46 protein-coding genes and 1 riboswitch (1 of these 47 only partly in view) are annotated in these 57671 nt (G+C 51.5%); of the genes, 8 read left to right on the forward strand and 38 right to left on the reverse strand.

Going from position 1 to position 57671, the window contains the following annotated elements; all coding sequences use genetic code 11:
- A protein-coding gene (locus PAE68_RS20475; protein WP_281890045.1) for a SprT family protein crosses the window boundary here: on the reverse strand, positions 1-143 show its start. Its footprint begins 334 nt before the window's first position; 143 of the gene's 477 nt are visible here — the first part of the coding sequence; its start codon is at positions 141-143; its stop codon lies off the left edge, out of view.
- Between the two features lie 166 nt (positions 144-309).
- Here PAE68_RS20475 and PAE68_RS20480 point away from each other — a divergent pair, with 166 nt between their 5' ends.
- Together PAE68_RS20480 and cmpA are read left to right on the forward strand one after the other, a co-directional pair.
- Positions 310-669 (forward strand): hydrolase/acyltransferase, encoded by a 360-nt coding sequence (locus PAE68_RS20480; protein WP_281890046.1) that lies wholly within the window; start codon positions 310-312, stop codon positions 667-669.
- Positions 670-792: 123 nt separating this feature from the next.
- The gene (cmpA, locus tag PAE68_RS20485) at positions 793-936 is read left to right on the forward strand and encodes a cortex morphogenetic protein CmpA (RefSeq protein WP_281890048.1); all 144 of its coding nucleotides are present in this window, start codon (positions 793-795) and stop codon (positions 934-936) included.
- 697 nt (positions 937-1633) lie between these two features.
- Here the strand turns inward: cmpA and PAE68_RS20490 are convergent.
- From PAE68_RS20490 to PAE68_RS20580, 19 genes are all read right to left on the reverse strand, one after another.
- Entirely contained in the window at positions 1634-3796 is a 2163-nt protein-coding gene (locus PAE68_RS20490; RefSeq protein WP_397379530.1) for a Tex family protein, read from the reverse strand.
- 149 nt (positions 3797-3945) lie between these two features.
- Entirely contained in the window at positions 3946-4296 is a 351-nt protein-coding gene (locus PAE68_RS20495) for a type II toxin-antitoxin system PemK/MazF family toxin (RefSeq protein WP_281890050.1), read from the reverse strand.
- A 3-nt stretch (positions 4297-4299) separates the two neighbouring features.
- Positions 4300-4581: a CopG family ribbon-helix-helix protein gene (locus PAE68_RS20500; RefSeq protein ID WP_281890052.1), complete on the reverse strand. Its 282-nt coding sequence runs from the start codon at positions 4579-4581 to the stop codon at positions 4300-4302.
- Positions 4582-4788: 207 nt separating this feature from the next.
- On the reverse strand, positions 4789-5988 hold the full coding sequence (gene alr / locus PAE68_RS20505) for an alanine racemase (protein WP_281891170.1): 1200 nt from the start codon (positions 5986-5988) through the stop codon (positions 4789-4791).
- Positions 5989-6260: 272 nt separating this feature from the next.
- Complete coding sequence (locus PAE68_RS20510) at positions 6261-7397, reverse strand: outer membrane lipoprotein-sorting protein (RefSeq protein WP_281890054.1); 1137 nt, start codon at positions 7395-7397, stop codon at positions 6261-6263.
- 128 nt (positions 7398-7525) lie between these two features.
- A complete protein-coding gene (locus tag PAE68_RS20515) occupies positions 7526-8932 on the reverse strand; it encodes an undecaprenyl-phosphate glucose phosphotransferase (protein WP_281890055.1) in 1407 nt (468 codons plus the stop codon).
- 7 nt (positions 8933-8939) lie between these two features.
- Complete coding sequence (locus tag PAE68_RS20520; protein WP_281890057.1) at positions 8940-9809, reverse strand: glycosyltransferase family 2 protein; 870 nt, start codon at positions 9807-9809, stop codon at positions 8940-8942.
- A gap of 36 nt (positions 9810-9845) precedes the next feature.
- Positions 9846-10799, reverse strand: coding sequence for a glycosyltransferase family 2 protein (locus PAE68_RS20525; RefSeq protein WP_281890059.1), 954 nt, complete (start codon positions 10797-10799; stop codon positions 9846-9848).
- On the reverse strand, positions 10789-11643 hold the full coding sequence (rfbD, locus tag PAE68_RS20530) for a dTDP-4-dehydrorhamnose reductase (protein ID WP_281890061.1): 855 nt from the start codon (positions 11641-11643) through the stop codon (positions 10789-10791). The genes PAE68_RS20525 and rfbD overlap by 11 nt, the downstream gene beginning before the upstream one ends.
- Before the next feature lie 14 nt (positions 11644-11657).
- The gene (rfbB, locus tag PAE68_RS20535) at positions 11658-12662 is read right to left on the reverse strand and encodes a dTDP-glucose 4,6-dehydratase (RefSeq protein WP_281890063.1); all 1005 of its coding nucleotides are present in this window, start codon (positions 12660-12662) and stop codon (positions 11658-11660) included.
- An 11-nt stretch (positions 12663-12673) separates the two neighbouring features.
- Positions 12674-13222 (reverse strand): dTDP-4-dehydrorhamnose 3,5-epimerase, encoded by a 549-nt coding sequence (gene rfbC / locus PAE68_RS20540; RefSeq protein ID WP_281890065.1) that lies wholly within the window; start codon positions 13220-13222, stop codon positions 12674-12676.
- 11 nt (positions 13223-13233) lie between these two features.
- Entirely contained in the window at positions 13234-13983 is a 750-nt protein-coding gene (locus PAE68_RS20545) for a sugar phosphate nucleotidyltransferase (protein ID WP_281890067.1), read from the reverse strand.
- Positions 13984-13985: 2 nt separating this feature from the next.
- Complete coding sequence (locus tag PAE68_RS20550; RefSeq protein WP_281891171.1) at positions 13986-15824, reverse strand: glycosyltransferase; 1839 nt, start codon at positions 15822-15824, stop codon at positions 13986-13988.
- On the reverse strand, positions 15814-17562 hold the full coding sequence (locus PAE68_RS20555; protein WP_281890069.1) for a glycosyltransferase family 2 protein: 1749 nt from the start codon (positions 17560-17562) through the stop codon (positions 15814-15816). Before PAE68_RS20555 ends, PAE68_RS20550 begins: the two co-directional genes overlap by 11 nt.
- A gap of 2 nt (positions 17563-17564) precedes the next feature.
- Positions 17565-19157: a hypothetical protein gene (locus PAE68_RS20560; protein WP_281890071.1), complete on the reverse strand. Its 1593-nt coding sequence runs from the start codon at positions 19155-19157 to the stop codon at positions 17565-17567.
- Between the two features lie 10 nt (positions 19158-19167).
- Positions 19168-19992, reverse strand: coding sequence for a class I SAM-dependent methyltransferase (locus PAE68_RS20565; protein ID WP_281890073.1), 825 nt, complete (start codon positions 19990-19992; stop codon positions 19168-19170).
- Positions 19993-20090: 98 nt separating this feature from the next.
- Complete coding sequence (locus tag PAE68_RS20570; RefSeq protein WP_281890075.1) at positions 20091-21461, reverse strand: glycosyltransferase family 2 protein; 1371 nt, start codon at positions 21459-21461, stop codon at positions 20091-20093.
- A 31-nt stretch (positions 21462-21492) separates the two neighbouring features.
- A complete protein-coding gene (locus PAE68_RS20575; RefSeq protein WP_281890077.1) occupies positions 21493-22821 on the reverse strand; it encodes an ABC transporter ATP-binding protein in 1329 nt (442 codons plus the stop codon).
- Between the two features lie 8 nt (positions 22822-22829).
- Positions 22830-23618, reverse strand: coding sequence for an ABC transporter permease (locus tag PAE68_RS20580; protein ID WP_281890079.1), 789 nt, complete (start codon positions 23616-23618; stop codon positions 22830-22832).
- A 194-nt stretch (positions 23619-23812) separates the two neighbouring features.
- Between PAE68_RS20580 and PAE68_RS20585 the strand changes: the two genes are divergently transcribed.
- Positions 23813-26296 carry an O-antigen ligase family protein gene (locus PAE68_RS20585; RefSeq protein ID WP_281890081.1) on the forward strand — a complete coding sequence of 828 codons (2484 nt, stop codon included), beginning with the start codon at positions 23813-23815 and terminating at the stop codon, positions 26294-26296.
- Positions 26297-26340: 44 nt separating this feature from the next.
- Here the strand turns inward: PAE68_RS20585 and PAE68_RS20590 are convergent, their stop codons facing one another.
- From PAE68_RS20590 to PAE68_RS20640, 11 genes are all read right to left on the reverse strand, one after another.
- Positions 26341-27057, reverse strand: coding sequence for a hypothetical protein (locus PAE68_RS20590; protein WP_281890083.1), 717 nt, complete (start codon positions 27055-27057; stop codon positions 26341-26343).
- Positions 27058-27078: 21 nt separating this feature from the next.
- Positions 27079-30600 carry a DEAD/DEAH box helicase gene (locus PAE68_RS20595; protein WP_281890085.1) on the reverse strand — a complete coding sequence of 1174 codons (3522 nt, stop codon included), beginning with the start codon at positions 30598-30600 and terminating at the stop codon, positions 27079-27081.
- Positions 30600-32306: a hypothetical protein gene (locus tag PAE68_RS20600; RefSeq protein WP_281890087.1), complete on the reverse strand. Its 1707-nt coding sequence runs from the start codon at positions 32304-32306 to the stop codon at positions 30600-30602. The genes PAE68_RS20595 and PAE68_RS20600 overlap by 1 nt, the downstream gene beginning before the upstream one ends.
- 180 nt (positions 32307-32486) lie before the next feature.
- Positions 32487-34121 carry a chaperonin GroEL gene (groL, locus tag PAE68_RS20605; protein ID WP_281890089.1) on the reverse strand — a complete coding sequence of 545 codons (1635 nt, stop codon included), beginning with the start codon at positions 34119-34121 and terminating at the stop codon, positions 32487-32489.
- 104 nt (positions 34122-34225) lie between these two features.
- Entirely contained in the window at positions 34226-34507 is a 282-nt protein-coding gene (gene groES / locus PAE68_RS20610) for a co-chaperone GroES (protein WP_281890091.1), read from the reverse strand.
- A gap of 244 nt (positions 34508-34751) precedes the next feature.
- Positions 34752-35516 carry a twin-arginine translocase subunit TatC gene (gene tatC, locus PAE68_RS20615; RefSeq protein WP_281890094.1) on the reverse strand — a complete coding sequence of 255 codons (765 nt, stop codon included), beginning with the start codon at positions 35514-35516 and terminating at the stop codon, positions 34752-34754.
- A 136-nt stretch (positions 35517-35652) separates the two neighbouring features.
- Positions 35653-36039 (reverse strand): twin-arginine translocase TatA/TatE family subunit, encoded by a 387-nt coding sequence (gene tatA / locus PAE68_RS20620; RefSeq protein WP_281890096.1) that lies wholly within the window; start codon positions 36037-36039, stop codon positions 35653-35655.
- A gap of 109 nt (positions 36040-36148) precedes the next feature.
- Positions 36149-37222 carry a molybdopterin-binding protein gene (locus tag PAE68_RS20625; protein ID WP_281890098.1) on the reverse strand — a complete coding sequence of 358 codons (1074 nt, stop codon included), beginning with the start codon at positions 37220-37222 and terminating at the stop codon, positions 36149-36151.
- Positions 37212-37712, reverse strand: a complete 501-nt coding sequence (locus PAE68_RS20630; RefSeq protein WP_281890099.1) for a MogA/MoaB family molybdenum cofactor biosynthesis protein — start codon at positions 37710-37712, stop codon at positions 37212-37214. The genes PAE68_RS20625 and PAE68_RS20630 overlap by 11 nt, the downstream gene beginning before the upstream one ends.
- A 156-nt stretch (positions 37713-37868) precedes the next feature.
- Positions 37869-38384: a cyclic pyranopterin monophosphate synthase MoaC gene (gene moaC, locus PAE68_RS20635; RefSeq protein WP_281890101.1), complete on the reverse strand. Its 516-nt coding sequence runs from the start codon at positions 38382-38384 to the stop codon at positions 37869-37871.
- Positions 38377-39012, reverse strand: a complete 636-nt coding sequence (locus tag PAE68_RS20640; protein ID WP_281890103.1) for a 5-formyltetrahydrofolate cyclo-ligase — start codon at positions 39010-39012, stop codon at positions 38377-38379. The genes moaC and PAE68_RS20640 overlap by 8 nt, the downstream gene beginning before the upstream one ends.
- 247 nt (positions 39013-39259) lie before the next feature.
- On the opposite strand from PAE68_RS20640, the gene PAE68_RS20645 reads away from it, so the two are divergent.
- Both PAE68_RS20645 and PAE68_RS20650 read left to right on the forward strand, forming a co-directional pair.
- Positions 39260-41257 (forward strand): ABC-F family ATP-binding cassette domain-containing protein, encoded by a 1998-nt coding sequence (locus PAE68_RS20645; RefSeq protein ID WP_281890105.1) that lies wholly within the window; start codon positions 39260-39262, stop codon positions 41255-41257.
- A 34-nt stretch (positions 41258-41291) separates the two neighbouring features.
- On the forward strand, positions 41292-42488 hold the full coding sequence (locus PAE68_RS20650; RefSeq protein ID WP_281890107.1) for an FAD-dependent monooxygenase: 1197 nt from the start codon (positions 41292-41294) through the stop codon (positions 42486-42488).
- Between the two features lie 846 nt (positions 42489-43334).
- On the opposite strand, the gene PAE68_RS20655 is transcribed toward PAE68_RS20650, so the two are convergent.
- Positions 43335-44195 carry an AraC family transcriptional regulator gene (locus PAE68_RS20655; protein WP_397379175.1) on the reverse strand — a complete coding sequence of 287 codons (861 nt, stop codon included), beginning with the start codon at positions 44193-44195 and terminating at the stop codon, positions 43335-43337.
- A 204-nt stretch (positions 44196-44399) separates the two neighbouring features.
- Here PAE68_RS20655 and PAE68_RS20660 point away from each other — a divergent pair, with 204 nt between their 5' ends.
- A complete protein-coding gene (locus PAE68_RS20660; protein WP_281890112.1) occupies positions 44400-45461 on the forward strand; it encodes a DUF1835 domain-containing protein in 1062 nt (353 codons plus the stop codon).
- 82 nt (positions 45462-45543) lie between these two features.
- On the opposite strand, the gene PAE68_RS20665 is transcribed toward PAE68_RS20660, so the two are convergent.
- Positions 45544-46953, reverse strand: coding sequence for an NCS2 family permease (locus PAE68_RS20665; RefSeq protein ID WP_281890114.1), 1410 nt, complete (start codon positions 46951-46953; stop codon positions 45544-45546).
- Between the two features lie 108 nt (positions 46954-47061).
- A riboswitch (purine riboswitch) is annotated at positions 47062-47162 on the reverse strand.
- Between the two features lie 325 nt (positions 47163-47487).
- Between PAE68_RS20665 and PAE68_RS20670 the strand changes: the two genes are divergently transcribed.
- Both PAE68_RS20670 and PAE68_RS20675 read left to right on the forward strand, forming a co-directional pair.
- Complete coding sequence (locus PAE68_RS20670) at positions 47488-48114, forward strand: helix-turn-helix domain-containing protein (RefSeq protein WP_281890116.1); 627 nt, start codon at positions 47488-47490, stop codon at positions 48112-48114.
- Positions 48101-48544, forward strand: a complete 444-nt coding sequence (locus tag PAE68_RS20675; RefSeq protein WP_281890117.1) for a toxin-antitoxin system TumE family protein — start codon at positions 48101-48103, stop codon at positions 48542-48544. The genes PAE68_RS20670 and PAE68_RS20675 overlap by 14 nt, the downstream gene beginning before the upstream one ends.
- A 63-nt stretch (positions 48545-48607) precedes the next feature.
- Here the strand turns inward: PAE68_RS20675 and guaA are convergent, their stop codons facing one another.
- From guaA to PAE68_RS20700, 5 genes are all read right to left on the reverse strand, one after another.
- Positions 48608-50146, reverse strand: a complete 1539-nt coding sequence (gene guaA, locus PAE68_RS20680; protein WP_281890118.1) for a glutamine-hydrolyzing GMP synthase — start codon at positions 50144-50146, stop codon at positions 48608-48610.
- 241 nt (positions 50147-50387) lie between these two features.
- Positions 50388-52868, reverse strand: coding sequence for a DUF4129 domain-containing transglutaminase family protein (locus PAE68_RS20685; RefSeq protein WP_281890120.1), 2481 nt, complete (start codon positions 52866-52868; stop codon positions 50388-50390).
- Positions 52858-54612 carry a DUF58 domain-containing protein gene (locus PAE68_RS20690; RefSeq protein WP_281890122.1) on the reverse strand — a complete coding sequence of 585 codons (1755 nt, stop codon included), beginning with the start codon at positions 54610-54612 and terminating at the stop codon, positions 52858-52860. The genes PAE68_RS20685 and PAE68_RS20690 overlap by 11 nt, the downstream gene beginning before the upstream one ends.
- An 11-nt stretch (positions 54613-54623) precedes the next feature.
- Complete coding sequence (locus tag PAE68_RS20695; protein ID WP_281890124.1) at positions 54624-55598, reverse strand: AAA family ATPase; 975 nt, start codon at positions 55596-55598, stop codon at positions 54624-54626.
- A 105-nt stretch (positions 55599-55703) separates the two neighbouring features.
- A complete protein-coding gene (locus PAE68_RS20700) occupies positions 55704-57365 on the reverse strand; it encodes a polysaccharide deacetylase family protein (RefSeq protein WP_281890126.1) in 1662 nt (553 codons plus the stop codon).
- Between the last annotated feature and the right edge of the window lie 306 nt (positions 57366-57671).

Below are 57671 nucleotides of genomic sequence, written 5' to 3' on the forward strand. Positions count from 1 at the left end.
ATCTCAATATCGTGACTCCGTGTGAAATACCTGCCGCCTGTCGACCGCAGTCTCTTATTAAATCTCGCCTTGTGCTCAAAAGGACGTCCAAACGACGACAGCGAAATTTGCTCTACCCATTGCTGCAGCTGCCGATCATCCATGATCCATACTCCCACCCCTACGTCTGTTCTTCTCTACGCCGCTATGGCTCTAGTCCTATAACGTAACGCCTCACTTGAATTGTAACCGCTAATTAGGCTAAACTGTCAAGTAGTAATCTTACCAATCGTACACTTTTACATTCGGTTAATGTTAGGAGCGAACCCCATGTCGAATAAAAAATATGCGTTGCTGCAGCACGGCGCCCAGCTGGACTTCGTCGAGATGCCAGCTACCCACATGTATCAGCTCGCCGCGCTGAACCAGCGTCTGCACAAGGAGCTGGAGAAGCTGACTGCAAATGATGCACCCGAGCTGCCGAAGTTCGTCGCCGAATTCGAGCGCCTTGAGATCGTATTGCCCGGTGTAGAGCTGCAGAACGGCCTCGACTATATCAACCGTCTAGAGCAGACCTTCGCGGCGCTGCAGGCCGAGGAGAAGCAGTATCCGCTTATCTCGCTACTAACGGAGATCCGAGCGCTTCAGGCTCAGCTAGAGCAGTGGTACGAGGAAGAGGACGAGCTCTAAGCTCGACGAGGAACGCCCGCGGGCGAAGCACCGCTCGTGAGAAGACCGCCAAGGACGTGCACCCGTCGGTCCATTCGCCCATATGCTGATGCTATAACAGCGAAAGGGAAAGGACTGATCGGCATGCCACAATGGCTCTGCAATCAACTGATGCGCGCCTTCTACAACAAGAATCGGCGGCAAATCCGCCTGCTCAACGACTGCTGGTACTTCTACAGCACACGCAAGTCGGACTCCGAGCCAGCTGAACCGAAGACTCAGCCTTGAGGATACGTATCCGCTGCTCGATTCGCACCCGTTCAAGCACTGCCCGCGCGACGAGCCGCCACCGTCTTCTTATACGCCGCTTCCCCAGCACGAATAGAGCATATGCCGCGCAAGAGGAATTCAGTCCACCTTCGGATGTATTCCTCTCGCCCAGCTATGCTTCTCCTGAAATAACAGGTTCCATAAATATCGGAGCCTGTTATGGCAAGCCTCGAATTTGGCGCAGCCAAATTGAGGGCCTTCCTTGATAAATCATCACCTTATAGTGCCGCGTCAGCGGCATGGCTGTCTCTCCTGAAATAACAGGTTCCATAAATATCGGAGCCTGTTATGGCAAGCCTCGAATTTGGCGCAGCCAAATTGAGGGCCTTCCTTGATAAATCATCACCTTATAGTGCCGCGTCAGCGGCATGGCTGTCTCTCCTGAAATAACAGTCTCCGTAAATATCGGAGCCTGTTATGACAAGCCTCGAATTTGGCGCAGCCTAATTGAGGGCCTTCCTCGATCTATCATCATCTGAAGGTGCCGCGTCAGCGGCATGGCTGTCTCTCCTGAAATAACAGGCTCCGTAAATATCGGAGCCTGTTATGACAAGCCTCGAATTTGGCGTAGCCAAATTGAGGGCCTTCTTCGATCTATCATCATCTGAAGGTGCCGCGTCAGCGGCATGGCTGTTTCTCCTGAAATACGATCCTTTTATTTCGGCTGCTTCATCGTCAGGCCAACTCGGCCCTTCTTCTCATCCACATTCAGCACCCACACCGTCACGACATCTCCGACAGACACGACATCCATCGGATGCTTGACATAAGAATGACTCAGCTGCGAGATGTGCACAAGTCCGTCGTTCTTAATGCCAATATCTATGAAGGCACCGAAGTCGATCACATTGCGCACCGTCCCCTTCAGCTCCATCCCGACCTGGAGATCCTCCAGCTGCAGCACGTCCGTACGCAAGATCGGCGCAGGCATCTCGTCGCGCGGGTCACGACCAGGACGCAGCAGCGACTCGACAATGTCCTTCAGCGTCGGCACACCGACGTCCAGCTTCGGCGCCAGCTGCTCCGCCTCCACCTGCTGCAGCATCGCCTTCATCTGCTCCGTGCCGAGCATCGAGAGCTCGAGCTTCAGCTCCTTGAACAGCTTGTCCACGACCGTGTACGATTCCGGATGGATCGGTGTATTATCGAGCGGGCTCGCACCCTCCGGTATGCGCAGGAAGCCGACGCACTGCTCGTATGCCTTCGCACCGAGACGCGGCACCTTCTGCAGCTGCTGACGACTCGTGAACTTGCCGTTCTCGTCGCGGAACTTGACGATGTTGCGAGCCAGTGTCTGATTAATGCCCGAGACGTAGGACAGCAGCGACGGCGAGGCCGTGTTCACATCGACGCCGACATGGTTCACCGCCGACTCGACGACGAACGTCAGACTCTCATCCAGACGCTTCTGCGACACGTCATGCTGGTATTGACCGACACCGATCGCCTTCGGCTCGATCTTCACGAGCTCGGCAAGCGGGTCCTGCAGACGGCGGGCAATCGAGATTGCACTGCGCTCCGCCACATCGAGTGCCGGGAACTCCTCCTGCGCCAGCTTCGACGCCGAGTACACGCTCGCCCCTGCCTCGTTGACAATCAAGTACGCAAGGCTCCGCGACTTCAGCTCACCGATCAGCTCGGCGACGAACTGCTCCGTCTCCCGCGACGCGGTGCCGTTGCCGATGACGATCAGCTCCACCTGATATTGCTCGATGAGCCGCTTGAACGTCGCCTTCGCCTCGGCGACCTTGTTGTTCGGAGGCGTCGGGTACGTGACGGCGATCTCGAGCATCTTGCCCGTATCGTCCACGACCGCAAGCTTACAGCCTGTCCGGTACGCGGGATCGACGCCGAGCACAACCTTACCCTTGACCGGAGGCTGCAGCAGCAGGTTCCGAAGATTTTCGGCAAAAATCTGAATCGCCTGCTCTTCGGCCTTCTCCGTCATCTCCCCTCGCACCTCACGCTCAATGGAGGAGGCGAGCAGCCTCTTGTACGCATCCTCAATGACCGCAACGAGCGTATCCCGCACGACCGACGGCCCCTTGATCGTCTGCTTGCCGATATATTCATGTATGCGCTCCACAGGCACATCCAGCGCCACCTTCAGCACGTCCTCCCGCTCCCCGCGGTTGATCGCAAGAATGCGATGCGGCGGCAGCTTGCGTACCGGCTCCTGGTAACTGTAGTACATCTCGTAGACGGACTCCTGCTCGGCATTCTTCGCCTCGGTCCGCAGCACACCCTGCTCGAACGTGAATCTGCGCAGCCAGGCGCGTATCTTCGCATCGTCGGCGATTCTCTCGGCCATAATGTCCATCGCACCCTGTACGGCCTCCTCCGCCGTCTGAACGCCCTTCTCCGCGTCGATGTATGCCGCAGCCTGCGCCTGTAGGTCGCCCTGCCGAGGCTGCGAGGCGATCCAATCAGCCAGCGGCTCGAGCCCCTTCTCCTTCGCCACGCTCGCCCGCGTCTTACGCTTCTGCTTATACGGGCGGTACAGGTCCTCGACCTCCTGCAGCTTCACCGCCTGCTCGATCGCAGCTCGCAGCTCGCCAGTCAGCTTCCCTTGCTCGTCGATGAGACGGAGCACCTCGAGCTTGCGATTTTCCAGATTGCGCAGGTACGTCAGACGCTCCTCAATATCCCGCAGCTGATTCTCATCGAGCTCCCCTGTCATCTCCTTGCGGTAGCGCGCGATGAACGGGATCGTATTGCCTTCATCCAGCAGGCCGACGGTCGTCTTCACCTTGCCCTCGCCGATCTTCAGCTCCGCCGCAATCGTGCGCAGAATGCGCTCAGCGATCGCCTTGCTCATCTCCTCCGTCAGCTCGACGCCGCTCTTGCCCTCTTCTAACTGCTGCTCCTTGGCCATCCCCTCGACACCTTCCCTCATTCTTATCCATCTATATAAAAAGCCAACAAAAAACGAGGGTCGCAACCCTCGCCTCAGCCCCGCACAATCTCTTAAAATTCGATCAAGCCCACGCTGATCTGCAATGCATCGTCGACCTTGCGCATCGTTTCTTCATCCAGGTGCGTAATCTTATCCGTCAGCCTCTGCTTGTCGATCGTCCGAATCTGTTCAAGCAGAATGACAGAATCTCTGTCAAAACCGTGCGCTTCCGCGTCAATCTCCACATGCGTCGGCAGCTTGGCCTTCTGAATTTGGGCCGTAATCGCAGCCACGATCACCGTAGGGCTGAAGCGATTGCCGATATCATTCTGAATGACTAGAACCGGCCTTACGCCACCCTGCTCCGAGCCTACAACAGGGGATAAGTCCGCGAAGAAAACGTCGCCACGTTTGACAATCAATCGCTACACCCCGCTAACTAGACGGTCGAGCGTATGATCCGCTTCTTCCTCCGCCTGAAAGGCTTCCGAGGCCATAAGGAGATTGATTTTCGCCATTTCCATATACCCGCGTTGCATCGACTCACGCAGATGTCTCTTCTTCCGTTCCAGTAAATAAAGCTTCATCGCCTGACGGATCAGTTCGCTGCGGTTGGAGTTTTCCTTCTCGACGAGATGATCGACCTCTTCGAGCAAATAGTCCGGCAAGCTGATCATGATGCGCTTCGTGTTCTGAGCATTGGCCACCTCTTCATACACCCCCAAAAACATGCGAACAGCTTATTTCCATTATGGCAAACTTCCAGTTAAAATATACAAGATCAATATATGCGCCCCGTATATCACTTATGTTATACCTAACGGCATCGCACGAGTATGATTGCTATACATATTCGCGGTAAAAGATGAAAATCCTCTCATGAGGCTATAAAAAGTAGCTTGGTAATATGGACCTTACTCCTCAGCAGCCTTCTCCCATAGATGGCGCAGCAGCGGATTGACCGAGCGTACGACCGCTCCGTTCTTCGTATAGACACGCGGCACACGATGGGAGATCATGCAGACGATCTCGTAATTGATCGTACCGAGCCAGCTCGCGTGCTCCTCGGCCGTAATGCGCTCCCCCCCTTGCTCCCCTAGAATAACTACTTCTTCCTCTATAGAAATATCGGCAATTCCGGTCACATTCGTCATACATTGATCCATGCAAATTCTCCCAACGACCGGCACACGCTGCCCGCGCACGAGCACCTCCGCCTTCCCTGTCAGCATCCGGGAATACCCGTCCGCATAACCAATCGGCAGCGTCGCAATCGTCTCCTCGCCGCTTGTCTTGTACACTGCGCCATAGCTGACGCCCTGACCGGGCGGCACCTGCTTCACCATGACAACCCCGGTCTTGATGCTCAGCACCGGACGAAGCTCGACACGCTGCTTATTGACCTCAGCCGACGGATATAGCCCGTACATGCTGATGCCCAGCCGCGCCATATTGAACGTATGGTCGGGCAGATCGATCGCCGCGGCGCTGTTGCCTGCGTGCACATAGCGGAATTCGACCGACTGCTGCCGGTAATGGCGGACGACTCGCTCGAATCGAGCGTACTGACCGAGCGTATGGCTCTTATCCGTCTCGTCCGCACAGGCGTAATGGGTGAACAGCCCCTCCACCTCCAGGCCCGCCGTCTGCCGCGCCCGATCGATGAACGGAATCGCCTCCTCCGACGCAATCCCGAGCCGATTCATGCCGGAATCGAGCTTAATATGGATACGCAAGGGACGTCCCTCTGCACACGCAGGCGCGAGCCGCTCCCACGCCTCTAACACCTCGTACGTATATATATTTAATGTAATATTATGCTCATATGCAATTAGCAAGCCCTCGGGCGGCGTATACCCCAGCACCAGAATCGGCGCGGTGACCCCCGCACGTCGCAGCTCCAGCCCTTCATCCAGGAAGGCCACCGCTATGTACGTGACTCCGCAATCCAGAGACTCCCTGCACACCTCGACCGCTCCATGCCCGTACGCATCAGCCTTCACGACCGCCATCATCGATACGTGCTTCGGCAGCGCCTCCCTGAACGCCAGCAGATTGTGCCGCAGCGCATCCAGCGATATCTCCACCCTTGTCGGCCGGTAAAATGAATCCACAAGCTCACCTTCTTCAGTCTCATCGTCTAGTCGCTTCAAGCGCAATACACCCATGGTAATCGCATGCCAGTAGGCTGTCAACCTGTTGTCTACTTACGCTATACAGCCGTTCATATATACTTATTCGTATAGGCGTTGCATTATGATGCCAGGGCCAGACCGCACACCTGGATCATCCCTTCTTCTACTTGCAGCCGACACAGCCCCTATTCTGTGCAAAAAAGACCCCGCAGCCCATGACGAGCCGCGAGGACGATCAAAAAAACTCTCTCTTATTTCCCCATTTCCCCTTGAACCGCCTGCGCTACCTTAATCATCTCATCCTCCGGCAAATCACCGGTCGACAGCCTGAACTCCACGCCGTCATATGTCCAAGTCAGTGTCTTCTTCGCATCGCCTGTTACAACTCCAAGAGTGAAGCCCAGATCCATAATATCTCCTGGAAGAATCGACACCGTCTTCTCCTTCGGACGCGATTCGATCAGCGTGTAATTGTACTTGCCCGTGTAGCGGAGCATGATTGCCTTGCCGTCGCCCAGCTTCAACTCTGTCGTGTCCTGCAGCTTCACGCCGCTTGGCATGTAGTTCGGCTGAATAATGCCGAAGGACTGGTCGTTCGACGACTTCGCGCTTGCAGCCTTGTCCTCAGCGGATGGCGCAGACGCCGACTTGTCCGCAGGTTGACCTTGCTTCTCACCGGCTGCACCTGCCTGCTCCTTCGACGGCTCACCGTGGTTATGCCCCATGGTCGGCAGCGTCTTCAGGCTCGAGCTTGTCATGTTGCGCTGCATATCGAATTGATCCTTCTCGAACTTCGCACCGAACTCGAACTTATCGAACTGAAGCGTGACCATAATATTGTTATTCGTATCGGATACCTCGACATGCTGAGGTGCATAGCTACTCTTATCCAGCCACACCTTCTGACGAGCCAGCGAGCTATTCTGGTAATTCGCCGCCACATCGAAGATGAACGACTTCTCATCGGACGTGAACTGGCGCTCATTATCCATCAGAATGCTCTGGACGAGCGACTGATACAGGTACACTTGTCCTTGGTTGTCCGGCCAATCGCTCTGAAAGCGGAAGCTCTTGTTCAGATGCGGCGTCAGCACGAACACCCCATCATCGTTGCGCAGCACGATCTGTGTAATGTCCTTCTTCACATTCGTTAGCGCAATACGGTAGTATGACTCCGCCATGAAGCATACCTCTACCGCATATTCCTGCGGCTCCGTGCCGGTGTTCAGCGTCATTTTACCTTCTGCATGATAGCTCTGCAGCTTGCCCATCATTCCATCCAATTCCTTCACAACCGACCCTGCGTCCTTCTTGCCGACCAACCCACAGCCCGACAGCACCAGAGTCAAGCACAGCATTACTGCAACCGCCCACTTCAACCGCTGCATCGCGTTCATCCCCTCCACGACTTAATCAACTCACCTTCTTAATACATGTCTATGAGAGGACTTGGCCGATTATGCAGACAAGGTTCGGGCAGATGCTAAAAACTCCTATAACCCGAAGGTCACAGGAGCTAGTAAGCATTCTTATTCAGGAAGCCGTTCACGATCGTCATCCATATAATGCGAATATCGAATAGAAAAGTCCAGTTCTCAATGTAGAAAATATCGTACTGTATCCGATCCTCAATCGACGTATCGCCGCGAAGCCCGTTCGACTGTGCCCAGCCTGTAATGCCCGGACGAATGTGATGCTTCACCATGTACTTCGGAATCTCTTCCTTGAACTGCTCCACGAAGTACGGCCGCTCTGGTCGCGGTCCTACAACACTCATATGACCGAATAGCACGTTAAAAAACTGCGGCAGCTCATCAAGACTCGTGCGGCGCAGGAAGGAACCGAACCGCGTCTTGCGCGGGTCATCCTCGGTCGTCCACTTCGTGTCAGAATCCGATTCAGTCTGAACTTTCATCGAGCGGAACTTATACATCATGAACGTACGTCTGTTCAAGCCGACGCGCTCCTGCTTGAAGATAACAGGCCCAGGCGAAGTCAGCTTAATACCCGCCGCGATGACGAGCAGCAGCGGAGACGTCAGCACGATCGCCGCTAGCGAGAACACGATATCGAACGTACGCTTGAAGAACCGATTGCGGAACTCATCAAGCGGAATATCTCGCACATTAATGAGCGGAATGCCAGCGAAGTTATCGAAATACGGACGCGCAGGCAAGTAGTTGAAGTAATCCGGTATGATGAGCGTCTTGACGCCGGCTTTTTCACAAATATTAATAATCTTGCCGTACTTGTGATGAGCAGACAGCGGCAGCGCGATGATCACTTCGTCGACGAGATTGTCGTTCAGGATCTGCTCCAGCTCACTGATGCGTCCCATAATCGGCGCCAGCCTTCGGCTCGCGACGTCATGCTGCTCCTGGAAGTCATCTAGGAAGCCGACCACCTCATAGCCAAGCTCCGGATGCTGCTGCACGTTCTTGTAGAAGCTCTTGCCGAGTGTGCCTGCTCCAAGAATAAGCATGAACTGCTTATTGTACCCCTTCTGCCGCAGACGCTTCAGGGAATACTTCAGGACGTACCGATAGAAGCTGACGACTAAGATATTGTTCACGAGGAACAATAACAGATAAGAACGCGAGACGTCGAGCTCCTTCAGAATGAACAGGATGCTGAGCAAGATCAGCAAGCTGATCGTGTACACGTGGATGATCGTGAACAGCTCATACGAGAAACGCTTCTTCCGCTTCGGCGTATAGAAGCTCGACATGTAGCCGAAGCCGACGACGATGACACCATACACGACGCTCCACAGCGCATAGTCCTTAATCGGCAGCGGGTTCTCATAAGCGATCCAGCCGCTCTGGAACTTCAGCCACCACGAGAACAGGAACACGAGCTGTATCGATATAAAATCGGTCAGAGCATAGACCTGCGACAAGAAGCCCTGACTTCTACGTATCATTCATTTTTCACCTCACGGATCCAAATTTGTTCAGTAAGAGTGAAATAGCTAGCTTCACTGTAATACCAGTATAAACGAAAAAATTGACGAATGGGGAGTATTTTTTGGAAAAATGCTTCCTATGGAACAAATACATCGCTCGGTGGAACTCATAAATGATCTTAAAGGGCTTGCGTCGGCTACTGGCTCCCTTATAATGAGTGATCTGTGTATACGGATAATAGTGAATGCCCCAGCCCGCTTCCTTAATACGGTAGCACCAGTCAATGTCTTCCCCATACATGAAGAAATCCTCATCCAGCATCCCCACCTGATCAATGACCTCACGCCGCACCATCATGAAGGCACCGACCAAGCAGTCCACCGGATAATCCTTGTCAGGATCTAGGTGAGTGAGCTGGTACTGATTGAACCGCGCACTATTCGGGAACAGCTTCGATATGCCGAAGGCGTAATAGAATGAAGCCGATGGCGTCGGGAAGCCGCGGCGGCAAGCCTTGTCGAGCGACCCATCCGGCAGCACGACCTTACAGCCCGCCGCGCCGACTGTTGGATTGGCCTCCATGAAGTCAAGCATCGTCTGCAGCGTATCCGGCTGCACGACTGTGTCGGAGTTGAGCAGCAGGATGTAACGGCCCTTGGCGATGCGCATGGCTTGGTTGTTGGCTTTGGCGAAGCCCAGGTTTTGGTCATTTGCGATTAGTGTAAGTTGTGGGCACTTCATACGTATCTGTTCGACTGAAGAGTCCACAGAATTATTATCTACAACAATTAACTCATACTCGGACCACGTCCTAGAACGAAGTACAGACTGCAAGCAAGCAATCGTTAGATCACACGTATTGTAGTTGACTATGATTATGCTTAAAGTAGTCATTGCTTCTCCTACATTTCAATTGCATCGATTTAGAAGTTATGAATCTATGAAGTCATATAATTCTTCAGGATTGATTTTTAGCTTGTCTTGAATCATGCTTCTTTCTTCCCAGATACGGCTAAATTTTTTGACTAAATCAAGCCAAGCGCTCAGAACAAGAGGTTCTTTAATCAACAAATATAAGAAGCTCGCACACTCATACATGAGAATAGCTATAAAATCCTTCAAAAGATATTTTATTTTTTCGTTTTTTAGTAACATTTTGTAACGATTGATATATGAAAACTTGCGGATATGAAGCGGAATCTTTTTTCTTTCACCAGTCTTCCACCCTCGCACATGAAAAGCAGTAGCATCAGCGCAGTAATACGCCTTCCAGCCAAATAGATTACTTCTCCACGCTATATCCACATCTTCTTTGTATGCGAAGAAATCCTCATCATAAAAACAACCATTGATACTAACATCATCAATCATTAGCCTGGAATATATCGCTGCTGCTCCAGATACGCCGAACACTTGCCCGGAAGTTGTCCATCTATCGACAGACTCACCCGAGCCACGGTCAAATACGCGTCTGGACTTGGTGATCCGAAGACCAGTACTGTCAACAATGGAAGGATTATTCTTCAGTAATAGTTTCCCAGTAGCACTTCCAATCGACTCACTTTGCTGCATACATTTTATACAATGAGATATATACTCTGGATGCATAATCACATCTGGGTTAAGTACAACATGATAATCGGACATAACCATCCGTATAGCTTGGTTATGTCCGGCAGCGAAACCAACATTATGAGTATTAGTGACTACTACTACCTTGTCACCAAAACCACTTACAATTTCAAGAGTGTTATCAGAAGATGCATTGTCAATAATTATAATTTCTTCAATAGGGTAAGTCTGTTTCAGCACAGAAAGGATGCAATCATAAATATACAGCTCACTATTGAAAGTAACAATCTGTACAACTACCTTATGCCTCATAGAGGCACTCCTGTTGCTGTAGAAAATCAATCAGTGCTTCTCGCCAATGCCTGAGCTCGTTAAACCCATTAGTACGCAATGACATTTGCTCCAAAACTGAATATTGAGGTCGAGGGGCTGGGCGTCTAAACTCCTCGGTTGTGCATGGGCTGATAACAGTGGTTAATCCATGTTCTTCGAAGATCGCTTTTGCAAAATCATACCACGAACAATTGCCCGAATTTGTAGCATGATATATACCATACTTATCCGTTGCGACCAATTCACCTAAAAAAATAGCCAAGTCCTGTGTGAACGTCGGAGATCCCACTTGATCATTTACCACATGAAGTTGATCACGTGTTTTCGATAGCTCAAGCATTGTTTTAACAAAGTTATTACCATATAATCCGTATACCCATGAGGTTCTCACAATATAATATTTGCTGGATAAGGACTGCGTCAGTATTTCGCCCGCCCTCTTTGACTTACCGTAGATACTCATAGGATTCGTATTATCATACTCCCTGTAAGGCGAAGCGGCATTCCCATCAAAAACATAGTCCGTGCTTATGTAACAAAATTTACTGCCGATTCGCTCAGAGGCAACCGCGATATTTCGTGTTCCATTTGCATTTATTAGATACGCCTGGTCTTCATCCGTCTCTGCCTTATCTACTGCTGTATATGCGGCACAATGTATTACTGCATCAGGACGAAACTCCTCTATTCGATACTGACATTGCTCTAAATCTGTAATATCGAGTTCCAATCTGCCTAAGCCTAATACATTATGATTTTTGCCAAGTACTCTTACAACATCCCGTCCCAATTGCCCTTGGGCTCCAGTAACAAGTATCTTCATACCATTTCACCTCATCAAGGCTGATGCTGTTGTGCAGTATCATGCTTGTACTGTCCATTCAGAATCCGCTCCCACCACGACTTGTTTTCTAAGTACCATTTCACAGTCAACTTAATACCTGATTCAAAGTCATGCCTTGGGCTCCATCCCAATTCGCTTCTAATTTTAGTTGCGTCGATACCGTATCGACGGTCGTGTCCAAGACGGTCAGCTACATATTGAATTAAAGATTCTGGCTTATTTAGTTCCCTTAATATCGTTTTTACAATATCAATATTTGTTCTTTCATTGTTTCCACCAATATTGTACACTTCTCCGCTAACACCTTTGTGTAGCACTAAATCAATCGCACTGCAGTGATCTTCCACGTATAGCCAATCACGTACGTTCAATCCATCTCCATAGATAGGAAGGCTCTGGTCGTTCAGTGCATTCGATATCATAAGCGGAATCAACTTCTCTGGAAACTGATACGGCCCATAGTTATTGGAACAACGTGTAATATTAACATTCATTCCAAATGTCTCATGATAGGCTCTGACCAACAAGTCACCACCAGCTTTGCTCGCTGAGTATGGGCTGTTCGGTGCGAGTGGAGTAAGTTCCGTAAACAACCCAGTATCACCTAGTGACCCGTATACCTCGTCCGTGGATACTTGAATGAATTTACGGACACCGTGAGCTTTAGCAGCGTCTAGAAGAACTTGAGTTCCCAAAACGTTTGTCTTAACGAAAATCTGTGGGTCCTGTATACTTCGATCAACATGTGATTCAGCAGCAAAATTTATTACAACATCAGTTTTATCGTTGAATAGATTATTGACAGCTTCAGAATCAGCAATATCGGCCTGAACAAAACGATAATTAGGATGATCTTGAAGAGATCTTAAATTATCCAAGTTACCTGCATAGGTCAACGCATCCACATTGATAATCTTGTAGTCATTATATTTACTTAACATATACATAATGAAGTTACTTCCGATAAATCCCGCTCCACCAGTGACAATTATGTTCATAGTCTACCTCTTTATTCAAAATTATTATCTGCAAACTGAAGCTGCGGAAGCTTCGCATCCTTATCAGACAATATTGGCTTAATAGTAGGCCAATCAATAGATAAAAACGGGTCATTCCACGCAATGCCTCGATCATGCTCAGGGGAGTAAAGTTCGTCAACTTTATACATCACTTCAGTATTAGGAACCAATGTACAAAAACCATGAGCGAATCCCTTTGGAACTAGTAACTGTCTTTTGTTTGACGCGCTTAGTATCACACCAACCCACTGACCATAAGTAGATGAGGATTTACGAATATCAACCGCAACATCGTATATAGCTCCTACAGCCACCCGAACTAACTTCGTTTGAGCTTTGGGTGCTAACTGATAGTGCAATCCCCTGAGTACGCCTGCCTCAACTGAGAGTGAGTGATTATCCTGCAAAAACTCATAGCTTAAGCCATGCTTGTGGTATTTACTTGCGTTGTAAGTCTCCATAAAAAAACCTCGATGATCACCGAATACAGGTGGCTCTACAATCACTACGCCCTCGAGTTTAGTCGCAATAATATTCATAACTACCCCTTTTATAATTTAAGTTTACCAAATTCCTCAGCAAAAACTAAATCTTTAGCTAATTCATTAGCCTTTGCTAAAGATTCATGGGTTCCAGCATCTGTCCACCAGCCCTCTAAAATATCATAAGTCAATTGCCCACGTGCAATATAGCAATTATTAACATCCGTAATTTCTAATTCGCCGCGTGAGGAGGGTTGCAACGTTTTTATGATGCTGAACACAGAGCTATCAAACATATAAATACCCGTTACCGCATAATTGCTTTTGGGAGACTGAGGTTTTTCCTCTATTGACAAAATTCGATCTCCTTGAAGTTCAGGAACTCCGTATCGTTTAGGGTCGTGCACTTCTTGTATTAATATTTTAGCTCCAATACCTTGGCTTTTGAAATTAACAACATATTTTCCAATTTGATCCGAGAAAACATTATCCCCCAACACCACAACCATCTGGTCGTTGCCAACAAAGTATTCAGCTAGCCCTAGTGCTTGTGCGATACCCCCAGCCTCATCTTGAACCTTGTAAGTGAAAGAAACACCCATCTCTTTTCCACTACCAAGAAGATTCACAACATCCCCCATATGGTCTTTACCAGTTACAATTAAGATGTCATTAATATTCGCTTCTTTTAATTTTGCTACTGCATGAAATATCATCGGATACTTGCCAACAGGAAGCAAATGCTTGTTGGTGACCTTCGTCAGTGGAAACAGGCGCGACCCCGTACCTCCGGCTAGAATTACTCCTTTTACTGCCATATTTACACTCCTTTATATTTCACTAATTCTTCAATTTTCATTTTAATTTCTTTTTGACTTTTTCCTTCAAGATTCATTAATCTATGTACAAATGAATCATTAATAATTAAATCATTCCGAATATAGAAATTAAGTAGCGATTGAACAAAACCATCGTTGTTATAACGAGCGACCATATATTTTTTTTCCCTCTTTACTTGATCTTGGTTCTGCATAATATGGTAATGATATACTATAGAAGAAGGACAGTTTGATAAACTAAAGCCCATTTTTTTTATTTGTAGTGCAATGTCATTATCTTCAAAAGCATTAATATATTTATCAGAGTAATCTAATTCAGAAACAATTACTTTTTTAAAAAGAGTGGCGCCTCCAGGAACCCAGTCACATTTATGCCATAGTGCAGAAGAGACATCTTGTTCATTTTTGTTATCGTCAATTAAATAGAAAGTTATAAAACCATCACTTTCAATGTAACTACCTCCGTTAAATTGAATTTTTCCATCTGGAAAAATAGTTTTACAGCATACAGCTCCAATATTAGGATCTTTCTCAGCCGCAACAATTAACTCCTCAATCCAACCTTCTGTCACTAAAATATCATTGTCTAGGTTAATAATATAATCTCCGGTTGCTAGTTTCGTCGCTTCTCTGCGTCCACCTGGACAACCTAAGTTTAGCTTCGAGTAGTATATTTTCACACTTGGTAAACTCCCAAAATTTTCTTTTAAAAATTGAACTGTTTCCTTTGAAGATCCATTATCAAAGATGATAATTTCATGTTCAACATTTACAGTCTTCTTGATAGCTTCAACGCATTTTAATGTCATATCTTTTTTCTCAAAAGATAATATAACAAATGAAATTTTTGCGTTGAAGTTACCTTTTCGAATATTTTCTCTCATAATTGCTTCTTTCTTGATTTGTCTAACTATCACTTCAATATTAGCGTGAGATTCTATTGTTGTCTGCTTTTCGTGAATACGATGATGATAAATAGGTTTTGGTAAATAAGCAAAAGCATCACCATAATGAAAAGCTGTTTTCAACGCAATGTCATAATCTTGTGCTCCATCAAATCTACTTTCATGAAGCCCTATTTTAGTAAAAACTCTTTTATTGATTATTTTCAAATGTGAAGTATACATGCCTTTTAGTAACTCTTCGAAATAGTTACTTGTGGGGCGAGAAATAAAAGTTTCTATAGTGCTATTTTTATTTTTAAACTCGTTATATCGATCAGAGTAGCCGTATACATTAGATTCTTTCTCTTTTATTTTATTCATTAATAACTCAATAGCGTCAATTTCCAACCAATCATCACAATCTAAAAATGCAATCCAATTACCTTGAGCTTGTATGATTGCATTATTCATAGTCTGACTTATCCCAACATTAACCTCATTTTTGATATACTTAAAATTATTGTGTCGCGAATGAAAATCTTGTAATATTTCTGTAACTAAAGGGTCTGTTGAACAATCATCGACAGCAATGACTTCTAAATTTTCATAGGTCTGCAAAATAGCACTTTCAAAACATTTTGCTAAATATTCTGAATTATTGTAAACTGGAATGACAATAGAAACCATATCCATATCTTTTGACTTCAAAGTAATTAGACTTTCATTCTTATTATTATTTAAATAACCTCTTACTCTTAAACGGTCTCTGAATTTATAATATTTAGAAAGAAAAGACCATCCATTAGATTTATAGATGGTATTTAATTCTTGTTTTAATTGATTTATTATATGATCTGCATTTTGCAACTTATGCTTTAACTGTGCATTTTCGACAACAAGCTTATTATGCTCTAAAGTCAATTTCTCAAAATCCATTTTTGACAATTCTAGCACCCTTTCTTATAAAGTTTATCATTTTCATCAAAAAATTAAGATGTGGTCGTTTATTTTTGTCTTTATATTCAAGGTACTCACCAATATTAAGAGAAACATTACAATGATATAAGTTTACGATCATATTATCATAAGACTTTTTCATGTTCTTTCTTCGTTTAAATCGATCAAAAAAATGCAATGATGTTCTAAATTCAGATGTAATCTTCTCGACGTATAAAAATCTATACTTACAGGCTATTTTCAACCAAAAATGCCAGTCCTCTAAATAATCTAATTCTTCGTTTATACCTCCCAATTCTCGAATTATCTCTCGCTTAAACATAACAGATTGTATTGGTAAAAAATTTTGAGCAATTAGAGTTAAAATACTAAATTTGCTATTGAATGTACAAATACGATATAGTACTCTAAAGTAATTTCGTTCTATCGATCTATATTTTATCATTGCCTCATAGGCAAGGCTGTAAGCCACTTTATATTCAATATTTTCCTGCAAAGCTGACATTAATATCTCCAAATGATCAGGATATAATAAGTCATCATCATCTAAAAAATTAATATATTCACCAGTCGCCAGTGCCAAACCTATATTAGCACTTTTACTTCTACCAATATTGTTATTACCTGTGGTAGTATAAATTATATCTAGATCAGAAAATTCATTTTTTAACATATATTCAACTTGATTGTCGCCATCCTCTACTACAATTACTTCGAAACTACGATAAGTTTGGTTTCTAATTGATAACAAAGCTTGTTTTATATATTCAGGGTTTCTATATGTACGAATAATAATTGAAACCTTTGGCCCATTGCACAACGGCTTCCATTTATAATTTGAACCTATTTTCATATACTCATAGTCAAACCTAATAAATTTAGGTTTAAACTTATTACTTTTTTTATTATTCATACACCATTTTCGAGCTTTAGATCCTAATCTTAAACTAGCTACTATTTTTTTATGTAACAATAAATAGTTACTTTTCTTTTTCATTACATGATAAGCGATTATCAAGCTATATCCAACAAATGTATCTAAAATTGTGCCAAATTTGTAACGCAAATATAAATTATTAATCATAATATGATTAATTTTGTTAGTATCATCAAGTGAGGTAGAAGTATAATGAAAAACAACACTTTCGGGGACATAAACTAATTTGTATCCGAGCATTCTTAATCTCCAGCTTAAATCTACATCTTCCCCGTATAAAAACAAATTTTCATCATAGCCAGCGACTTTAATAAAAATATCTCTTTTAATTAAGCAGGCAGCCGAACTTGCCCAACTTGTTTCTAAAGTAATTGGATCGTAATATTTAGGGTGTTCATAAGGAGCCTGTCTCAGTTCCCATAAAGCAATATCTCCGTTTGAATCGCCTACTTTTTTTGTTAAATTACGAATAGAATTATACTCTAACTCTGTATCTATATTTAAAAACAAAATAAACGGATTGTTTGTGTTTTTGACACCAATATTGTTTGCTTTACCAAAACCATGATTAACTGATTGCTTTAATATCGTGTAAGAACCAAACATTCTTGACTCAGCAAAATTTTCAAGTAATTCACAAGTGTTATCATCGGAATTATTATCAATTACTGTAATATATACATACTTTAGATCATAGTTTAGCTTTACAAGACTGCTCATACATTTATGTATCCATTTTGACGAGTTGAATGTTACTATAATAACGTCTAGATATAACATAATTACATCTTCCTCTTAATTAATGATCCAATAAATCTCAAAGGCTTCGTTAACTTCCAAGAAGTGGAGTTTTGTAACTCAAAATGCTTTTGTTTTATGTCCAATAATTGATCGTTCAATTGTATAAACTCTGACTTTAAAAGTTCAAATTCATGCTTGTTTTGCATAAGATTATTTTTTTGGCTCTCTAGTTCATTTTGCAACTTTTCATGTAGAACTATCTTCTCAGTTATTATCTTATCTTGTTTTTTTATCTTATCTAATGTCGAAATGATATCACTATTCAGACTGTATATTTTACTTTTCTGTTCGCATATTTGTTCATTCTTTTCAGCTATAGTTGCATTTTTTTCTTCTAGCAACTGCATGTTCATAATTAATTCTCGTACTACAGTATCATGTATAGTTGTTGCTGACATCTCTACAAAGATCTTATATTGCCTGTTCTCTCCTTTTACTTGTTCGTTTTTCTCATGAGTATATTTTATAAAAAGATGATTGTTAGACCCTACTGTTAGGCAGCTAAAGTATTTAGTTTCACGGTTAATACGTCTTATGTTCTCATTGTAGCTTATATTAAGAAAGTCATTTGACTCATCCGCCAATACGATTCTTTTCTCACCGTTTTCTGAATCAGAAACTATAATATAAATCGATCTGATGATTATATAAGCAGATTGTTTTATAGGATCAATTCGAAAATGATCATCAAATTCTTGATTAAAATTAAACTGAAGTACTTGAAATTGTTGAGAGTAGTTTGTCCAAATTGTCTTTTCATATGTGTATTCACCGTTTACAGGCAACAAAACCTGTACAGGATACTTCGTCTCATTGATTAAATTAACAACGCTATTTAATGAATATCTAATTTTCCGATACTGATCATCTGTTCGATTTTCACCATGCACCATAGATTGAAAATTTCTTTCAATGTCATTAAAAATGTCTACTAGATTTTCACTTATTTCAAAATACCGAATTATGTCTGCTAATGAAACATTAACGCTAATAAAATTACAATATTTAGTCCAAAAACTAAGTATGGCTCTATACATGATAAATAGAACAGGCACATTGAAATTAAACACCCATTCACAATCAATAATTATATAATCATTATCTTTCACTAGGATGTTGTCAAATACTAGATCTATATTGGCTGGATTGAGAACTCGGGCTGCTTTTAATGATAGTTCTGTACCAAATACTTCTATAAACGATTCACATGAATGGAAATTTATTGGTGGTATATCTTGAAGATTTTCAATAAATACTTTGTACTCTTGTAATTTATTATAAAAACCTTCAATATTGTCTTTTTCCAGTAGTTTAATTAGAATATCACTTAAACTTTCAGACTTAACATAATTATAAATCAGTAAATTACTCTGTATTTTTGATTCGAGGATATTTGCACGATAAACATCCGAAAGAATTTTGGTATTATTAAATATCTCCGTAATATGTCTCTCGCCTTCATTTCTTAGAGGCTTTTTTTGAACAATTAGAGAGTTACCCATATCAACAATTCTTGTTTCAGTTTGAAATTGAGGCAAACGCTCCCTTGTATACTTAGTATATAAAATCTTCATATATATTTCCTCACTTTTGGTATTTGCAAAATACAAGAAAAGAGTTTGAGAAAAACGGAAATTTACCCTCTTTCAACAAAGAATCCATAACAACTGGTTCATCAAACAACTGCAGGCGTTCAAAATCATAATTTGGAGCATTTATCAAACTCGCACCATGACTTGGAAAAAAATTATCTGAGTAAACCTGAGTTGGCATTTTATAATCTGGTACAGGGTAATAAAAATCATTTTTATCAAACCCTGCTTCGTTAAGGATTTGCTTTAGTTCATTTTCACTAAAAGTTCTTACAGACTTTACTCCCCTATAGTTATTTAAACCATCATAATAATTACCAGTGTGGTCTTCTCTAGAACCAGCCCAATATTTAATACCGAACTTATTCTCTATCGCTATAATTAATAAACCATCTTCGTTAAGTAAACCTTTCGCTTTCTTCAATATATCAACAAATGGATTCGCGCTATATATATATGAGCAAGCATATTCTAAAACACCTATCAGAGTTATATAATCAAACCTTTTATTAAACTCCATATCAAAGATGTCTCCAACAAAAATACTAAGATTACTATTTGATTTGTATCTTGTTGCGATAATTTCCGCTCTTTTTTTAGATAACTCAACAGCAGTAACATCATCTGACTTTTCACATAGTAATCCAGTTAACGCACCACATCCTGCGCCAATCTCCAAAATACTCGATGAGTGCCCAAATTCGAACCACTCCAGCAAGTTTCTTCTTTGATCAGAGAAGTGATATAATACAGGCCACCTAATGTCATTCTGTAGTGCATTTAATATGTTCATCGGATCTTTTGCGATAGCAAGCAATTCATCCTCTATTACACCATCACTATATAAATCAGATCCATGATAATAATCAGTATAAATTTTAACGTTTCCAATTTTATCCAGATAAATCCCTCTTTCTAGGACTGAATAATTCCTATTCCGCTAATCCTTTCAATAATATAATACATTTCAAAATCCACTTCACTCCAATAATTCAAAGTATCTTTGTTCCATAATGTGAATCCCTCAGTTTGTAGATACTTGTTATACTGAAAGTGCCAGCCCTTTTCTCTTTCTTCAGGTAGTATTCGATCTAGCCTATCTCGAAAAATTTTCTTATTTGCCTGAAGCTCATTTCGTAGTGGATAATGCTTTAGTAAGAATTTGATTGGATATACTTTTCGATTAGGAAAAACTGCCTCATGCCCACCTGATTGTTTCATTTCAACATCATTTGTATTTTTCCAGGCCTTAATTTGTATAAAATGTCCTGGTCTTTTTCCAAACTCATAATAACCTATCTTCTTTTCATAATTATTATAAACACTAACTTCTCCCATAACTGGTCTGAAGTCCAGTACAGTGAAGTCAATTGCATTATATCCCATAGAATCCACAAAAGATATAGCATCAGCCAATGTGGCATTTTTCCAAGGTGAATATCTCAACTCATCAGAATCATGATGAATAATCCAATCATACTTCGAGTCGATAGACTCTTTTTGTAAGTTTTCAAGTAATTTTCCCCATTCATAATGAGTACTTTTACTCTCTGGAAACCTTTTAATCGTTACTCTAGAGTTATCAATATAAAGATCTATTAATAATTCAAAGGAACCATCGTTGGACCAATTGTCAATAGCTATGACATCTACTCCTTGCTCCAGTAAATGATTAATAACCTCCACTATTACATCTTTCTCGTTATAAACATTGATAATCGCTGCTGTCTTCTTTGGAATTACTTTTTTATAACTTATGGCTACCCCAGTCAGAAAAAAAAGTGTGTTCTTGACCAAAGAGTTTGAAGAGGGCGAAGTATAACCTATGTAGTCCAGATGAATCCCACGTTTGATAAAACAATTATACAACTCTTCCATAGACCATTGTCTTGTATAATCTTTATCCCAATATCCATTCAAGCCACATCTTTTTATTCGATCTGGAGTAGCAATTTGTACACATTTGCAAAGACAACTCGCTCTTGCAATAAAATTAATAAGAACTTCTATATTGGTAATATATTCAAGCGTATTCGCTATCACAACCATCGATTTAGAAAGCATCTCATCAGAGAAATGTGGAATATTAATCAACAACTCACTCCGATTAATATTTATATTAATTATGTTTTTGAAATTGGCCTCATGAGATACTAAGCTATGAGGACTTATATGGATTATATATTCAACCTCAGTACTCTTAGCAAGATACAATGATAATTGATAGAAATAAGGATACTCCTCCAAAAAGAAACCATTCCCCATCTCCAAAGTGTACTCGCGCATTTTTCTAAAAACCCTCCTTAACAAAACAGAGCTACTTACCCTTACTTACATCACTGGAACTAACTTTTATTTCAGCTTCCTCAGCAATTACCATACCATATTGCCTTGATTCTGGGCCTTGAATAACCACTTTAAAAAGATAACATTCTCTCATATGCTGCACTATTGTATTATTATCCAAGTCTCCATCATTCACACCTAAACTAATTGAATAATTACCGCTTTGCAATCTGGGCATTTTAAAGGTAAATTCAACTTGAATCCTCTCACCTTTTAATAGCGCCCCCGCTTCCCTGCAATTTATATTTCGACTATTAAAATGCAAAACCGCCACTCCATACTGATTAAATATTCCAAAACCTATTATCGGATTTAAAACCTCTTCAAATATTTCTATATCAGCCATAAAAGAAACTTTACTCTCTGTCCCATTTAATATTTCGATGTTTTCCCCTGATAAATTATTAACAAATGCTACTCTTCTTAAGGCTACGACCTCCTTCGAGCCTATAATCTCTACATCCGCTACAGTTTTCCATATAAAATTGTTGGTTTCGTTTGAAAGCAACTCTTCTCTAGGGATTTTCTTATCTATCACACTGTCACTCGTTGTCTCTGGCAATATGTTGTGTGTCATAAAATTGTAATACTGTTGTATTATATCTTTAGGTTTTCCCCTTTTATAGACCTTCCCGTCCATAATCCAAATAACATCATTACAAAAATTCTTCACAGATTCCATGTCATGAGTTACAAATAAAATAGCCTTCGCTTGATCCATTAGTTCTTTCATTTTCCTTATAGCTCTTTGCCTAAAACGCACATCTCCAACAGCCAGTGCCTCATCCACGATGAGTATTTCAGGATTCACGGAAACCGCCACCGAAAAAGCAAGCCTAACAAACATACCTGATGAATACGTTTTTACTGGCTGATAGATGTGATCACCTATTTCAGCAAATGTTAGTATTTCATCCAACTTACTGTCTATTTCTTCCTTACTTTTCCCTAATATCATACCATTAAAATATATATTTTCTAATCCTGAAAGTTCGGGATTGAATCCTGCTCCCAACTCTAAAATTGCTGAAACGTTCCCGTTAACCTTGATAGTTCCACTTGTAGGATTCAGCACTCCTGTTATCATTTTCAAAAGAGTTGATTTACCTGCACCATTTTTACCGATAATAGCAAGAATATCACCTTCATTAACTTGAAATGAAATATTATTCAGTGCATAAAAGTCTTTGTGATATTTTTTCCTAAAAGGATGGATTGATTCTTTTAATCGATCAATTGGATTTTCGTACATCTTATAAATCTTAGTGAGATTGTCAACATCTATTATAACTTTATTCATATCATCACCTAAAGGACGTCCGCAAAATGCGGACGCAATTTTTTATATAGATTATATCCTAAAATCAAAAACACACTTGTAATGAACCAAAAATACGGAGTCAGTGCTGTGTGCTCCCAAAACCAAATTTTATGAATAAAACTATCTCTATAGCCCTCAACCAAGTAATAAACTGGATTAAGCTTAAAGAAAAAAACATACTTGTCAGGAAGCATATCTAGCCCCCAAAATATAGGGGTCAGCCAGAAAAAAAACTGTAACAGCATATTTACAAACTGACCAATATCTTTAAGGAATATTATTAAAGATGAGCTTATCCAGGAAAGCCCAAGCAACAAGATAATTGTCGATATCGTATAGTAGAAAACCTGAATATTGTACCATGAAAAATCAAAACCATATAAATAAAACATAATGAACAATAAAGTGATAAAAAAGAAATGTATAAACAAGGACGAGGTTATCTTTACTAAAACCAACAAACCCACAGGGAAAATCACCTTTTTCACCAAATAACTGCTTTCTGTAATAGAATTCGTAGCAGTGGATATTGCTTCCGAGAAAAAAAACCATGGAATAATTCCAGCCATAAACCAGAGTATAAATGGAGCATCACTTACAGGCACCGCTTTAAAACCCACTTCAAAAATAAACCAATAAATAAGAATAGTTATAGCCGGCTGCAAAAATCCCCAAAATACACCAAGATAAGATCCTAAATACTTGGATTTTATATCCTTTATAGCCATCTCCCAAATAATAAATTTATACTTAGAAAATTTATTAATAAAAACCATAACGATCAAGCCCCCTATTAAGCAATATCCACAATTTAATATTTATCACAACTAAGAGTTGGTTATCATTATAACAGAGCAAAGTAAAAGATTCTCCAAGCATTTAATTAATCGTACATTTACCATGCCTCCTATCTATGATAAAATTTTGTCGTATTCCGAAGAAAATTCCCAATAGACAAAGGAGCAGAACCATGGGCACCAAAAAGTCTCAACCCGGCTACTACAGTGGCCTCAAGAAAGAGCAAAATTCATCGGTGAACGCAAACTCCATCCTTTTCTGGACTCTACTAGCCATTACAAGCATACTCATGTTTTGGGCGCCGTTCCAGAAAGGATTGTTCAACGGTAATTTCACCAGCTTTGAAGGACCGATCTACTCCTCCTTAGTATGGACGAGCATTCTGTTCATTTTGTTGTCCTTTCTCTTATTTTACCACTGGAAAATCTCAACACAAGCGGATTTGCTAACAATTGCGATCTGGTTACTCCCGCTCTCGTATCTCATATCGGCCATGGGAGCTGCCTCAGCCTCGCTCGCGTTTAACTTGTTCTACATTCAGCTAATTTATGTAGCATTTTTCCTGTTGGCGTACTATATATCCCACAAGGAAGCCGGCTTCACAGCTATGCGTTACGTGTTCATCGCTTCTGCGTACTTGATTGTAGCATTTGGCGTACTGAACTGGCTAGGTCTAAAGGAGGCAGCATTCTCTGCTGTCAAATGGTTCGCTTCCGACATGGGGGCACTTAACTATTACGAGCATGCCGTCATGGCCGACTCGAACGGACCACGATTAACGTCGGTGTTCCAATACGCCAATACGTACGCAGGCTATTTGATACCCGTACTGCTCATTGCCGTTCATCTGCTCGTCACCTCGAAGCGGTGGTATGGGATGGCGCTGCATGCATTGTTCGTCGTGCCGATCATCATCTCCTTCTTCGTGACATTGTCGCGCGGCGCGCTCGTTATACTTCCAGTCGTCGTCCTGCTTGTCCTGCCGTTCCTTAAGATTCATCGTCAGGTCGCGTACTTGTTCCATCTTGGCGTATCGTTCGTATTATCCTTCATCATCTTGACGGATGTCACGAACGCCGGAGTGCAGCTGTTCAGCCAATACGATGCGGCACTTGTGCGCAGTAGCTGGACGAGCTTACTCACCTGCTCCATTGGTTATACCATTATGGCTGTAGCCTTTCAACAATTCGTGGACCCGCGTCTAGACAAAGTGTTGGCTTCGCTTCAGCGTCGCAGGTTCTCCCAGATCGGTATTCCGGTTGTCGCCATCATCGCAGGAACGATAGGCGCAGCTCTGCTTCTCACCGATTCGGGCGTCACCAAGCTACTGCCTGACAATATCCGGACTCGTGTCGAAAATATCAACCTTCAGCAGCACTCCGTCCTAGAGCGGGGTACCTTCTACAAGGACGCTACGAAAGTATTCGAGGACTACCCTATATTTGGGGCGGGCGGCGGCGCCTGGAGTGCTCTATACGAGAAGTATCAGAACAACCCTTATGTGAGCAGACAGGCACACAATTTCTATCTGCAATATTTAGTGGAGACGGGAATTGTAGGTGCAATCTTCTTTATCTTAATAGTCGCCGCGATATTCTATCTGTACATTCGTAATTATCGCAAGCAGGAAGAAGAGCAGCGTGATGGTCGCTTCATCTTCTACATCATGGCCATCGGCCTGCTCGTTCACAGTGCGCTCGATTTCGACTTAAGCTATGTATACTTGGGACTGCTGCTCTTCTTCTGCTTCGGTATGATGATCGCTGGCGAGCAGAGAGAGCTTACATCTACACTTACGAATAAGCTCTCGCGGTACAAGTGGGCTTACCCGTCCATCACCGCGCTGCTTGCATTCATCATCTTGTTCAACTCCATCCAGTTGGTGAGCGCAGGCCGTAGCTATAACGAAAGCATTAAGCTGCTGAACAGCGGAAACACAGACTTCCATCAAATTACTGCGCCGCTCAACGAAGCTCTCGAGCTCCGTCCGGCACATCCGGAATACACGCTGCAGAAGGTGGCAATCTTGTTCCAGGTGTACCAGCAGTCGCAGAACGAACAGTTCTACAACGAGGCCGTTACGCTGATCGATGCCGCTCGTGAGAAGGAGCCGTTCGACTTCTTCCTGATGGAGCGTAAGCTGCAGAGCTATCTGTTGAAAAACAACCAGCAAGAGGCTCTCACACTTGCAACAGAGCAGCTTAACAACTTCCCGTGGAAGGTCGCCCTGTACGAGACAGCGATCGACTTGAGCACGAAGCTGGGGCTTCAAGCGTTCGACAAGCGTGATCAAGCGACGCAGGATCAACATTGGGCGCTGGCGCTGGACATCTATAAGCGCTTCGAGGCTCAACAGCAGCAGCTAGCGAGCTTACCGAAGGAGCAGCTGCAAGGTAATCCGTTCGACCCAACGCCTGGCATGGGCTTCTCGCTTGGCCAAATTCACTATCTGCAAGGCCGATACGACCAAGCGGAAGCGATGCTGCGCCTGGGCGTCTCGGAGGATCTGAATGACACCGTCAGCCGTCAGTCTGCTCGCTGGCTGCTCGCAGCGCTCCAGAAGCAAGGCAAGAACGATCCTGCGTTGCTGGATAAGCTACTCGCGGTGGATCCGGCTGAGAGAGGACAGATTGATCAGCTCGTGAATTTAAAATAATACGTAAGAGCCTGCTCCCGATCTGGAGCAGGCTCTTCTTGCATCTATGGTCTTCGTACCACTCGGCTTACCGCGGCGTACAATAGCTGCCAGCCGCTGGACATATCGCACAGCTGCGGGTTAGCAGTGTAGTCCAGCTCCGTCAGCAGCTCCTGTGCTGCACGGTCAGCGGCAGCACCCTTACCTCGCTTGGCGCCTGAGCTGCCTGCCTTGCCTTTGCGAGCTGCTGGACTGGCCGAAGCGTCTCCTGAAGACAGGCCAGATGCAGGACTTACGCCGGGCACTGCATCCACACCAGACTGTGCGCCTACACTTGTTGCAGCCGCTGTGCTCGGTGCAGCCGCCTTCTTCGGCGGACGCCCCCTCTTCCGCGCCGGCGGTTCCACAGCCCCCTCCGCTGACGCCACCCGCTCCTGCGAGGCGGCTGCAGCGTTCGGCGATGCCGCCTGCCCGTTGAGCGCCTCTGCTTCGCTACGAGCCGCCGAGCTCGCCTTCGGCGGCCGACCTCTGCGCCGTGCAGGCGCATCCGCTACCGCCGCCCGTTCCTGCGACGCCCCGCCTTGGCTCGCCGCAGCTTCTCCAGCCGCCACACCCGCCTTCGGCGGGCGGCCTCTGCGCCTTGCAGGCGCATCAGGTGCCGCAGGCTCCTTACCCGGAACCGCCTTGCCACCCTCCAACACCTTCAGCTCCGGCTGATCGTTCCGTCCATTCGCATGCCGTCGCTCCTTCGCCTTCATCCGCTCCCGTTTACGCTTGGACATACCACGTTCCTCCCTTCCTCATCATTTGCCACCAATCCATTCCCGCCGCAAGGCGAACAGCTCCTGCAGCTCGCTTGTCGACATCTCGGTCACCCAGTTCTCGCCTGCGCCGACGATCTGCTGACTCAAGCCCAGCTTGCGCTCGATCATCTCATCGATCCGTTCCTCAAGTGTGCCGAGCGTCACGAACTTGTGCACCTGTACGTTGCGAGTTTGTCCGATTCGGAAGGCTCGGTCCGTCGCCTGGTTCTCCACCGCCGGATTCCACCACCGGTCGAAGTGAAACACATGATTCGCACTCGTCAGATTCAAGCCCGTGCCCCCAGCCTTCAGCGATAGGATGAAGATGCTCTTACTCTTGCTCGACGCAACCCGACCCGCGCTCGTCCCTGCACCTGTGCCGTCAGCCGAGCCTGCGCCAGCCTCCGACATTTTGCCTTGGAACTCCTCGATCATCCGATCCCGCTGCGCCTTCGGCACGCCTCCGTGCAGGAACAGCACACGCTCATCCCGCTCCTGCTCCAGCACCGCCTTCAGCATATGTCCCATCTCGACGAACTGGGTGAAAATCAGGCAGCTGTCCCCTTCCTCGCGCAGCTCCTGCACCATCTCCACGAGCCGCTCCACCTTCGCCGATCGCCCCTCCCAAGAGACTTCACCGGACTCCTTCAGAAACATCGCCGGATGGTTGCAGATTTGCTTCAGCTTCGTCAAGGTGGCAAGAATGAGTCCGCGCTTCTCCATGCCGCTGAGCGTGTCGATTCGGTTCATCAGGTCCTGAACCACATTCTCATACAGCCCCGCCTGCTCCAGCGTAAGAGGGACGTACACCTTGCTCTCATACTTGTCCGGCAGGTCCAGCTGAATCGCCGGGTCCTTCTTCACACGCCGCAGCAGGAACGGACGGATCAGCTTCTGCACTTGACCGACAAGCTCCGGCTCGCCGCCCTTCTCGATCGGCTGCACGTACTTATGACGGAAGGCGTTCAAGCTGCCCAGATAGCCAGGGTTCATATAATCAAAGATCGACCACAGCTCCGTCAACCGATTCTCAATCGGTGTACCCGTGAGTGCGATCCGATGATGTGCATCCAGACGACGAACCGCCGCGGACTGCTTCGTGCTCACGTTCTTAATATTTTGCGCCTCATCAAGGCCGATAACATCCCAAGTTACCCTGGACAGCTCCTCTTCATCCAGCTGTGCGAGGTTGTACGACGTCAGCACGAGATCGTAGCCGTGAACCGACTCCACGAACGCCTCACCCCTCGGACGCTGCGTGCCGTAATGAAGGTAGATACGCAGCGAAGGGGCGAATCGCTCCAGCTCCTTCTGCCAATTACCTAGCACGGACGTCGGACAGATCAGCAGCGCAGGTGCTTGAGCGTCTACATGCACGACACCGCTAGTCGACCTGCCTCCTTGAACAGCACCATCACCGGCCTTCGCCCCTTGCACTCCACCTTCAGCAGCCTCCCCGCGACGTGCAGACCCATCGCCCCGTGAATGGAGCAAGTACGAGATGAACTGGATCGTCTTGCCCAGACCCATGTCATCGGCAAGACACGCACCGAAGCCGAATCGCCGCATGAACAGGAGCCACGACACACCTTCCTTCTGGTAGTTACGCAGACTCGCCTGCAGCCCCTCTGGCTGCTCGACGAGCGGAATTCGGTCTGTATGCTGCAGCTGCCCGATCAAGCCAGCCATATGCTTATTCAGCTCTACCTCCATGCGTAGCTGACGGAGCGCATCCTCATCTACTGCTTCCTCGCCAAGCATACCCGCCCCCGTATCATCACGAGCCTCCGCGCCGAGCATATGCAGCTCCAGCACCTCGCGGAACGTCAGCCCCTTCTTGCCCACCTGCTTCATAGCCTGCTGGACCGACGCGATGAAGGCAGGGTCAAGCTGTATCCACCGTCCCTTGAAAAAGAGCAGCCGCTTCTTCTCCGCAGCCAGCTGCGCGAACTGCTCCTCGGTCAGATCCAGCTCGCCGACCGCAACTCGCCAGTCGAAGCGCATCAGCTGATTCGCCCCGAAGAACGACTCCCCGCTCGAGCCGACCGACGACTTCAGCTTCGCCTTCAGCCTCGGCTGCGTCCGTCTCAGCTCCTCCCACCACGCGGGCAGCAGCACGGTATAGCCAGCGGCCAGTAGCCGCAGGCTCGTCTCATTCAGGAACGTCCACGCCTCACTATCCGTCAGATGAGACTTCAGCCGGACTGTCTCGCGTACCACGGCTGTCTGCCGTTCAGACGCAGCCAGCTCAGGTGCAGCTAGCAGCGCCCGCTGCAGCGCCGACTCCAATCTCCGACCGACGGATTCAATACTGCCCCAGTCGTCAGGGATACCCGTAGCAGCAGCACGCTGCATGGAGCCTCTTGTCCGCCTTCTCTGACCTTCGACTTCTCCCAGCACCCGCACAGAGTCCGAGCCGCTCTCCAGCTCTACCACTACATCCGGCCGCTGCTTATCCTGCAGTACAATCCGCAGACGCCACTCCTCGTTCGTTGCGAGACCTACCATCTGCTCAACAGCCACACTCGGATCAGCCTCAATGTCCTCAACGTCCACAGGTCCCTCTCCATCAGACATCATCATCGCCAGCTCCGGCTCGACCAGCTGCAAGCATACACGGAACGGCACGTCATCCTTGCGCCAGCCCGCCTTCGTCAGCCAGTCCTCCTCATCCAGCGGCACACCGCTTGTACCAACTAGCTCCACCTCGTCTAGCATACGGACAAGCGGCTGCTCCTCCACAAGAGCTCCCCACGCCTGCTGGACCGCAGGCTCCGTCCCAAGCAGCTCCTCCAGCACTTGCGTCAGCCATACATCTACATCAATCCCACAGTCATGCGCCAGCGTGTACAGCTTACGCAACGCTTCAGCGCGTGCTGATGCCTCTTCGCCTACAGCCCCGCTTCCTTGCGAGCCTACCGCTACCACCTCATCTAACCCGCCAGCATCAGCGCCTGTACTAGCACTAGCACCTGTACTAGCACCTGTACTAGCACCTGTACTAGCACCTGTACTAGCACCTGTACTATCACCTATACTAGCCCCCGCACCTGCACCTGCGCCAGACACCTGCACTGCCGTCGGCGCGCCCGCCGGTCCCTGCGCCCCCTGCTCAATTATCGCGTCATCCTCCGGCTTATACAGCCTCCACCTGCGCACACCCGCCTGCCATTCGTCCGCACACGGCACATACCAGCCTTTGGCGATCGCCTCCAGCAGCAAGCCCGCAGCCTCCTGAGCCTTCAGCAGCACCTCATCCCAGGCTAGCGATACATGCAGCGATACGCCCGGATTTGCCAAGTAATCGAGCGCTTGGTACGGTGACAGCAAGAGCGCCTGCTCGCGCTCGCCTGTCCCTTGCTCCAGCAGCGTGCCGTACAGGCTCGCTCGATGCCAAGCGAACAACCTCCGGCGCAGCTCAAGCACGCTCAGCATGCCACCATCCTCATACATGGCCCACAGCAGCCAGTGACCGTCCTCCCGCCGCTCTCCATGAACGTGAACCGTATTCAACAGACGCATTACGCCTCGACTCCCTTCTTCAGCTTACCGAGCTCCTCCTGAAGGGCGCGAAGGCGCGAATACTTTTTCACAATATGGGCCAAGTACCGATCCCACTCCTCCGTTCGCTTCAGCTTCTTATACATCGTCTCCAGCCGCTTGAGCAGCTTCACCGCTTGCTTATAGGCGTCCCGATTCTTCTCTGCGATGAACTGCTCCGCGCTCAGATGGTACCACGGCAGCAGTAGCTCCCTCGATTCGTTCTCCATATCCTTCAGCTCGCTCACGCGAAAATCAAGCGGCGTAAATCCGAGCGCCATATGAACGTCCACCCACTCCATATACTTCCCGCGACCGAGCAAGTAGCCAGAATAATAAGGCATGCTGCGCGGCAGCAAAGCCACAATCGCTTCCTGCATCGACTGCTCCACAGCTGCATAAGGAAGCACCGACTCCCACGTCTCGAAGTAGTCCTCCAGCACATCCCCTCGGGCGAATTGCACGTACGGTGTGAACCACTTCAGCCAGTCCACAAGCCTGCTCCACTGCTCCATATCTGCGAAGCCCTGAAAGTATGGGGCGAACTCCACGAACGAGATGTTCTTCATCTTCTCAATCCGCGACCGGGCTGCATCATCATTCTCCGCACGAATATCCAGCACCGTCATTGCAAGCAGAAGCCGATCGTGACGGTACATACTGAGCGAGTCCTCACGCAATGCCCGTCGCAGCCTCGCTCGCTCGATCTCGACAAGCTCCTCCTCCCAGAGCAAGGTCCACCATAGCTGTGTGTACGTATGGTTCCATAAGGAAATCGCTGACTGCTCTGGGAACGCATGCTCGGCTACATAAGCGGCTGTCTCCCGCAGCAGCTCGGCAGGCGGCTTCTCTATGATGTCACCAGCGGTATACGAACTCACGACGTCAACTAGCTGATTAAACGATTGCACCGCAATAACCCGATAGCACTCCGACCAGCGATAATAATCGTACGAATATTGATGCCGGTAATTCGCAGTTACGATCTCACCCAGCAGCTTCATAATGAACAGCTGAATATGAATCTCATAGAACGCGCGCCGCAGCTTGCTGCTCCAGCCATCTGCAACGGGCATCAGCCTCTCATTGACCGTCTGGTGCATCGTCGCAAGAGTCGGAAGCTGGTCGAACATCATAGGACGAATCGTCGCAGAGAAATAGGTATGCCACGCCGTCACACTGTCTGTCATCTTCGGCGGCTCCACCGCCCTGCCCACGCTTTGTGCAGACTGCTTCCCCTTACGAGAGTCCGGCTGCACCTGCTGCATGCCTGCTCCCCGATCCTCTATTGAGCCCCCCAAGCCTCCATCGAGGCTCGCTAGGCCCGAGGCGCCTCCAGCTTGCCCCCTTACCCAAGCTGCGCCGCCCGGCGTAATCAGCTGGAATACATTCAACCCCTGCTTCGCGCTCCTGAAAAACATCAACGCAGCCAGATGCTCGCAGGAGTACGACCTCCTGCAGGTGCAGGTGCTGTGCTGGAACGCATCATGCATCAGCTCGGCCCTCACTTCCTCATCTTCATCCGGATCGACGAAAATGCCATAAGAATAACCATCCTGCTCTTCCCAATGCTCGATGTCATCATTCAAGTACATATAGTAGCCGTACTCCAGATCCTTATATGCGAAATATTGAAACGCCCTCCGCGTCAACTCGCGCAGGGCAGCGGTCTTGCTCTCGATCACCATAGCGTCCCACCCTTTAACTTAGGCGGACCGACCGTCCACCTGTACTTCCCATCATTATAGCATAGGCTCTTATACCCTTAGAAGAAAGATATGATACTGAGCTGCAACAAATATAAAAAAACGACAGCTCCCCTAAGGAAGCTGTCGTTCTCATATTGATCGGAACCGCTAGGGCTCGGATTAGAATCCGCCCATGCCGCCCATTCCACCCATGCCGCCCATATCCGGCATACCTGGCTTATCCTTGTCTGGCTTGTCAGCGATAACCGCTTCAGTCGTCAGGAACATCGCCGCAACGGATGCTGCGTTTTGCAGCGCGGAGCGTGTCACCTTCGCAGGGTCAACGATACCCGCTTCGATCATGTTCACCCACTCGCCGGAAGCTGCGTTGTAGCCTACGCCTGTTGCTTCTTTCTTCAGACGCTCTACGATAACAGAGCCCTCTTGACCTGCGTTAGCTGCGATCGTGCGAACTGGCTCCTCGAGTGCACGCAGAACGATGTTCACGCCTGTCTTCTCGTCGCCTTCTGCATCTACAGCAGCAACTGCGCCATATACGTTCACGAGCGCCGTACCGCCGCCTGCTACGATACCTTCTTCTACTGCTGCACGAGTTGCGTTCAGCGCGTCCTCGATGCGCAGCTTGCGCTCCTTCAGCTCCGTCTCCGTTGCAGCGCCGACCTTCACAACGGCTACGCCGCCAGCGAGCTTCGCGAGACGCTCTTGGAGCTTCTCCTTGTCGAACTCGGAAGTCGTCTCTTCCAGCTGAGCGCGGATCTGGGATACGCGAGTACCGATATCCGCCTTGTCACCAGCGCCGTCCACGATGATCGTGTTCTCCTTCGTCACGCGAATCTGACGAGCGGAGCCAAGCTGGTCTGGAGTCGTAGATTTCAGCTCAAGGCCGAGCTCTTCTGTGATCACTTGACCGCCTGTGAGCGCTGCGATGTCGCCGAGCATAGCTTTACGACGGTCGCCGAAGCCTGGAGCCTTCACCGCTACGCAAGTGAATGTTCCACGAAGTCTGTTCACGACCAGAGTCGCGAGCGCCTCGCCTTCTACGTCCTCAGCGATGATCAGCAGCTGCTTGCCGGACTGAACCACCTTCTCGAGAACGGGAAGAATCTCTTGAATGTTCGTAATCTTCTTATCTGTGATCAAGATAACAGGGTTCTCCAGAACCGCTTCCATCTTGTCTGTGTCTGTGATCATGTATGGCGAGATGTAGCCGCGGTCGAACTGCATACCTTCCACGACCTCCAGCTCTGTTGCGAAGCCCTTGGACTCCTCAACGGTAATAACGCCATCCTTGCCAACCTTCTCCATCGCTTCTGCGATCAGCTGACCGACTTCATCGTCAGCAGCGGAGATTGCAGCAACTTGAGCGATCGACTGCTTGCCTTCGATAGGCTTCGCGATGCTTGCCAGCTCAGCTACAGCCGCCTTAACCGCCTTGTCGATCCCTTTACGGATGACCATTGGGTTCGCGCCAGCTGTTACGTTCTTCAGACCTTCGCGAATCATCGCTTGAGCCAGAACAGTAGCAGTCGTCGTACCGTCACCTGCGATGTCGTTCGTCTTCGTTGCAACTTCCTTCACGAGCTGTGCGCCCATGTTCTCGAATGCATCCTCAAGCTCGATTTCCTTCGCGATGGTTACGCCGTCATTCGTGATGAGCGGGCTGCCGAACTTCTTCTCGAGTACCACGTTGCGGCCTTTAGGACCGAGCGTTACTTTCACAGCATTCGCCAAAGCGTCCACACCGCGAAGCATCGAGCGGCGAGCTTCTTCACTGAACTTAATTTCTTTAGCCATGGAATATACCCTCCCAATTTCTGATATTTATATAGGTAACGTCACTTTGTCTTCTACGTATAGACTTGCTTGTTGCTTAAGTATATAGGGAAGCGCTGCGGCTCTTAGCCAAGAACAGCCAGAACGTCGCTTTCACGCATAATCAACAGCTCACGGCCTTCGAACTTCACTTCAGTACCCGCGTACTTGGAGAAAATAACACGGTCGCCTTCCTTCAGCTCGAGCGCAATGCGTACGCCGTCCTTGAGTGTACCGCTGCCGACTGCAACGACTTTGCCTTCTTGCGGCTTTTCCTTCGCTGTGTCTGGCAGAACGATTCCGCTTGCGGTCGTCTCCTCCTTCGCGATGGCTTCGATTACTACGCGATCACCCAACGGTTTGATCATGAGAAAATTGCCTCCTTTAAATTTGGTTTACTTCGTTTACTATTAGCACTCGAATGTCTATAGTGCTAACAACAATTCTTATAATACTCACTTCGCATAAAATTTGCAAGTAGTTTCGCGACTTTTTTGCACCTTCACCATTGTCTCCTCGCCGCTGTTAAAATATACAAATTATGAGACGCTTCCTGCTCGCTCCCTTACCCCATCAGTAGAAAAAAACCTGCCATCCGGCAGGCTTCTCTCCCTATTCCTTCTCCTCAGCTTGCTCCTTCTCCCACTGCGCATCCTGAAGCTGCTGCTTCCGATAAACAAGATTAGACAAATAAATGCTGAATTCGTAGAGCAATATCATCGGAATGGCAACAATAATCGCCGAGATCGCATCTGGTGGAGTAATGAGCGTCGACACGACGACGAGCCCCATATACGCCAGCTTGCGCACCTTACGGAGCACGGCCGGATTGAGAATACGAATCTTCGTCAGGAACATGACGACAATCGGCAGCTCGAACACTAAGGCAATCGGAATAATAATGCTGAACATGAAGCCGAAATATTGCGCGATGCCATACGTTTCGCTGAGCTGCATGCTCTGGGCAATGCCCGTCGTGAACAGGAAGGCCATGGTGAACACCACATAATAACCGAAGAACAATCCGGCCAGAAACATAATAAACGCGAACGGCACATACATCAGTGCGGCCCGCTGCTCAATCTCCCGCAGACCTGGCTTGAGGAATGCCCAGACCTGGTACAGCGTGAACGGAAGCGTAATGAGCAGCCCAATCACAAGCGCGAAGTTCATGTACATCTTGAGCGGGTCCCAAGGCGAGAACGCGTTCCATTCCATCCCGTTAGCAGGCGGAATTGATTTCAGATACGTAATGATTGGATTGGCAAAAAAGACACCGATCACCATCCCGAGCACCAGCACGATGATCGTCCATATGATGCGCTTGCGCAGCTCTGATAAATGATCGACTAAGCTCATGCCATCGTCCTGAGACATTGCGATTCACCCTGCTTTCTAGATTAGCAGCCGATCAGGTATGACTAATGCATACCGATCAGCCTTGCCTACCATACTCCCATTATCCTGAGCGATCGGACTCTTGTCTGTCGTTAGCTCCCGGCAATCGCCCTCATTAATCCGGCAGCCTGCGCGGATCTTGGCTCCGATTCGAAGCAGCGGGCGCTTGAGGCGCTTGCTGTGGCTGTGGTCCAGTCGCCGACGACTGAGCAGCTTCCCCATCTGCCCCCGCTCCCGCAGATGGATGTGCCGATGCAACCGTCGGAGCCGGAGCAGCCTCTTGCTGTCCACCCTGCACCGAATCCGGCTTCGGCGTCACATCCTTACGTCCCGAAGACTCGGCATCATGGACATCGCTCAGCAAATTGCTGGACGCCTGCTTGAACTCGCGGATCGTCCGTCCGAGTGCACGCCCGAGCTCAGGCAGCTTCTTGGGGCCGAATATGATGAGCGCGATGACGATGATCAGTATCACTTCGGACATCCCTAAATTTCCAAACATCGACAACCCTCCTTTGTACCGAACTCGCACAGCTCGTACACGTCAAGCTGAACGCACCAAGCGTCAAGCTTGCTATACCGTACACTTACCTATACATGTCATGCATCCTTCAGCAGCCTTGCAGACCGCCATAGCCTAGCTCCGTAATGTGCTGACGAGTAATACGCTCTCCAGCGCAAATGTAAGGCAGCAGCACATCAAACGAGGTATACGGATCATGCATCACGCACCCCGGCAGCCCCATAATCGGCACACCTTCCAGATAGCCGATCAGCAGCATCGAGCCCGGCAGCATCGGTGTGCCATAGCTGACGATATCGGTGCCCGCCTGCTTGATCGCGCCCGGCGTCCGATCGTCCGGGTCGACGGACATGCCTCCTGTGAGCAGAATCAAGTCTGCGCCCAGCTCGTAGCGGAACCGCCGAATGTCCTGTACGATCGTCTCGCTGTCATCCGGTGCGAGCCGCTGCTCGATCACCTCGGAGCCGAGCGCCGCGAGCTTCTCCTTCACGACCGGACCGAATTTGTCCGTGATGCGGCCCTTGAACACCTCGCTGCCGGTCGTAATGAGCCCGGCGCGCAGCGGCCGGAACGGCTTCACGGACACGACAGCACGGGACGCATGTGAAACCGTACCATCCCCAATGCCATCCGTCTTAACAGCTTCGTCCGAACCAACGCCCCCAGAGCGAGTCAATGCCAGACGCTCCGCCTCCGCCACTCGCGCCTCCTCGATCAAGAGAGGAATGACGCGCGTGCCCATCAGCGGTTGTCCGGGCTTCACGACCGTGCCGCTGCGAATCGTCGACATAATGATCTGGTCAAGCGCATTCACCGCATCCACTCGCGCTTTATCGATCAGAGCGAGCCCGTGAATGGCAGACTTCAGCGTAATCTTACCTTCATGCGGCTCCGTCCATTCTACATTAGCCCCTGCAGCAGCCCGGGCAAGACGTGCAGCCGCCTCGTCCTCGTGCAGGTAGCCCGGCTCGAGCCGAATCGTGTAGATGTGCTCCTTGCCGATGCTCAGCAGCGCCGGGATGTCCTCCTCACGGATGACATGTCCTTTTTTGAACAGCCGACCCTTGAATTGCCCCGGCACAATTTGCGTCAGATCGTGTCCAAGCACCATGCCGACCGCCTGCTCGACCGCGACCTCCTCCAGCATCGGGTTAAGCTTCATCGGAATGCTCCCCCTCACGGCCGCTCAGAATGCCGAGCGCATGAGGCAGCTGATCGATGATGGCGTACAGATTCTCGGACACACCCTTCGGACTGCCCGGCAAATTCACGATCAGCGACCTACCCCGTATACCGCACACCGCTCTGGAGAGCATCGCCCGTCTCGTCTTCTGCATCGAATACATGCGCATCGCCTCGGCAAGACCGGGCACCTGACGCTCAATGACCGCGAGCGTAGCCTCCGGCGTCACATCTCTAGGCGCAAGGCCCGTCCCACCTGTCGTTACGATCAGATCCGCCTTGAAGTAGTCGGTCATCTCGATCAGCGCCGCCATAATCTCATCCTGCTCATCCGGCACGATTCGGTACTCGATAATTTGGCCGTTCATCTCTTCCTCGATCAATTCACGAATGACCTGTGCACTCGTATCCTCGCGTTCCCCGCGGGAACCGCGATCGCTTGCTGTCAAGATCGCCACTTTCCAGCGCATGCTCCTGCTCCTCCCCGAAATGCTGCGTTCCAAACATTTCAAACGTTCCAAGCGTTTCAAGCCTCAAGTTCTCAAGCCTTACTAGCTTCAAGCATGTTCATCCAGCGCATAATGAGCCCCACAAGCAGCCACGCCCTCGATCACGCATCAGCTTCGCTACTCCTCTGCCAGCCGATAATCCCCGTTCTTCCCACCGGACTTGCTCACCAGCAGCGTAGGACCGATCACCATCGATTTCTCCGCCGCCTTACACATGTCGTACACGGTCAACGCCGCCGCCGATACGGCCGTCAGCGCCTCCATCTCGACGCCGGTCTTCCCCTTCGTCCGAACCGTCGCTTCAATATACAGCTCGTCCTGCCCGTTGTCGCTGAAGTCGACGTCCACCCCAGTTAGCGAGAGCGGATGGCACATCGGTATCCAGTCCGACGTCTTCTTCGCCGCCATAATCGCCGCGACCTGCGACACCGCCAGCACATCACCCTTGCCGATGCGCCCCTGCTTAATGAGCTGCAGCGTCTCCGGCTTCATCACGACCGTCGTTCGGGCCGTTGCCGTGCGGACCGTCTCCGACTTGTCAGAGATGTCCACCATCCTTGCCCGCCCCTGCTCGTCAAAATGCGTCAGCGGAGATCCTCCGCCTAACGCTCCACCTTCGTCACGCTCACTCACGACAGACTGCTCCCCCTTCCGTCAAGCATCTCTCCTCGGTCACCAGCTCATTGATCCGGAAATCGAACAAGCCCATCGGCACCTCGTCCACGAGCTGCTCCTCGAACGCTGCGGCAATAATGTACGGCTTCGGCAAGCCTGTCCGCACATATTGCTGCATGAAGCGGTCGTAGAAGCCGCCGCCGTAGCCAAGACGCCCCATCCTCAGGTCGAACGCCAGACCCGGCACGATCACGACATCAATTTGCCGAATATCGAACAGCTGCGGCGCCTTCGCCACCGGCTCCCGAATGCCCCAATTGCCACGCTCCAGATCGACATAAGACTTGATTTCATATAATTTCATCTGCTTGTAAGCAGGGATTACCTTCGGCACGACGACCCGCCACGGACGCTTCCAGCAAGCCTCCAGCACAGGCGTCACGTCCACCTCTGTCTTCACAGGCATGTATGTGAACAACGTCGGCTTCCGTCTAACGGTCGGATCAGGCTTCAGCAGCTTCTCCAGCCGCTTCAGCAGCTTCTCGCTGATGATCTCCGACTTGCGCAGGCGCTCCTCCTCGGTAATCGCAGAGCGAACCGCCTCGGCCTGTCGGCGCAGCTCGATTTTCTTCTCTTTAATATTCATGTAAACGGCCTCTTTTCACCAGTCGATGAAGTTACTCTAGCGCAGGGAACAAGTTCCGTTTTGCAAATAAACTCCCATTTTCAACAGTTTACAATAAATATGTGATAAAAAAAAGCGCAACACGAAGACGTACTCCTCTTGAAATCGAAAAAAATCGTCGATTATGCTAAACTTACAGCACAATCTTCATTTATATAGGTAATCTGTACAGCTATGACGCTGTACATGAGCGGGAGGTCATAGTGCTATGCTGCTACAAGTATCAGGCATATCCAAGAGCTACGGAGTCACATCTGTGCTTTCGAATATTACATTACAAATTGAAGCGCGCGAGCGAATCGGTCTCGTCGGCGTCAATGGCGCCGGGAAGTCGACACTGCTGCAAATTATTGCGGGAGAACTCTCGTACGACGAAGGCACGATCTACAAGTCGAAGGAGACGAAGATCGGATACTTGCGCCAGAACAGCGGGCTCCATTCCGATCGCTCGATCTGGGCCGAGCTGCTCAGCGTATTCACCTCCGTGCTGGAGACCGAGAGTGAGCTGCGAAGGCTCGAAGCCCTAATGTCGGACCCTGACGTGCTCGCTGATGACAAAAAAACGGAGGACACGATGCGGCGCTACGCGGAGCTGTCGGAACGGTTTCGCGCGGCGGGCGGCTATGAGGTCGAGGCGAAGGTACGCGGCATACTGAACGGCATGGGCTTCGGCCAGATGGACCCGGCAACGCCGGTGCAGGCGCTCAGCGGCGGGCAGAAGACGCGGCTCGCGCTCGCGAAGATGCTGCTCGAGGCGCCTGACCTGCTGCTGCTCGACGAGCCGACGAACCATCTCGACATCGCGACGCTCACGTGGCTTGAGCAATATCTGCGCTCATATCCGGGCGCGATCCTCGTCGTCTCGCATGACCGCTACTTCCTCGATGCGCTCGTTGACGCGATCTACGAGATCGAGCGGCACGCGTCCAAGCGGTATACCGGCAACTACTCGCGGTATGTGGAGCTGAAGCAGGCCGACTACGAATCACAGCTCAAGCACTACGAGAAGCAGCAGGAAGAGATATCTAAGATGGAGGAGTTCATTCAGCGTAACATCACGCGAGCCTCGACGACAAAGCGTGCCCAGAGCCGCCGCAAGGCGCTGGAGAAGATGGACCGCCTCGACAAGCCGCTCGGTGAGCTGAAGCGCGCAAGCTTCTCCTTCGAGGTGGAGGCGACGAGCGGCCGCGAGGTACTGGACGTTCGTGGCTTGTCCATTTCCTACGATGGGACGAAGCCGCTTGCCCGCAGCTTGACCTTCCAGCTTCGCCGCGGCGATACGGCCGCCCTGATCGGACCGAACGGCATCGGCAAGACGACGCTGCTGAAGACGCTGATCGGGCACCATCAGCCGGATACCGGCACGTACCTGTGGGGAGCGAATGTGCGGATCGGCTACTACGATCAGGAGCAGACCGGGCTCAATCCGATCCACTCCGTGCTGGAGGAGGTGTGGAATGCGTTCCCCCATCTGGAGGAAGCGCGCATCCGGACCGTGCTCGGCAGCTTCCTGTTCAGCGGCGAGGACGTGTTCAAGAAGATCTCCGCGCTCAGCGGTGGTGAAAAGGCAAGGGTCGCCCTCGCCAAGCTGATGCTGCAGAAGGCGAACGTCCTCATCCTGGACGAGCCGACGAACCATCTCGACCTATATTCCAAGGAAGTGCTGGAGTCCGCACTGATCGATTACGAGGGCACGCTACTGTTCATCTCGCACGACCGCTACTTCCTCAACAAGATGGCCGAGCGGATGCTGGAGATGTCCCAGCAGGGCATCACTGACTATCTGGGCAACTACGACGATTATATCGAGAAAAAAGCCGAGCTCGCCGAGATCGAGCAGCAACGGCTCGCCGACGAAGCCGCGAAGCGCGGAGGTGCAGCGGCAGGAGCAGGCGCGACTGGCGCTAAAGGCGCAGCTGGCGCCGCCAGTGGAGGCGCGCCAGCGGATAATGCAGCGCTTACTGGCGGAAGCTATGAAGCGAGCAAGCAGGCGAAGCGCGAGGAGCGCAGCCGTCAGCGCAAGCTCGAGCAGCTCGAGCAGCAGATTGCCGAGCTCGAGGACGAGATCGCCACGCTTGAGCAGGAGCTCGCGCTGCCTGAGGTGTACAACGACTACGTTCTCGTGCAGGAGAAGAATGAGCAGGTCGAGGCGAAGCGTTCGGCGCTTGCCGATTGCTACGAGCAGTGGGAGCAGCTAGCGGAATAAAGAGGCTAAGTGATTCAAGGAGGAGGCGGCTGCTATGCCTAAGTTTGTGATCGCAGGAGCCGGAATAGGCGGACTCGCCGCCGCCCTCGCGCTTCAGCAGCGCGGCTGGGAGGCCGTCGTCTACGAGCAGCAGCCCGAGCGCCGTGAAGCCGGAGCCGGCATCGTTCTAGCCGCCAATGCAATGAAGGCGCTAGAGGCGCTCGGAGCAGCCGAGGCTGTTCGGCGCGTCGGCTCCCCCGTGAAGCAAGGTATGATCCTCACCCCGAGCGGCAGAAGCATTACGCAGCTGCCGGTCGAGGCGCAAGCACTTCGATTCGGCTCCGAGAGCTGGATGATTCACCGCGCGCGTCTGCATGCGGCGCTTCATTCGCTGCTAATTCCAGGTACGGTTCAATACGGTAAGCGGCTGACGCGATTCCTGCAGACACCCGGCCGCGTCACTCTATATATAGAAGGAAGAGAACAGCCGATCATAGCTGACGCACTGATCGGCGCGGACGGCATTCATTCGCTCGTTCGCGAGACGCTGTTCGGCAGCTCACCGCTGCGGTATGCCGGATTCACCGCGCTGCGCGGCATATGCACGTACCCCGCAGCACGTCGAAGCTCCGAGCTTGCCGAAGGCTTCGAGATTTGGGGGCCTGGCGTCCGCTTCGGCGTCACCCCGATCGATAGAGACAACCTATTTTGGTTTCTCGCCATTAGTGGAGCAGAAGGACAACCGATCTCCAAGGGACAGCGCAAGCAAGCAGCCCTTCGTGAGGTCGAAGGTTGGCTGCCCGACGTAGCCAGCGTCATCCATGCGACCGACGAGGACGAGGTGCTCGTTCACGACATCTACGACCGGGATCCGCTTCACCGCTGGAGCGAATGCCGCATCACCTTGCTCGGCGATGCCGCGCATCCGATGCTGCCCAATCTCGGTCAAGGCGGAGCACAAGCGCTGGAGGACGCGCTCGTGCTGACGCATTGCCTCGATCGGCACGGCGCAGGGACACAGCCCACCGCAGCCTTTCGCGAATACGAGCGCATCCGCATCCCGCGCACCACGCGCATTGTTCATGCGTCACGACGCATGGGACGCCTCGTCCAGCTGAAGCACCCGCTTGCTATTGCCGTGCGCAACGCGGTGTTACGCACGGTGCCGTCGGAGCTCCAGCTTCGGCAGCTCGATTGGCTGATCGGGCATGATGTGCTCGACACGTTCGGACCTCCACAGCCGCAGCACTAGAAGTCGGACCGATCGCCTATAGCCATGCCGCGGAGCCATGCTCTTGGGCATGGCTTTTTGTATTGCCACATCGTATCCTCCGCTCACTTCTCCACATTTCCGCGCGTAAACGACTCGTTCAGCAACAAGGCAGCACCACTACCTTGAAGGATAGACCTTGACGCTCATCACGTGGATAACTTCTTGCTCCCCTGACCTCCATTTGTGTATAAACGTATAAACAGCAGCCTGCCTGTGGATAATAAAAATATGCATGTTATGCGCTCTAACCGAGCCTTTTGTCACCGTTTGTCCGCATATCGCTGCGCAATGTCGAACGTCCGCTGTTCATTGATCCGATCTTCGTCGTCCTGACAAATCGCGCATCAATTCGACGATACCGTATTTCGGCAAAAAATGAATCATCCACAGGCCTAAAGTCCTTGTACAAGGCCGTGGATAACAGTTTGCTCACCGCGAAAAATGCAGGCGTGGCCTTCGTTTAGCACTGTTGAGGCTTCACTGACTTGTTGTGCATAAGCCGAGTACGCCCTCTCAATATCCACAATGTTATCCCCAGAGAAAATTGTCGCTTCCCTTAGAAAAATCGGCATCTACAAGGCCATCCACAAAGTTATGCACATTATCCACAGATCAGCTGTGAAAAAGTTATTCGACCGCCGGTCGAACAACTACTCTTGCAAAATGGCTCAACGGCGCGGTTTACGAGCGTTATCCACATTATACACAGAGGCTGTGGACAACTATGTCCACAGCCTCTTGAGTAGCGCAGCATGCGCTTGTATCTGATGTTCACCCTTCACGCAAGCACCGCAGCAGCACTTCGTAACCATTAAGAGCTTCGGGTTATTTTTTCACAATCGGAATCCATACCTCACAGCGGTAATCGTCGGCCCTCGCATCTCCTGGCGGGTACAGCTCGAAATCCGGTCCCTCGGCATGCTCATAGCCCGTCGTAGGGAACCACTCCTGGAAGACGCGTCTCCACAGCTCCTGGATCGCTCCAGGCATCGGACCGACGGACGTGAATACAGCCCATGTCGCTGCTGGAATCTGGATCAGATCGAATTCACTGTCTGACGCTGCTGTATCCGTCTCGACCGCAATCGCATACTTGAAGCCTTCGCCATCCGGCTTCATATCGTAGCAGATTCCGAGTGTATCCCCGGATTTCCCTGCGGCTACAAGGCTCCCGACCGTCCCATCCGCAAGACTATCTTGCCAGAACTTCGGGATCGCCCTCGAATTCTCGCCATCCACAGATGAAGTTTGAATCGATTTCCCTATGACGGTAAAAGCCTCTCTTTGCACAATACGGTAGTCCATTTCCTTGTCTCCCTTCAGTGATAGGTGGAACGAAATGCGAGGGAAGGCCTTCAGCTGAACGCCGGCATGACGCGCCTCCGAAGGGGATATGCCGTGCAGCTTGCGGAACGCCTTGGAGAAGGACTCCGGCGAATCGTAGCCGTACTTCAGCGCGACATCAATCACCTTCGGACCGGACAACGCGAGCTCCTGCGCCGCCAAGGTCAGCCGTCGTTTACGCACATACTCCGCGACAGTCATCCCCGTCAGCATATAAAACATACGCTGAAAGTGATACGTCGAGGAGTGCGCCGCTCTCGCAAGCTCCGCGACATCTAGCGGCTCCTCCATCCTCGCTTCCATCAAGTCGAGCGCCGACATCATCCGGTTCAGCCATTCCATTCGCATAAGCTCCTCTCATCAAATATCGTATCACTGTAAGGCTATACGAGCCTGTCATTGTGTGCGCTCTTGTGACAGGTCTGACTTGTATGAACGAGCACCGTTATGGTAAAGTCTACAGCTTGTGTATACTGCAGTCTACCTAGTATCATCAAGGATCGCATGGTATAATGGGAATAAATGTAATTACCGAGGTGAAGCGCTATGCATGCAGACGATCTACTTGCCATTAAAGGCATGGTCGAGCAGCTGAACGAGGAGGAGCAGAAAGCCTACCTGAGCTTCGTTCTGACGAAGGTGAAGCAGCTGAAGACCGAGCAGACGGAAGACGCGCTAACCGGCCTCATCGAGCTGTACGACATGCTGGAGAAGCTGCCCACTCGGAGAGCATGGTGGGATCCTGTTCCCTCCTGCACCCATGTCCATATCGTAACGGGAGACTCATTCGCAGGCGGGATGAAGCAAGCGCTTCAATCGCTCGACTGGACCCATACCCATAAGGTCATCACGCTCCGCGACCATTACGAGCTCGGTCCGCTCTCCGGCCTCGATTCACCGGAAGGACGTCAGGAGCGGAGCCGCTGGTTCCTGGACCATTATGCCGAGGAATACGGGACTCCTCCTGAGCTCGAAGGCTGGCATCAGGAGCTGCTGGACAAGCTGAAGCGTATCCCGAAGGAGGCAGAGGTGGTGCTGTGGACGTGCGGCAATGCGCAGGAGCAGCTCGGTATGCGGCATGCACTGTACTTGCTCAGCAGCTATAGCCAAGAATCCAGCGTATCCATCCACGACGCGTGCGCGATGTGCGAGGAGCTGTTCAACCGTAGGGACGCCTTTATCCATTACAGGCATTCCGGCGAGATTCCTCCCGACAAGCTGCAGGGGGCCCTTGTACAGGTCGTGGACAGCAACAGCAAGCCTAAGCAGAGCGCCGCTTCCATAGAGCAGCTCGTACAGGAGTGGCAGGAGCTAAGGCGACAAGGCGGCACATTGCGCATCTGGCAGCAGGATGCGATCGTCGAGGTCGACGCCGACTATTATGACGACTACGTGCTAACGAAGCTCGACGACCTGAGGCCGCCCGGCGATGACCGTTTCCTGATGGCAGCCCGTCTGATCGGCGAGGTCATGGGGCATAGCGAGCAGCCGATCCCCGTTGATTACCTCGAATACCGGCTTCGAGAGATGATCTACAGCGGCGCCCTGGAGGTGAGGGGCGTCCCTGCTGGCATGAGAAGGTTCCGTGTTCGCCGCAAGTCCCGATGAGCCGCACTTTTTGCTCCGATTATGCAAAAAAACTCCGCCAACCACGAACGGTCGACGGAGCCTGAAGCTGCCAAGCAGCCTGCTACTCGGTAATAAAGATGTATCGCAGCACAATGAGCACCGCCAGCACCCACATGAGTGGATGCACCTTGTACTTACCCTTCTCCTTCATGTTCGCCACCGCGGCGAGCACGACGTAGCTGACGATACCGAACGAAATACCGTTCGCAATGTTGTACGTGAACGGCATCATCGCCACCGTGAAGAACGCCGGAATGCCGTATACGAGGTCCTGGAAGTCGATCTCGCGAACGGACTGCATCATCAGCACGCCGACGACGATCAGCGCCGCCGCAGTTGCCGGACCTGGAATAAGCGCAACGACTGGCGCGAGGAACAGCGCCAGCAGGAAGCAGACGCCCGTCGTGACTGCCGTCAGACCCGTACGTCCACCCTCCGCAATACCTGCGGAGCTCTCGATGTAGGCCGTCACGGTGCTCGTTCCGACGAGCGCACCGCCGCTGACACCGATCGCGTCGACCATCATCGCCTTGCCGACCTTCTTGTTGCCCTCTTCCTTGTTCTTCATGATGCCTGTCCGGTTCGCCGTACCGACGAGCGTGCCGAACGTATCGAACAGCTCTACGAACGTGAACGTCAGAATGACCGTAATGATGCCCGCATTCAGAATGCCGGCGAAGTCGAAGTGCGCGAACGCAAGCTTGCTCAGATCCGGCACCCAGCTCGTCTGCTCACTGCCGAGCGAAGCCAGATTCACAACAGGCGTACCGTCCGGGTTGCTCATGAACAGGCCGGCAACGGTCGTCAGCAGAATGCCGAACAGAATCGCGCCGCGCACCTTCAGCACCATGAACACGGTGATGAACAGCAGACCGAGCAAGCACAGCTGCACGTTCACATTGTGCATACTGCCCATATGGAAGATCGTCTCGAACGACAGCAGATCCGTGTACTTGCCCTTCGGCACGTCGCTGATCGTCTCTACGGATACGGTCAGGAGGCCGCTATTTTTCAAGCCAATAATAGTAATGAACAAGCCGATACCGACCGTAATCGCATGCTTCAGACTGTCCGGCACCGCGACGAGCAGCGTCTGACGCACCCGGGTCACCGTCAGCAGGACGAAGATCAGACCGGAGATGAAGACAGCGGTCAGTGCCATCTGGTATGTGAAGCTGCCGCCAGAGGCGAGTATCACTGTTGCGAAGTACGCGTTCAGTCCCATACCGGGAGCGAGCGCTACTGGAAAATTAACGAACAAGCCCATCATAATCGTGATTACACCCGCGGCGATCGCCGTCGCGAGGAACACCGCCGTCCAGTCCATCCCGGTTGCCCCCGAGCCGAAGGCGCTGAGAATGTTCGGGTTGACCGCCAATATGTACGCCATCGTCATGAACGTCGTAATACCGGCCATGATCTCCGTGCGGACAGTCGTCCCATGCTCCTTTAATTTAAACAAACGATCCATTCCTCCAAAATCCCCCTCTTAACGAAGTTTGTTTCGGAACAAACACGAAAACCCGGCAACCTGATCGGTCCGGGCTTACAAGAAAAAGCGTTCCGCGCCCAAGGCGAGAAACGATGCATTCTTGTTCGTAGCCAGATCATTTACGGTGACCTCGTAGAAACTCCCGAGCCGATTCCCGGGATTATACGAAACGTTTATTCCATGCTATTGTCTAGTTCATTCTAGTTCCGATTCTTCCAAGTGTCAATAAAAAATACACACAATTCGACAACGTTTGCGGTTGATTGTTCGGGAATTGTGCGCTATGTAAGGCTGTGAAAATCTGTGCGGGAAGCTGTGTGGAACATCCATTCTTAGGTAGTATGTGGCTGGGGTGGGGGGATTATTCTTGGTGGACTAGGGACATCGGTGGGATGAGGGAATGTGTTCAGTTATGTTAGGGAACTACTGAACATAATATAGTTTAAGTATGGGTTTAACTTCGGTTGAAGTTTCAGTTTAACTTTGCTACAATGGGGGCAAGAGGTGATGTTCATGTCTACCAAGCAAGAACGTGAGCTTGTTGTCGAGAAGACCGAGCAGGTGCTGGATCGTACAATTCGGCAAACGGACCCTGAATTTTACCAAGCCCTTCGTAATATGCTTCACGATTATATTGTTGTAACGAACCCGCGCAAGCAAGCCCCTCAGCGTAACGATCTTCAGGCCATCATTCGTGTGATGGCAGAGGCGTTGAATCAAGCGCAGCCTGTGCGAACGTATTCCACTGGTGAACTGGCACGCCTATTCGGTGTGTCTGTTCAAGCGATTCATAAGTGGATTGACGAAGGACGGTTTCTCGGATATACGCGTGAAGGCAAGAATCGACATAACCGTATACCTGAGACGATCGCCTTTGCTATGCGCACCGGGGAATTCATACCGCTCCAAGAAGTCGTCCAGATGTACGAACGACAACAGCAGGAGCAGCAGATAGACCCAAGCTACACCGACCATCGTGATGCTGTGTTGGATGAAATCTCGCGATTGATGAAGAAGCATGGCGGCACATATGAGATGACGTTAAGTACGAAGCCAGATCGTACCGCCGAAGAGGAACGCGATGCTTCCATCTGGCTTGCGCTGCTCGATGAGCTGTGGGAAATGAATGAAGCGAAGTAATCATGACCTGTATGGAACGAATTTCGAGTTCCTCAAGCGATCCTTCCCAGACCTCATTGAATCTATTGAGGATGGATTCTTCGGTGAAGAGCCGAGTAAAGGAGCATTCTCCCGCAAGACGATCAAGTTCGTTGACGGCACTTATATGACTGTGTTCGAACTCATCGATGCCAGAACAGGCAGGAAGAAAAAATATCAATATGATTGGGAATACAAGCGCGGCCACATGTGGAAGTGGCACAATGAGCCCCATGAGCAAAGGAAGCAGCAGACGGTGACCGAGCCCGATCATATGCATCATAAGCCTGCCGGGGTAACGGAGGAGCGTCGATATCCAAACTTTGGTCATCATGATCTATACACCATTATGGAGACTATTCATATGCATATGGAGATAGCTAAGGTGAAGCAGGAGGGCACGTCGGGTTGAAGATATGTTTAACAATTGCATTTAAAAAGGACTCCTTGTATAGGAGTCCTTTCTGTTATATTCCTATTCCCACTCAATCGTCGCCGGTGGCTTGGACGTAATGTCGTACACGATCCGGTTGACGTTGTCGACTTCGTTGACGATACGCACGGAGATCTTCTCCAGCACGTCCCACGGGATACGCGCCCAGTCGGCGGTCATGCCGTCGATGGACGTGACGGCGCGGATGCCGACGGTGTACGAGTACGTACGCGCGTCGCCCATGACGCCGACGCTCTTCATGTTCGGCAGCGCCGTGAAGTATTGCCAGATCTCGCGGTCGAGGCCAGCCTTCGCGATCTCGTCACGCAGGATTGCATCGGACTCGCGCACGATCGTCAGCTTCTCCTCCGTTACTTCGCCGAGCACGCGGATCGCAAGACCCGGACCTGGGAACGGCTGACGCCATACGATAGCCGCTGGCAAGCCGCACTCCTCGCCTACCTTGCGCACCTCGTCCTTGAACAGCGCCTTCAGCGGCTCGACGAGCTTGAACTTCATATCCTCCGGCAGACCGCCGACGTTATGGTGCGACTTGATCGTCTGCGCCGTCGCCGTGCCGCTCTCGACGATGTCGGTGTAGAGCGTGCCTTGGGCGAGGAAGGCGAAGTCGTCGAACTTGGCGGACTCCTCCTCGAAGACGCGGACGAACTCGTTGCCGATAATTTTACGCTTCTGCTCTGGATCGTCGACGCCCTGCAGCTTGCCGAGGAAGCGGTCGCGTGCATCAATCTTAACAACCTTCATATCGAACTTGCCGACGAACGTCTCCATAACGCTCTCCGCCTCGTCCTTACGCAGCAGGCCGTGGTCGATGAACATACATGTCAGCTGGTCGCCGATCGCGCGGTGAATGAGCATCGCCACAACAGACGAATCGACGCCGCCGCTCAGTGCGCACAGCACCTTCTGGTCGCCGACTTCTTCGCGAATTTCGCGAACGGTGTCCTCGATGAACGTCGTCATGCTCCAGTTGCCCTCGCAGCCGCACACGTTATAGAGGAAGTTACGGATCATCTCATTGCCATACACAGAGTGACGCACCTCTGGATGGAACTGCACCGCGAACATCCGCTTCTCCGGGTGGCTCATCGCCGCAACAGGCGCATGCTCCGTGCTCGCATCAACGACGAAGCCCTCTGGCGTCTCCACGACGAGGTCGCTGTGGCTCATCCATACCGTCTGACGCTTCTCGAGGCCGTGCACCAGACTACAGCTGTCCGCGAAGTCGACCTCTGCCTTGCCATACTCGCGCTTCGAGGCGCGTTCGACCTTGCCCTGAAGCTGGTGCGCCATCATTTGCATACCGTAGCAGATGCCGAAGATCGGCACCCCAAGCTCGTACACGCCTGGATCTACGAGCGGCGAGCTCTCGCCATATACGCTGGCTGGGCCGCCCGAGAAGATGATGCCCTTCGGCTGGAGCGCTTTAATTTTTTCAACAGATGTGTTGTACGGCAGCAGCTCACTGTATACGCCAAGATCGCGGATACGACGTGCGATTAGCTGGTTGTATTGCCCGCCGAAGTCGAGCACGACAATAATTTCATTCGGCTTGTCCATGGTTGTTTCGATCCCCCTGCATAGTGCGTTCGTTTTTTCAATGACACCTATTATAGACCTCTGTCTGCTAAAGGGCAATGCCCAATGCGGAAGATGTCGGAATAGGAGGAAATCTCCCCTGTCCCCCTCACGGAAAAAGCGAAAAGGACGCAAGGAATGATGCCATTCCGTACGTCCAAGGGTCGAGTCAGGCGGGTGGCCGAGCGTTAGCCGTCACATCGCTCATGGTGGAGGGTAGAACTCAGCTGCTGCGACTCGCCGCACGGAGCGCCTGCCAGGCATCGCGGAGGGCGTCAATCGTCACGCCGCGCTCCTCGTACGGATCACCGTAGCGCTGCGCCTCCAGCAGCAGGGCGACCTTCGTCAGCGCAATGCGATGCGACTCGCTGCGGCACTCGATGGCGCTCGCGTACTCCCGCAGCGTCTGGTTCGGCGCAGCCGGGCCGTACGTGCGCTGCAGACGGCGCCACAGACGATCGCCGTGGCGGTGCGCTGTCAGTCGGCGCAGACCATTCAAGAGACCGCCGCCAGACAGCATGAGCTGGCTCCACCAGGAAGGAGCCTCGCTCTCGGTCGGTCTGCTTGTTCCTGCCCCCTGCAGCTCGTACATGCGAGCCTTCGCAAGCAGCAGCGCGAACAGCGAGACGAGCACGAGCAGCAGGACGCCCAGTACGGCAAATACGAGGACGCGCCTCGCGTACAGCAGCTCCTTCAGCTCTTGCCAATTTTGCGGCATGGCGCTCCAGAGTTCAGCGACTGCAGACGATGCCGAGCGCGAGACCCGCTCTGCGAGCCGCTGCGCCTCATGCAGCGCCGATGCAATGCGGAACGGCTGATCAGCTTCGGTGGCGGAGGCTCGAGCAGCTGGAGCCGTCGATGCGGCTGTCACCGCAGCCTCCGAGGAGCTGCCCGCTGCGCCTGAGAACCCCGGCGTCGGCTCGAACGGCACCCAGCCGATCCCCGCGATGTACGCCTCGACCCAAGAGTGAGCGTCGAGCTGCCGCACCTGCACCTGGTACACCGTGCGTCCGTCTACCTGCTCGCTCGTCACCACTTCGCCGGGCGCGAAGCCTTTGACCCAGCGGGCGGGCACTCCCGCCGAGCGCAGCAGCACCGTCATCGTGGTGGAGAAATGGTCGCAGTAGCCGCTTTGTTGCTCGAATAGGAATCGGTCTACGAGGTCTTCACCGCTGCGGACGGCTCGCGTATCCTTCGTGCTGTACGTATAGCTCTCGCGCAGGTAGCGCTCGATCGCAGTCGCCTTCTCATACGGAGAAGAAGCGTGCGCCGTAATCCGATCGGCCAGCTGCTGCGTACGCGTCGTCACCGTGTCTGGAAGCTGTACATACTTGCTCTGAATAGACGCCGGGACGTCTGCTCTTGAAGCCCATTGTAGCGCGAGACGTTCGCGGTCGGTCATGACCTGTGCCTGAATGCGGTACCGCTGCAGCGGCTCGCTCAGCGCAGGCAGCGAGTAGCGGTCCGAGGCCGGATGCTTCCATACCCAGTTGTCTGGAATGTCGCGGCCCTGCTGCGTCTGCATCACCTCGATCCGAACCAGCTCACCGCCAGTGAACAGCATGCGACCAAGCGCTGGGTCGGCCACGATCACATCTTGTGTCACGAGTGAGAAGCCCGGCTTCGACTGCACAGCCGATGAAGCGGCAGGCAGACTTGCACGCTGCAGCTCGATCTCCGGCTCGGTCCAGCCTTGACCGGTGTAGACACTCTTGGACTCGCCGCGCCAATACGCCACTTCATCGGTCACCGCGGTAAAAGCGATCCGTCCATCCGCCTCCAGCGGCTGACCGAGCGCCCGGTCGTCCGAGCCGTAGCCGGTACGCGCCGAGCCCGACATCGACCAGCCGGACTGCTCGACATGCTGCCATAGCCTCGCTGCACGCGCCCAATCCGGCTGCTCCGCACCGTGCGGCTGCCAGAAGGAAGCGGCTAGCCCTGCAGCAGCGCCAAGGCCAATCGTCAACAGACCGGACAGCCAGATGTGGCGAGGCCGCGGGCTACCAGTAGACTCGAGAGCAGATGGCTCATCGTCCGATGGGAGAGCTTCGGCCTCATCCTGCCACCGTCTCAGCCTCTCCGGCTGCAGCGCGAGCTGAAGCAGGAGACCGATGATCGTGGACCTTGCGACAGCGCCGAGCGCATCGAGGCCGAACGCCATTTGCAGGAAAATCGGGAACGACACCGTCAGCGCGATCAGCCAGTGCATCGAGCGACGGTCGAGAACGAGCGACTGCACGACCGAGATGAAGAACGCCCAGCCGATCGTGAACAGGAGCGTCCGGGTCGAAGGCTCCCATGCCGCCAAGTTCCCCTGCAGCCCCTCCAGCACATCACGCTGCAGCTGCTGTCCCCAGCGCCCCCAGCCTGCTGCAGACGGCAACGCTTGTCCATGATGAAGCCAGACGGTGAAGAAGATTGACCATACGATCTTCACGGGCCACGTCAGCCACGGACTGAGGCGGAACGCATCGAGCAGCACGAAGAGCGAGAACGTCGCAACGAATGGCCATAAGAAATGTAGCTCCGTAATTTCCGCCAGCCTGCTGAGCGGGTACAGCCACTCCAGCAGCAACAGAAGCAGCAGCGCACTGAGCAGCAGATCCTCACCTCTGCGCAGTCGGTGGCCTTGTCCGGCACCCGTAATGCGGGCAGCTGCGGCGTGAGAATGTGGCGTCTGTATGTTGTTCGCGTTAGAGGCCATGACGCTCACCTCCTCGTGCGGGTGGGGTGTGGTGAGCGCGTGGATCGGCGCCGTGCGCAGGCGATGTATCGGACCAGATGTTGGCCCAGCCTGTAGGTGAGCCACTTGCTGCCTCATCGTTGTCGCGTAAGGGAGGGACATCGGACTGGCTCCTGTCCACGCGTACAGGTGTGGCGCTTGCCCCTAATCCGGCACTGCGCATAGACGTGACGTCGGACGGCATCGCGGCGCCGTGCGCAGTCGAGGCGAACGGTGCCGAAGCTGTTGCCGTGGCATGCGCAGGCGGGGCGGCGGCTGGCCTTCCGCCGCCGTGACGGGCTGCGGCGATCGCCGCAGCCGCTGAGACAGCGGGCTCTGCCGCTGTCGAAGTGACCTTGCAGCCGAGCGCCTCCAGCTCGCGCTGCCAAGCCGTTGCCGCCGCCGCTGCCCCGGCGCGGCTCCAAGGCCCGTGCACGTACACCACGTGCACGGCACCTCGCGGCAGCCGCCGAATCGCGGCGCCGAGCGCTTGGTCCGCCCGCGCCGTCACCACCGTGACGGCGCTGCCGCGGGCTTCGCGCAGCGCCAGCTCCGCCAGTGCCTCGGGGCGACAGTCGCCCCGAGGCACAGCTGCGAGCGCCGCCAGCAGCTCGCGCACGGCTGTGCGGCCGTGCGCCTCCACCGCGTGGCCGTCGCTTGCGGCCACGCGCACCCGCGCGCCCTGCGCCAGCGCGCGCAGCGCAAGCCCCGCCGCGGCCTCCACCGCAGCCGCCAGCGCAGGGTCCGCCCACCGGGCGGCCCCTGCGCTGGCGCCGCCTCCGGCCGCGTCCAGCACGATGAGCTGCCGGCCTTCGGCCCGCGGCAGCTCCAGCTCCTTCGCGCGCAGCTCGCCCGTGCGCGCACTGCTGCGCCAATGGATCCGGCGAAGCGGATCCCCTGGCGCATAAGGCCGCGTGCCGGCAAGCTCCGGCACGCCATCCTGCGCGGGCGGGCGCATCCCCCGCCGCGGCATCTGCTCGGCAGCGTGCAGCACCGCCGCCGCTGGCCCGATGCGGGGCAGCACGCACAGCTGCTGCCCATCCATCCCGCTGCGCCGCGTCACGCGCAGCAGCCCGAAGGCATCGCCGGCCGACACGAGCCGCTCGGCCGGCACATACGTGCCGCGGACGAGTCCACTTAGTCGTCCGCTCAGCACCGCGCTTCCGTCGAAGCCGACCGCGCCGTACGCGCGAAGCGTAACGACGTCCCCGCTTCCCACATGCACCCAATGCTCCTCAAGACGCACCCAGACACCGAAGGGAAGCTGCGTTTTTAGAACATACGTTCTATACAAGGACTGATCGTACACATGTAACGCGTCTGCCGCCGAAGCGAAGCCGAGCCCATCAGGCATAGCAGCCTCCGACGCCCCGCGCTCACCTCCAGCCGCTTCCTTCCGATCCGCAGCAGAGGCTAGCCGTCGCAGCCCGTCACGACGACCATACGCGCTTCGATGATGGCGCAATCGACCTTGACGCTGCAGACGTCCGCGAACGGCAAGCGGTACAGCACGCTCCAGAGACTGCTCCCCGGTCACACTATCCACCACACCGTGCGATTGTACCCATGACCATCGCCCATAGCGGAACGCCAGCCAGACCCAGATCCCGTACACAAGCAAGGCCATCAACAATCCGAGCAAATACGACGCCGCCCGTCCGCCCATCGTCCACGCCCACACTCCGCTAAGCGAAGCGAATACAACCAGCATTGCAATAGCGCCCATAAGTCACCCCGCTAGCCAGCCGCATGACGGCGCACGGGAACCGGCATCGCAGCTACAATCGACGACACGATCGACTCAGCCCCGCGTCCGCCCATCATCGCAGACGGCTGCAGCAGCAGCCGATGAGCGAGCACTGGCACGCACAGCGACTTCACATCGTCGGGGATCACATAGCCGCGGCCGCAGCGGAACGCCTCAGCCTGAGCCGCCCGCATGAGCGCGATCGACGCGCGCGGACTTGCCCCTAGCACGACATCCGCATGCTGTCTCGTCGATGTCGTCAGCTGCACAATATATTGCTTGATCGTCTCGTCCACATGCACCGCCCGCGCCTCCTTCTGGAGACGGGCGAATTCCTCCTGCAGCACAACGGCGCGAATGTGCGACAGCGGCGACTCCTGCTCCATCCGGCCGAGCATCTCGACCTCCTCACGCGGCTCCGGGTAGCCGAGCCTCAGCTTCAGCAAGAACCGATCGAGCTGTGCCTCCGGCAATGTGTAGGTGCCCTCGAAGTCGATCGGATTTTGCGTAGCGAGTATAAAAAACGGCTCAGGCAGCGCATACGTCTCCCCGTCCACCGTCACCCGCTTCTCCTCCATCGCCTCCAGCAGCGCCGCCTGCGTCCGTGCCGACGTCCGGTTCAGCTCATCAGCAAGCACAATGGACGAGAACAGCGGCCCTCGACGAAATTCGAACTCCATCGTCCGCTGGTTGTACACCGACACCCCGCTCAAATCAGACGGCAGCAAATCCGGCGTACATTGAATGCGCTTGAAGCCGCAGTCGATCGTGCGCGACAGGGCGCGGATGAGCATCGTTTTGCCGACGCCCGGAACGTCCTCCAGCAACACATGACCGCCCGCCAATAGAGCGACCAGCAGCTTCTCGATGATCGGCCGCTTGCCGACCATCACCTTTTCCACCTGAAACACAATACGCTCGAGCGTCGCTTGGTACGAATCTGACAAGGATGAGGATGATGCCATATAAGAACCTCCTAATATTCGGCTAATAGCCCGATTCATAGATTCGCAGTCTGTATGCAGTCTGTGTACATGCTATAAATCCAGTATCGCCGAGATTAAGAGATTTTAGACTTCAGGCACAGGAAGATACCCTGCTAGTATCATAGGCACGCTAGGGACGAGCATTCCCATTCGTTGCGGCCTTCCCGCTTGAACAACGGCAGCACGCTCCGAGGCGGCTTCATAGGCCAGCACCTTCACACCGAGCTGCTGCAGCGCAGCACGCATCGGCACGTACAGACTCCCATCCCGCAGCTCCAGCTCGGGCAGCGAGGTCACCTGCATCGATCGGTAGATGTCGGTCATCCCGATGCGCACCTGCTCATAGCTGCGTAGCTGGAGGCGCGAGAGATCATATTCCGCCCGGTGCGTGCCGTATTCGATCGCTGCCGTACGCGACGATTCCGACCACTCTACCTTAGCACCCAGCGCCTCCGCAAGCGCGCGCAGCGGAACGATCAGCCGGTGCTCGCGCAGCAGCAGCTCAGACGCCTCCAGCTCGGTAAGTCGATTGCCAATCCGCAGCATCACCTGCTGAAGCCGAATCGTATCCATAGCTGTAACCGTCGAAAAAGCCGAATCCTCCGTGACTGCCCCTGCGGCTTCTTCAGCAGCACCACCCGAGCCTGTAAATCCAGCTGATACCGCTAATCCAGCTAATCCAGCCGAATCCACGGGTCCACCTGACTGAACGGCTCCAGCCGATCCAGCCGTTGCCCTCGCGCCGCCCTCAAGTACATCGCCGTCGGCCGACTTCAGCCTTCCAGCTAACCCCTCTGCAGCTCGTCCCTTATCTAATGGCGCTGCTTCCTTCAAGCGTGCGGCCAAGTGCTCCCTCATGTCTTCTGTCGTCGTCTTGAACGTCTCCAGCGTCGTATGTCTAGGCCATCTCGACGACTTGACGACCGAGAACCGATCTGGCTTCACCTGCTCATCCATTGCAGCGAACGTGTAGCCTTGATCCCGGAACGTCCGGATGATGTCCGGCAGCGCCTTCAGCGTCTCCCCATGCCCCGCTCCATCATGCATCAGCACGTTGACCTCATGGCGAAAAGGACCCTTCTGCACGTTCGCCACAATTTCCGCCGCCGGCACCCCGACCCGCCTCGAATCCCCACTGTCGATCGACCAGTCATACACGTGATAGCCCGCTTCCTGCAAATAATAGAAGTAGTAATGGTCGAAATTCGAGAACGTCCCGCCCGGCGCCCTCGCAATGGATGTCCGCACACCAGCCGTGCGCAGCAGCACCTCCTCGGTCCGCTTCAGCTGGCTCCAATAGCCCTCGAAGCTCGAATACAGCTCTTTATACGAATGATTATATGAATGATTGCCGACCGCGTGGCCTTCCTTCACGATTCGCTTCAGCACCTCGGGCCTTGCCTCCACCTGTGCGCCTACAACGAAGAACGTAGCCGGAACACCGTGCTCCTTCAGCACGTCCAGCACCTTCGGCGTCAGCTCGCTCGGCCCATCGTCGAACGTCAAGTATACAGTCGGCTTCTCCGGTGTCCGATACGACCTCTCCGTCTCCACCCGCTTCCCTGCAGACAAGGCCGCGTACGCCTCCTGCAGCGCCTGCTCCCCATGCCCAGCCTCTGTAGTAGACTTCGCTTCAGCACCCCCGCTACCTGACCCCCATCCAACTAGAGCCATTACCATCACCATCGCTACCACTACCACTCTACTGAACATGCTGCTGAATCGTGCCGGCCATCCACGCTTCATTCGCAATCCCTCCATACATTCTACGAGACTTGGTTTAATAGAATATATGGGCTCCATCTATGGAATAGACCTCCCCTGAAATAACAGATTCCGAGTCCTCTCGGATCTGTTATGGCAAGCCTCGAATTTGGCGCAGACAAATTGAGGGCAGCTCTTCCCCCTGGAATAACAGATCCGAGGTCTCTCGGAATTGTTCACATTAAATAGAAAAAGACGCCTACCCAAGGTAGACGCCGCCCACACCTAGCAGCAGCCAGAAATAATAGATTTCTTCGTTCAAGGAATAGCCAAATATCGGGCCGAATC

The sequence above is a fragment of the Paenibacillus sp. YYML68 genome, assembly GCF_027923405.1.
Classification (GTDB): domain Bacteria; phylum Bacillota; class Bacilli; order Paenibacillales; family NBRC-103111; genus Paenibacillus_G.

What these genes read in the sequence shown, in the direction of transcription:
- tatA (WP_281890096.1), bottom strand. Translation starts at nt 36,039, where the DNA reads ATGTTTGGAAATTTAGGGATGTCCGAAGTGATACTGATCATCGTCATC.
- PAE68_RS20665 (WP_281890114.1), bottom strand. Translation starts at nt 46,953, where the DNA reads ATGGATCGTTTGTTTAAATTAAAGGAGCATGGGACGACTGTCCGCACG.
- PAE68_RS20600 (WP_281890087.1), bottom strand. Translation starts at nt 32,306, where the DNA reads ATGGTGATCGAGAGCAAGACCGCTGCCCTGCGCGAGTTGACGCGGAGG.
- PAE68_RS20690 (WP_281890122.1), bottom strand. Translation starts at nt 54,612, where the DNA reads ATGGGCGCTATTGCAATGCTGGTTGTATTCGCTTCGCTTAGCGGAGTG.
- PAE68_RS20520 (WP_281890057.1), bottom strand. Translation starts at nt 9,809, where the DNA reads ATGACTACTTTAAGCATAATCATAGTCAACTACAATACGTGTGATCTA.
- PAE68_RS20695 (WP_281890124.1), bottom strand. Translation starts at nt 55,598, where the DNA reads ATGGCATCATCCTCATCCTTGTCAGATTCGTACCAAGCGACGCTCGAG.
- PAE68_RS20675 (WP_281890117.1), top strand. Translation starts at nt 48,101, where the DNA reads ATGAAGCGAAGTAATCATGACCTGTATGGAACGAATTTCGAGTTCCTC.
- PAE68_RS20685 (WP_281890120.1), bottom strand. Translation starts at nt 52,868, where the DNA reads ATGGCCTCTAACGCGAACAACATACAGACGCCACATTCTCACGCCGCA.
- groES (WP_281890091.1), bottom strand. Translation starts at nt 34,507, where the DNA reads ATGATCAAACCGTTGGGTGATCGCGTAGTAATCGAAGCCATCGCGAAG.
- PAE68_RS20510 (WP_281890054.1), bottom strand. Translation starts at nt 7,397, where the DNA reads ATGCAGCGGTTGAAGTGGGCGGTTGCAGTAATGCTGTGCTTGACTCTG.
- PAE68_RS20525 (WP_281890059.1), bottom strand. Translation starts at nt 10,799, where the DNA reads ATGAGGCATAAGGTAGTTGTACAGATTGTTACTTTCAATAGTGAGCTG.
- PAE68_RS20640 (WP_281890103.1), bottom strand. Translation starts at nt 39,012, where the DNA reads ATGAATATTAAAGAGAAGAAAATCGAGCTGCGCCGACAGGCCGAGGCG.
- PAE68_RS20585 (WP_281890081.1), top strand. Translation starts at nt 23,813, where the DNA reads ATGGGCACCAAAAAGTCTCAACCCGGCTACTACAGTGGCCTCAAGAAA.
- rfbD (WP_281890061.1), bottom strand. Translation starts at nt 11,643, where the DNA reads ATGAAGATACTTGTTACTGGAGCCCAAGGGCAATTGGGACGGGATGTT.
- PAE68_RS20480 (WP_281890046.1), top strand. Translation starts at nt 310, where the DNA reads ATGTCGAATAAAAAATATGCGTTGCTGCAGCACGGCGCCCAGCTGGAC.
- PAE68_RS20550 (WP_281891171.1), bottom strand. Translation starts at nt 15,824, where the DNA reads ATGGATTTTGAGAAATTGACTTTAGAGCATAATAAGCTTGTTGTCGAA.
- PAE68_RS20595 (WP_281890085.1), bottom strand. Translation starts at nt 30,600, where the DNA reads ATGCGTCTGTTGAATACGGTTCACGTTCATGGAGAGCGGCGGGAGGAC.
- PAE68_RS20490 (WP_397379530.1), bottom strand. Translation starts at nt 3,796, where the DNA reads ATGAGCAAGGCGATCGCTGAGCGCATTCTGCGCACGATTGCGGCGGAG.
- PAE68_RS20630 (WP_281890099.1), bottom strand. Translation starts at nt 37,712, where the DNA reads ATGCGCTGGAAAGTGGCGATCTTGACAGCAAGCGATCGCGGTTCCCGC.
- PAE68_RS20575 (WP_281890077.1), bottom strand. Translation starts at nt 22,821, where the DNA reads ATGAATAAAGTTATAATAGATGTTGACAATCTCACTAAGATTTATAAG.
- guaA (WP_281890118.1), bottom strand. Translation starts at nt 50,146, where the DNA reads ATGGACAAGCCGAATGAAATTATTGTCGTGCTCGACTTCGGCGGGCAA.
- PAE68_RS20660 (WP_281890112.1), top strand. Translation starts at nt 44,400, where the DNA reads ATGCATGCAGACGATCTACTTGCCATTAAAGGCATGGTCGAGCAGCTG.
- PAE68_RS20560 (WP_281890071.1), bottom strand. Translation starts at nt 19,157, where the DNA reads ATGAAGATTTTATATACTAAGTATACAAGGGAGCGTTTGCCTCAATTT.
- PAE68_RS20625 (WP_281890098.1), bottom strand. Translation starts at nt 37,222, where the DNA reads ATGAAGCTTAACCCGATGCTGGAGGAGGTCGCGGTCGAGCAGGCGGTC.
- groL (WP_281890089.1), bottom strand. Translation starts at nt 34,121, where the DNA reads ATGGCTAAAGAAATTAAGTTCAGTGAAGAAGCTCGCCGCTCGATGCTT.
- PAE68_RS20590 (WP_281890083.1), bottom strand. Translation starts at nt 27,057, where the DNA reads ATGTCCAAGCGTAAACGGGAGCGGATGAAGGCGAAGGAGCGACGGCAT.
- PAE68_RS20650 (WP_281890107.1), top strand. Translation starts at nt 41,292, where the DNA reads ATGCCTAAGTTTGTGATCGCAGGAGCCGGAATAGGCGGACTCGCCGCC.
- rfbC (WP_281890065.1), bottom strand. Translation starts at nt 13,222, where the DNA reads ATGAATATTATTGCGACTAAACTCGAGGGCGTAGTGATTGTAGAGCCA.
- PAE68_RS20645 (WP_281890105.1), top strand. Translation starts at nt 39,260, where the DNA reads ATGCTGCTACAAGTATCAGGCATATCCAAGAGCTACGGAGTCACATCT.
- cmpA (WP_281890048.1), top strand. Translation starts at nt 793, where the DNA reads ATGCCACAATGGCTCTGCAATCAACTGATGCGCGCCTTCTACAACAAG.
- PAE68_RS20655 (WP_397379175.1), bottom strand. Translation starts at nt 44,195, where the DNA reads ATGGAATGGCTGAACCGGATGATGTCGGCGCTCGACTTGATGGAAGCG.
- PAE68_RS20700 (WP_281890126.1), bottom strand. Translation starts at nt 57,365, where the DNA reads ATGAAGCGTGGATGGCCGGCACGATTCAGCAGCATGTTCAGTAGAGTG.
- rfbB (WP_281890063.1), bottom strand. Translation starts at nt 12,662, where the DNA reads ATGAACATAATTGTCACTGGTGGAGCGGGATTTATCGGAAGTAACTTC.
- PAE68_RS20515 (WP_281890055.1), bottom strand. Translation starts at nt 8,932, where the DNA reads ATGATACGTAGAAGTCAGGGCTTCTTGTCGCAGGTCTATGCTCTGACC.
- PAE68_RS20570 (WP_281890075.1), bottom strand. Translation starts at nt 21,461, where the DNA reads ATGCGCGAGTACACTTTGGAGATGGGGAATGGTTTCTTTTTGGAGGAG.
- PAE68_RS20580 (WP_281890079.1), bottom strand. Translation starts at nt 23,618, where the DNA reads ATGGTTTTTATTAATAAATTTTCTAAGTATAAATTTATTATTTGGGAG.
- PAE68_RS20670 (WP_281890116.1), top strand. Translation starts at nt 47,488, where the DNA reads ATGTCTACCAAGCAAGAACGTGAGCTTGTTGTCGAGAAGACCGAGCAG.
- PAE68_RS20545 (WP_281890067.1), bottom strand. Translation starts at nt 13,983, where the DNA reads ATGGCAGTAAAAGGAGTAATTCTAGCCGGAGGTACGGGGTCGCGCCTG.
- tatC (WP_281890094.1), bottom strand. Translation starts at nt 35,516, where the DNA reads ATGTCTCAGGACGATGGCATGAGCTTAGTCGATCATTTATCAGAGCTG.
- PAE68_RS20555 (WP_281890069.1), bottom strand. Translation starts at nt 17,562, where the DNA reads ATGTTATATCTAGACGTTATTATAGTAACATTCAACTCGTCAAAATGG.